The 57,671-nt window shown below is 51.9% G+C and carries 46 protein-coding genes and 2 other annotated features (1 of these 48 cut by a window edge); of the genes, 5 read left to right on the top strand and 41 right to left on the bottom strand.

Features of this window, described 5'->3' with window-relative positions:
• The 4 genes from ACESZP_RS02950 to rho all read right to left on the bottom strand — a co-directional run.
• Window positions 1-377: the beginning of a DUF1385 domain-containing protein gene (locus ACESZP_RS02950; RefSeq protein WP_499707981.1), read on the bottom strand. Its footprint begins 706 nt before the window's first position; the window shows 377 of its 1,083 coding nt (coding positions 1-377); the start codon lies at window positions 375-377; the stop codon falls past the left edge of the window.
• A 92-nt stretch (window positions 378-469) separates the two neighbouring features.
• Window positions 470-673 carry a 50S ribosomal protein L31 gene (rpmE, locus tag ACESZP_RS02945; RefSeq protein WP_178038777.1) on the bottom strand — a complete coding sequence of 68 codons (204 nt, stop codon included), beginning with the start codon at window positions 671-673 and terminating at the stop codon, window positions 470-472.
• A gap of 309 nt (window positions 674-982) precedes the next feature.
• Complete coding sequence (locus ACESZP_RS02940) at window positions 983-2,683, bottom strand: carbon starvation CstA family protein (protein WP_178038776.1); 1,701 nt, start codon at window positions 2,681-2,683, stop codon at window positions 983-985.
• A gap of 110 nt (window positions 2,684-2,793) precedes the next feature.
• Window positions 2,794-3,088, bottom strand: a binding site (T-box leader).
• A 93-nt stretch (window positions 3,089-3,181) separates the two neighbouring features.
• Window positions 3,182-4,768 (bottom strand): transcription termination factor Rho, encoded by a 1,587-nt coding sequence (rho, locus tag ACESZP_RS02935; RefSeq protein ID WP_499707980.1) that lies wholly within the window; start codon window positions 4,766-4,768, stop codon window positions 3,182-3,184.
• A gap of 216 nt (window positions 4,769-4,984) precedes the next feature.
• Between rho and ACESZP_RS02930 the strand changes: the two genes are divergently transcribed.
• Entirely contained in the window at window positions 4,985-6,142 is a 1,158-nt protein-coding gene (locus tag ACESZP_RS02930) for a CDP-glycerol glycerophosphotransferase family protein (protein ID WP_499707979.1), read from the top strand.
• Between the two features lie 209 nt (window positions 6,143-6,351).
• Here the strand turns inward: ACESZP_RS02930 and ACESZP_RS02925 are convergent, their stop codons facing one another.
• The 17 genes from ACESZP_RS02925 to ACESZP_RS02845 all read right to left on the bottom strand — a co-directional run bounded on the left by ACESZP_RS02925 (window position 6,352) and on the right by ACESZP_RS02845 (window position 26,233).
• Entirely contained in the window at window positions 6,352-6,891 is a 540-nt protein-coding gene (locus tag ACESZP_RS02925; protein WP_499707978.1) for a Uma2 family endonuclease, read from the bottom strand.
• A 262-nt stretch (window positions 6,892-7,153) separates the two neighbouring features.
• The gene (locus ACESZP_RS02920; protein ID WP_499707977.1) at window positions 7,154-8,455 is read right to left on the bottom strand and encodes a Gfo/Idh/MocA family oxidoreductase; all 1,302 of its coding nucleotides are present in this window, start codon (window positions 8,453-8,455) and stop codon (window positions 7,154-7,156) included.
• Between the two features lie 18 nt (window positions 8,456-8,473).
• Window positions 8,474-9,535 (bottom strand): pyridoxal phosphate-dependent aminotransferase, encoded by a 1,062-nt coding sequence (locus tag ACESZP_RS02915; protein WP_440321062.1) that lies wholly within the window; start codon window positions 9,533-9,535, stop codon window positions 8,474-8,476.
• Window positions 9,536-9,720: 185 nt separating this feature from the next.
• Window positions 9,721-10,638, bottom strand: a complete 918-nt coding sequence (locus ACESZP_RS02910) for an acyltransferase family protein (protein ID WP_178038770.1) — start codon at window positions 10,636-10,638, stop codon at window positions 9,721-9,723.
• Window positions 10,639-10,643: 5 nt separating this feature from the next.
• Window positions 10,644-11,804, bottom strand: a complete 1,161-nt coding sequence (locus ACESZP_RS02905; protein ID WP_499707976.1) for an acyltransferase family protein — start codon at window positions 11,802-11,804, stop codon at window positions 10,644-10,646.
• Window positions 11,805-11,885: 81 nt separating this feature from the next.
• The gene (locus tag ACESZP_RS02900; protein WP_178038768.1) at window positions 11,886-12,821 is read right to left on the bottom strand and encodes a hypothetical protein; all 936 of its coding nucleotides are present in this window, start codon (window positions 12,819-12,821) and stop codon (window positions 11,886-11,888) included.
• Window positions 12,822-13,017: 196 nt separating this feature from the next.
• Window positions 13,018-14,451 (bottom strand): MBOAT family O-acyltransferase, encoded by a 1,434-nt coding sequence (locus tag ACESZP_RS02895; RefSeq protein ID WP_499707975.1) that lies wholly within the window; start codon window positions 14,449-14,451, stop codon window positions 13,018-13,020.
• 22 nt (window positions 14,452-14,473) lie between these two features.
• Window positions 14,474-15,376, bottom strand: coding sequence for a hypothetical protein (locus tag ACESZP_RS02890; protein ID WP_499707974.1), 903 nt, complete (start codon window positions 15,374-15,376; stop codon window positions 14,474-14,476).
• Entirely contained in the window at window positions 15,376-16,578 is a 1,203-nt protein-coding gene (locus tag ACESZP_RS02885) for a putative hexosyltransferase (RefSeq protein WP_440321069.1), read from the bottom strand. The genes ACESZP_RS02890 and ACESZP_RS02885 overlap by 1 nt, the downstream gene beginning before the upstream one ends.
• Window positions 16,579-16,591: 13 nt before the next feature.
• Window positions 16,592-17,545, bottom strand: coding sequence for a glycosyltransferase family 2 protein (locus ACESZP_RS02880; RefSeq protein WP_499707973.1), 954 nt, complete (start codon window positions 17,543-17,545; stop codon window positions 16,592-16,594).
• Between the two features lie 31 nt (window positions 17,546-17,576).
• On the bottom strand, window positions 17,577-18,443 hold the full coding sequence (gene rfbD, locus ACESZP_RS02875) for a dTDP-4-dehydrorhamnose reductase (RefSeq protein ID WP_178038763.1): 867 nt from the start codon (window positions 18,441-18,443) through the stop codon (window positions 17,577-17,579).
• A gap of 10 nt (window positions 18,444-18,453) precedes the next feature.
• Complete coding sequence (locus ACESZP_RS02870; protein ID WP_499707972.1) at window positions 18,454-20,082, bottom strand: DUF6056 family protein; 1,629 nt, start codon at window positions 20,080-20,082, stop codon at window positions 18,454-18,456.
• Window positions 20,083-20,086: 4 nt separating this feature from the next.
• Entirely contained in the window at window positions 20,087-20,446 is a 360-nt protein-coding gene (locus tag ACESZP_RS02865) for a DUF2304 family protein (protein ID WP_178038761.1), read from the bottom strand.
• Window positions 20,443-21,144, bottom strand: coding sequence for a glycosyltransferase family 2 protein (locus ACESZP_RS02860; protein WP_499707971.1), 702 nt, complete (start codon window positions 21,142-21,144; stop codon window positions 20,443-20,445). The genes ACESZP_RS02865 and ACESZP_RS02860 overlap by 4 nt, the downstream gene beginning before the upstream one ends.
• A gap of 91 nt (window positions 21,145-21,235) precedes the next feature.
• Window positions 21,236-21,982, bottom strand: a complete 747-nt coding sequence (locus ACESZP_RS02855; RefSeq protein WP_178038759.1) for a glycosyltransferase — start codon at window positions 21,980-21,982, stop codon at window positions 21,236-21,238.
• A gap of 4 nt (window positions 21,983-21,986) precedes the next feature.
• Window positions 21,987-23,192 (bottom strand): glycosyltransferase, encoded by a 1,206-nt coding sequence (locus tag ACESZP_RS02850; RefSeq protein ID WP_499707970.1) that lies wholly within the window; start codon window positions 23,190-23,192, stop codon window positions 21,987-21,989.
• A gap of 11 nt (window positions 23,193-23,203) precedes the next feature.
• The gene (locus ACESZP_RS02845) at window positions 23,204-26,233 is read right to left on the bottom strand and encodes a fucose pyrophosphorylase domain-containing protein (protein ID WP_499707969.1); all 3,030 of its coding nucleotides are present in this window, start codon (window positions 26,231-26,233) and stop codon (window positions 23,204-23,206) included.
• Window positions 26,234-26,425: 192 nt separating this feature from the next.
• Between ACESZP_RS02845 and ACESZP_RS02840 the strand changes: the two genes are divergently transcribed.
• A complete protein-coding gene (locus ACESZP_RS02840; protein WP_499707968.1) occupies window positions 26,426-27,151 on the top strand; it encodes an O-fucosyltransferase family protein in 726 nt (241 codons plus the stop codon).
• A gap of 37 nt (window positions 27,152-27,188) precedes the next feature.
• Complete coding sequence (locus ACESZP_RS02835; protein WP_499707967.1) at window positions 27,189-29,741, top strand: YfhO family protein; 2,553 nt, start codon at window positions 27,189-27,191, stop codon at window positions 29,739-29,741.
• Here ACESZP_RS02835 and ACESZP_RS02830 read toward each other — a convergent pair.
• Window positions 29,701-31,032 (bottom strand): sedoheptulokinase, encoded by a 1,332-nt coding sequence (locus ACESZP_RS02830; protein WP_499707966.1) that lies wholly within the window; start codon window positions 31,030-31,032, stop codon window positions 29,701-29,703. The genes ACESZP_RS02835 and ACESZP_RS02830 overlap by 41 nt on opposite strands.
• 20 nt (window positions 31,033-31,052) lie before the next feature.
• Here ACESZP_RS02830 and ACESZP_RS02825 point away from each other — a divergent pair, with 20 nt between their 5' ends.
• Window positions 31,053-31,547: an alpha/beta fold hydrolase gene (locus tag ACESZP_RS02825; protein WP_499707965.1), complete on the top strand. Its 495-nt coding sequence runs from the start codon at window positions 31,053-31,055 to the stop codon at window positions 31,545-31,547.
• A gap of 138 nt (window positions 31,548-31,685) precedes the next feature.
• On the opposite strand, the gene ACESZP_RS02820 is transcribed toward ACESZP_RS02825, so the two are convergent.
• The 17 genes from ACESZP_RS02820 to lplA form a co-directional block, all read right to left on the bottom strand.
• Complete coding sequence (locus tag ACESZP_RS02820) at window positions 31,686-32,495, bottom strand: ABC transporter ATP-binding protein (protein WP_499707964.1); 810 nt, start codon at window positions 32,493-32,495, stop codon at window positions 31,686-31,688.
• Window positions 32,495-33,418 (bottom strand): ABC transporter permease subunit, encoded by a 924-nt coding sequence (locus ACESZP_RS02815; RefSeq protein ID WP_178038747.1) that lies wholly within the window; start codon window positions 33,416-33,418, stop codon window positions 32,495-32,497. The genes ACESZP_RS02820 and ACESZP_RS02815 overlap by 1 nt, the downstream gene beginning before the upstream one ends.
• 95 nt (window positions 33,419-33,513) lie before the next feature.
• On the bottom strand, window positions 33,514-34,572 hold the full coding sequence (locus ACESZP_RS02810) for an ABC transporter substrate-binding protein (RefSeq protein ID WP_499707963.1): 1,059 nt from the start codon (window positions 34,570-34,572) through the stop codon (window positions 33,514-33,516).
• A 261-nt stretch (window positions 34,573-34,833) separates the two neighbouring features.
• Window positions 34,834-35,092 (bottom strand) — a binding site (T-box leader).
• Between the two features lie 127 nt (window positions 35,093-35,219).
• Window positions 35,220-36,290: a glycosyltransferase gene (locus ACESZP_RS02805; protein WP_499707962.1), complete on the bottom strand. Its 1,071-nt coding sequence runs from the start codon at window positions 36,288-36,290 to the stop codon at window positions 35,220-35,222.
• Entirely contained in the window at window positions 36,277-37,251 is a 975-nt protein-coding gene (locus tag ACESZP_RS02800; protein WP_499707961.1) for a glycosyltransferase family 2 protein, read from the bottom strand. The genes ACESZP_RS02805 and ACESZP_RS02800 overlap by 14 nt, the downstream gene beginning before the upstream one ends.
• Window positions 37,244-38,257, bottom strand: coding sequence for a glycosyltransferase family 2 protein (locus tag ACESZP_RS02795; protein ID WP_499707960.1), 1,014 nt, complete (start codon window positions 38,255-38,257; stop codon window positions 37,244-37,246). Before ACESZP_RS02795 ends, ACESZP_RS02800 begins: the two co-directional genes overlap by 8 nt.
• Before the next feature lie 24 nt (window positions 38,258-38,281).
• A complete protein-coding gene (locus ACESZP_RS02790) occupies window positions 38,282-39,808 on the bottom strand; it encodes a lipopolysaccharide biosynthesis protein (RefSeq protein ID WP_499707959.1) in 1,527 nt (508 codons plus the stop codon).
• 18 nt (window positions 39,809-39,826) lie between these two features.
• Entirely contained in the window at window positions 39,827-42,538 is a 2,712-nt protein-coding gene (locus ACESZP_RS02785) for a DUF2142 domain-containing protein (protein ID WP_499707958.1), read from the bottom strand.
• Entirely contained in the window at window positions 42,528-42,791 is a 264-nt protein-coding gene (locus ACESZP_RS02780; RefSeq protein WP_178038740.1) for an HPr family phosphocarrier protein, read from the bottom strand. The genes ACESZP_RS02785 and ACESZP_RS02780 overlap by 11 nt, the downstream gene beginning before the upstream one ends.
• Window positions 42,792-42,812: 21 nt before the next feature.
• A complete protein-coding gene (locus ACESZP_RS02775) occupies window positions 42,813-44,249 on the bottom strand; it encodes a CdaR family protein (RefSeq protein ID WP_499707957.1) in 1,437 nt (478 codons plus the stop codon).
• Window positions 44,227-45,105, bottom strand: a complete 879-nt coding sequence (gene cdaA, locus ACESZP_RS02770) for a diadenylate cyclase CdaA (RefSeq protein ID WP_178038738.1) — start codon at window positions 45,103-45,105, stop codon at window positions 44,227-44,229. The genes ACESZP_RS02775 and cdaA overlap by 23 nt, the downstream gene beginning before the upstream one ends.
• Window positions 45,106-45,135: 30 nt before the next feature.
• Complete coding sequence (locus tag ACESZP_RS02765; RefSeq protein WP_499707956.1) at window positions 45,136-46,122, bottom strand: hypothetical protein; 987 nt, start codon at window positions 46,120-46,122, stop codon at window positions 45,136-45,138.
• Window positions 46,119-46,550, bottom strand: a complete 432-nt coding sequence (locus ACESZP_RS02760) for a hypothetical protein (RefSeq protein ID WP_440321109.1) — start codon at window positions 46,548-46,550, stop codon at window positions 46,119-46,121. The genes ACESZP_RS02765 and ACESZP_RS02760 overlap by 4 nt, the downstream gene beginning before the upstream one ends.
• Window positions 46,551-46,600: 50 nt before the next feature.
• Window positions 46,601-47,335, bottom strand: coding sequence for a double zinc ribbon domain-containing protein (locus ACESZP_RS02755; protein ID WP_499707955.1), 735 nt, complete (start codon window positions 47,333-47,335; stop codon window positions 46,601-46,603).
• Window positions 47,256-49,538 carry an SF1B family DNA helicase RecD2 gene (gene recD2, locus ACESZP_RS02750; protein WP_499707954.1) on the bottom strand — a complete coding sequence of 761 codons (2,283 nt, stop codon included), beginning with the start codon at window positions 49,536-49,538 and terminating at the stop codon, window positions 47,256-47,258. The genes ACESZP_RS02755 and recD2 overlap by 80 nt, the downstream gene beginning before the upstream one ends.
• 124 nt (window positions 49,539-49,662) lie before the next feature.
• The gene (locus ACESZP_RS02745; protein WP_178038733.1) at window positions 49,663-50,655 is read right to left on the bottom strand and encodes a rod shape-determining protein MreB; all 993 of its coding nucleotides are present in this window, start codon (window positions 50,653-50,655) and stop codon (window positions 49,663-49,665) included.
• A 196-nt stretch (window positions 50,656-50,851) separates the two neighbouring features.
• The gene (gene lplA / locus ACESZP_RS02740; protein ID WP_499707953.1) at window positions 50,852-51,838 is read right to left on the bottom strand and encodes a lipoate--protein ligase; all 987 of its coding nucleotides are present in this window, start codon (window positions 51,836-51,838) and stop codon (window positions 50,852-50,854) included.
• Between the two features lie 124 nt (window positions 51,839-51,962).
• Between lplA and ACESZP_RS02735 the strand changes: the two genes are divergently transcribed.
• The gene (locus tag ACESZP_RS02735) at window positions 51,963-53,300 is read left to right on the top strand and encodes an MATE family efflux transporter (protein ID WP_178038731.1); all 1,338 of its coding nucleotides are present in this window, start codon (window positions 51,963-51,965) and stop codon (window positions 53,298-53,300) included.
• Between the two features lie 88 nt (window positions 53,301-53,388).
• Here the strand turns inward: ACESZP_RS02735 and ACESZP_RS02730 are convergent, their stop codons facing one another.
• Both ACESZP_RS02730 and ACESZP_RS02725 read right to left on the bottom strand, forming a co-directional pair.
• Window positions 53,389-55,869: an alpha-ketoacid dehydrogenase subunit alpha/beta gene (locus ACESZP_RS02730; protein WP_499707952.1), complete on the bottom strand. Its 2,481-nt coding sequence runs from the start codon at window positions 55,867-55,869 to the stop codon at window positions 53,389-53,391.
• Between the two features lie 204 nt (window positions 55,870-56,073).
• On the bottom strand, window positions 56,074-57,671 hold a 1,598-nt coding region (locus ACESZP_RS02725; protein WP_499707951.1), incomplete at its 5' end, for a 2-oxo acid dehydrogenase subunit E2.

The following is a 57,671-nucleotide window of genomic DNA, read 5'->3' as shown; positions in this document are numbered from 1 at the left end:
ACCATGAAGATCGCTACAGCCATGACAATGGAAAATGCCACAGTCAGATCCATGACTACCTTCTCAGCTTTTTCGCCAAACAGCTTATCTATCAACTGATCCGCTTTGGACGGCTGGGTCTCTTCCTCGTCGTAAAAGCTGGCAGAAAAGGTCAGGCATTTCATGCCCAGCACCAGGGAATCCACGAAGCTGATAACGCCCCGCACGATGGGAAGCCGCTTCAGCCTTTTATTACCGATGCCCTCATAGGTACTCAAATGCACCTCGATCTCTCCGTCCGGCTTTCGCACACCCACGGAATAGACATCCTGATTTTTCATCATAATGCCTTCCAGAACCGCCTGTCCGCCGATTCCTGAATATCTTGTCGTACTCATGTGTACTTTTTCCTCCATATATAGGCATTTCCTATTGTATGCAAAACGGGATGAGATCTTCCAACCTCACCCCGTGCTCACACTTCTTAATATTATTTTGTAATACCGTACTTACGATTGAATTTATCAATACGTCCACGAGCTGCAGCAGCCTTCTGCTGACCTGTGTAGAATGAGTGGCACTTGGAGCAGATTTCTACGTGGATGTCCTTCTTTGTAGAACCTGTTACGAATGTGTTGCCGCAGTTGCAGGTTACGGTTGCCTGATAATACTCCGGATGGATTCCTTCCTTCATGATTTTCACCTCTTCAAATTTATTTTGTGAACTTCTGGTTGCTGTTTCCCGGCCAATGCTGTTCCGATGTTTCCGCAGCAAGCTACCCCGGGCTATCCCTGCAAGTCCCTGCAGTTGAGCTGAACGCACACGTCTTTGCACATACAACAGCTTTTAGATTATAGCACAGGCTCGGGCGGATTACAAGCCGGAAAATTATATTTTTGAAAATAAATACTTTGTAACAGGAAAATCCTGCGGACTGACACTTATTCTCTGTCCGTCCGCAGGATTCTGTCTGTTCCTTCTATATAGAAGATTCTCTAGTTTTTAAGCTGCCTCGGTGCCTTTCTTCTTATTAAAAAGCTCCTTGCCCGAAGTGTATACAATAATCACACCCAACAGCATCAGCAGAATTGCCAGCACAAGCTGCAGTCCCTCTACCATGAATACGCCGGTTCCTGCTGAAAATGCCTTTACCATGGCGATAGCTCTCTGTACCAGTGCCGTAAATGTTACACAAAGCATCACGATAAGGGGCGGGAACAGGGTCCGATTCTCACGTCCTGTCACCTTCAGGAATACGCAGAGGGTAATCAGTACCAGTGCACTTAAGAGCTGATTTGCGCTTCCGAACAGCGGCCAGATATTCGCATAGCCGATCTGAGTCAGGATGTAACCAATCAGCAGGGTAACTACGGTGGAGAAGTACTTATTGCAGAGCAGCTTTCTCCAGCCTTCCGCATGCTCCATATCGTCTACGCTGAACAGCTCCTGGAAGGACATACGTCCAATACGGGCTACAGCGTCCAGACTGGTGAGCGCCAGGGCGGATACGCACATGGTCATAAAGCACTGGGCGATATAAACCGGCAGACCGAACATCTCCAGGAATCCGGCTACGCCGTTGGAAAAAATCTGGAACGGAGTTCCCACTGCCGCGGTTCCGTCTGCGGATGCTGCAGCGCCTGCCACACAGAGGGCCAGAACAGCCAGAAGGCTTTCCAGAACCATGGCGCCGTAACCAACCTTTACCATATCCTTCTCATTTTCAATGGTCTTGGATGAAGTTCCGGAGGATACCAGGCTGTGGAAACCGGATACCGCGCCGCAGGCTACGGTAACGAACAGGATCGGGAACAGGTTACCAAGCTTCTCATTCTGGAAACCGGTGTAGACCGGCAGGTTCATATTCGGATGAGCCACCAGAAGTCCTGCTACCGCGCCGAGAATCATGCCCACGAACATGAAGGTGGTCATATAATCACGGGGCTGCTTCATCAGCCACATAGGTAATACAGATGCCAGGAAAATGTAAGCAAAGGTCACATACAGCCAGGTGCTCTTACCTGCTATCAGCGGCATATTCATGCCGAGAGCCAGGGAAGCAAAGGTGAACAGCAGTCCTAAAACAACCTCTTTCCAGCCGTCCAAGTTAAACTTCTTCTGAAGCAGTCCGAATACTACCGCAAAGCCCATGAAGAACAGGGAAATGCTTCCGGCTGCGCCATTTACATTTGCAAGCTCTGCAAGAACCGTTGTGCCCTCTTCGGTAACCGTGTAGGCATTGAAGGTTCCGGCTACCATGTCGGCGAAGGCTGCGATGACAATCAGGGTAAACAGCCAGCAGAACAGCAGGAACAGCTTCCGTCCGGTCTTGCCGATATATTTTTCAATCAGCAGTCCCATGGATTTTCCTTCGTTCTTGACACTGGCATACAGGGCTCCGAAGTCTGTGACGGCTCCGAAGAAAATGCCGCCGATGAGAATCCAGAGCAATACCGGAAGCCAGCCAAAGGCCGCTGCCTGAATAGCTCCGGTCACAGGGCCTGCGCCCGCGATGGATGAAAACTGATGGGCAAATACGACCCAGCCGTTGGTAGGCACATAATCCTGACCATCCTCTTTGGTCACTGCCGGGGTCTTGGCCTTCGGATCGATGCCCCATTTTTTCGCCAGCCAGCGGCCATATAAGGTGTAGCCGGCCAGCAGGCATACTGCTGCGATTACTACGATAACAAGCGTGTTCATAATGTTACTCCTCCTCGATGTCTTTTATGTTTACGTCTTTGGTTTCGCCTGTCTCATTATCAAATTCTTTTCCATGAATCAAAAAAGCCTCCGCCTTCTCAGATTACTCTGAAGAAGACGAAGGCCTTCAAATCCTCCGCGTTACCACTTCTCTTGCTGACTCGATCGCTGTCAGCCTCTCAGTCACGTCCTCGAGCTCGTCCGGTCTTTTTTGTATCCCGGCTGCTTCCCGATTGAACATGTGCCCCGATAACGGCGGGCTTCCGGTTCCGACTACTTCTTGTGATATTTTCATCTGAACTGCTTGCAGGGGATGAATCTTTTTCCTGCCTGTTCCCTCACACCGACCGGGAACTCTCTGAAAAGCATTCTGAAAAAAATCCTTGTCCTGTTCATTGCATTTGACTTATGAAACAGTATGTTTGCATTATAATCCTCTTTTTTCAAAAGTCAAGAGGGGAATTTGAAAAAAAGTTGTACTTTTTCCGATACACACTTTTAAATAAACTTGTTCTTTTTCACAGTCTGCACAAATTCCGCGTTGTTCTTGGTACGGGCAAACATGTTCAGGATATTCTCCACAGCCTCCTCCGGCTTCAGTCCGTTGAGCCCCTTACGGATAATATCCATGGCCTCCAGCTCCTCAGCTGTCAGAAGCAGATCCTCCCGACGGGTGCCGGACTTTGGAATATCGATGGCCGGGAATACGCGCTTCTCCTGCAGCTTCCGGTTCAGCACCAGCTCCATGTTACCGGTTCCCTTGAATTCCTCATAAATGACGTCATCCATCTTGCTTCCGGTTTCTACCAGTGCTGTGGCCAGAATCGTCAGGCTGCCGCCCTCGCGCATATTGCGGGCAGCGCCGAAAAAGCGCTTGGGCATATGCAGAGCCGCCGGATCGAGACCGCCGGACAGGGTACGGCCACTGGGCGGAACCGTCAGATTGTAGGCCCGGGCAAGACGGGTGATGCTGTCCAGCAGGATAACCACGTCCTTGCCGCTCTCCACCAGACGCTTCGCGCGCTCGATGACCATCTCCGCTACTCTCTTATGGTGCTCCGGCAGCTCGTCGAAGGTGGAATGAATCACCTCCACATTCGGCCCCTCGATAGCTTCTTTGATATCCGTAACCTCCTCAGGGCGCTCGTCAATCAGCAAAATCAACAGCTGCATGTCCGGATGGTTCCGGGTCACGGACTTGGCCACATCCTTCAGAAGAGTGGTTTTACCAGCCTTGGGCGGGGACACGATCATGCCTCTCTGTCCCTTTCCGATGGGGGAAATCAGATCGACGATCCGCATGGCGGTGCTTCCGCCCGGGCGCTCCAGATGGATCCGCTGGTTCGGGAAAATCGGAGTCAGATCCTCGAAATTCCGTCTTCTGGCCGCCTCCTCAGGGCGCAGTCCGTTGACAGTCTTTAAGTACAGAAGCGCCGCGAACTTCTCGGTCTGGGCGCGGACTTTTATGTTCCCGCAGAGGATATCGCCTGTCTTCAGGTTATATCTGCGGATCAGGGCCGGATTGATGTAAATGTCGTTTTCACCCGGCAGATAGTTGTCGCTTCGGATAAAGCCGTAGCCGTCTGCCAGCACCTCCAGAATACCGTTGGCTACCTGGCCGCTATCCAGATTGGTGGACTGCTCCTGCTGGGGCTGAACCGTGGTCTGGGTCTGTGGCGCTGCGCTGCGGTCATAGGAGGGGCGCTCGTAGGGGCGCTGTTCGTAGCGTTCGTTCCGATCCGGACGGTCATAAGTGCGCTCCGTTCTCTCATATCGTTCATTGCGGTCGTAGCGATCCGACCGCTCTGTGCGCTCATATCGTGTGGGCCGTTCTGTGCGTTCCGTTCTCTCCGCACGTTCCCGTTGCTCTCTCTGCTCCTGACGCTGCTCATAGCGCTCCTGCCGTTCTTTCTGGAACTTCTCCGTCTGGGCAATCTGCTCCTGCCGGCTCACTTCCTCGTCCTTCTCCAGCATCCGCGTAATCAGATCGCTTTTTTTCAATGTGGACGTTCCTTTCATTCCTCTGGTTTTCGCAATACCCTTCAGCTCAGCCAGCGGCAATGATTCATACTGTTCTCTGGTCATTCCCTGTCCTCCTCATTCTACGCCTGTCAACTCTGTAATTTAAAATACGCAAACTTCTGCATTCTTTCTCATTGGGAATCCCGCCCGGATACAGGACGGATCGAAATTTTGAATTTATTATATCCTATTTTCTTCCTGTTTGCAATTCTATTTTTACTTCACAATCCGCCAAACTAATGATAAAATAAGAGAAATTAAAACAGGATGGTGTCTATTGTGATAAAAAAACTGATTTTGCCCGTTTATCTGTGGGCACACCGGCTGATGATGAAAATCTGCTGGAATATTTTCATACATTTTCCCCTGGATCGTAAAAAGGTGGTCTTCAGCAATTTCAACGGCGGCGGCTACGGCGATAACCCCAAGTTTATCGCCCAGGAATTCTTAAAACGAAACCTTGGCTGGAAGCTTTACTGGGTATCTGCCTCGAACTACGATCTGCCCCAAGGCCTTACACCTGTTCGGCCCAATACAATCGCTTTTGCCCGACATATGGCCACAGCGGGCACCTGGATCGATGATACGAGAAAGCTCTATTATTTCAAAAAGCGGCCCGGCCAGTTCTATATCCAGACCTGGCACGGAGGATTGGGCCTTAAAAAAGTGGAAAAGGACTGTGAAGAAGCCCTCTCCAAGGAGTATGTAGCCTACGCGAAAATAGATTCGAAAAACATGGATCTTCTGCTGGCCTGCTGCCGCTGGGAGAGCGAATCCTACCGGGAAGCCTTCTGGTATGATGGTCCGATTCTGGAAAAGGGCATCCCGAAAAATGACATTTATTTTGAAGATCCCGCGCCCTATATCCGAAAGGTCCATCAGCATTTCGGCCTGCCTGAAGGCACAAAGCTCGCCCTCTACGCCCCCACCTACCGGGACAGCCGCAAGACCGATATGTACAACCTGGACTACAGCCAGCTCCTGTCCACGCTTGAGAAACGCTTTGGCGGCAGCTGGGCCGTTCTGGTACGGATGCATCCCAATGTCAGCTATAAAGACTACCCGCTGACCTATACAGACCGCATTCTGAACGCCAGCCCCTACGAGAATATGCAGGAGCTCTTGGTGGCCTCCGATATCATCATCAGCGACTACTCCGGCTGCGCCTTCGACTTCCCCATGATCGGCAAGCCCGGCTTCCTCTACGCCGAGGATTACGAGGAAATGAAGCGCATCAAGGACTATTATTTCCAGCTGGAGGAGCTGCCCTTTACACTGGCGCTCACAAATGAACAGCTCATGGAGCAGATCGAGCATTTTGATGAGAAGGATTATCAGAAGAGGTGTAAGGAATTCTGCGATATGCTGGGATTTTATGATGACGGACATGCGTCGAAAGCGGTGGTGGATCTGATTCTTGAGAAGATGAAATCATAAATTCATGTCAACATTCGCTGTCTGTCAATCATACAAATATGTTGACTCACTTGCACTCATTATATTTATGCCGGAAAGCGGCTACGCCATATCAAACGCAGCCGCCTTCCTATTTTCTATTGATATTTCTTTGTGCTTATCGTATAATTAAAAAATCAGAAACGGGTTTTCACCACACTGCTTGTTGTGGCCTTCCCGTTTCTTTTTTCTTATTCTACCACGATATCCAGCTCCTCATAAATTCCGACCTGTATCTTTTCTCCGAATTTATGCAGTACCGGCACTCCATCATCGTCCTGCCGGTATACGATAACCGATTCCCGGATAGGATCCACGATCCAGTACTCCCGGACTCCCGCCATCAGATACAGATTCATTTTTCTCAGATAATCCATCCGCTTACTGGACGGCGACACAATCTCAATCACCCAGTCCGGCGCTCCGTGGCAGCCCTTATTATCCAGCTTATCCGGATCGCATACTACAGAGATATCCGGCTCCACATAGGCGTCATTTTCCTTGTCATCCTTCAAAAACACCCCGAAAGGTGCCGGGAACACCTCGCATTTTCCGTGATGTGCGTCAATGTAATTTCCTATCTTTTTGTCAAAGAAATGTACCAGTCTCTGATGCCCCGTACTCGGCGGCGCCATCATATACAATTCTCCCTCTAACAGTTCCGCTCTCTCGCCCTCCGGCAGAGTAAAAATATCCTCCAACGTATAAATTTCCTGTTTCATCAAAGGCATCGCCATACCTCCTTTGTCTCTCCTTTCTTGATTATAATGGATTTTCAGGTTGAAGTAAAGGCTTCCGCATCTTTGGTAATATACAATTTTATTTCATCGTTTTTCGGAAATTCCGGAGAGATTTCTCCTGTGAAATACAGAAATTCGATACCGTGAGAATAGCATGTTTTATACTGAAATACAAGATTTTCCGTTCAACAATATTCGACAAAAACCGCTGTGTAACAGAGTACTTATTTCTGCCACACAACGGTCTTTCTATTTAGATTTCTCTCACATCTTTTTTCCGATAAAAATCTTCCATAACCCCCGCTATCGCCTTCGACACACCCCGGTCTACATAGGAATTATCCCGGCCATCCTCGATGGATTTCAGGAAGGCTACGATCTCGTAGCGGATGCCCTCGCCGTCCAGCTGGTAGAAGTAGCGCTTGTTGTTGGCGGGATTTTCGTAGCGAATCTCGAAGTAGTCGGTCTTCCACCAGGGAGCCGGGACGTAGATGTATCCTTCCGTGCCGGAAACCACCAGATCGCCCTCGGACTTGATGCCCTTGCCTACCTGGATGGAGGCCATGGCGTCCGAGTATACGAAATTCACTCTGGAAAATGCGTCATAGGCCTTCGCCTCGTCCGCATAGTGGGTGATGATCTGCTTCTCTGCATAGTCGGTGCCCAGAAGCTGGAACACCGGCAACAGCGCCGTGGGTCCCCAGTCGCAGAGACTTCCCCAGCTGCGGTTGAACTGGCCCGGGTAGACGTTCGCCTCGTCCTCCAGGCGGGTGCAGGCGGCGTCCACCGAAACCACCTTTCCGATACGACCACTCTTAGCCAGCAAAAGTAACCGGTAATAAGCGGTCGAATAAGCGGTCTTGATGGCCTCCATCAGCACGCACTTTTTCTCCTTCGCCAGGGCGAACAGCTCCTCGCACTCCTGCACAGAAAGCGCGATGGGCGACTCGCAGAGCACATGCTTCCCGGCCTCCAGGACCGCCCGGATCTGCTGATAATGCACGTCCGGGTGTGACAGGATATACATGGCGTCCGACTTCTCCAGAAGCTTCCGAAATTCATTCCGGTCATCCCCGCAGACGCCGGAAATTACTGCGCCGTTTACATAGCCGCTCTCCTTCCGGAACTTCTGAAGGTCCGAAGCATCCCCCACCAGTCCCAGACGGATGGCGTGCTTCTCCGACCGAAGCTGCGTACTGGACACGCCTTCCGTTCTGTCAAGGTAAACCACTTTACAATATTCATTCAGATAATCAAATTTTCCACGCCAATCGGAACCGATGGCAAAGATATCCACATGATAGCGGCGAATATCGTCAATTTTCTGACCCTCGTACTCCTCGATGATAATTTCGTCCGCCAGGCCGGTGGCCCGCACGCCCTCGATGCGCTCCATCAGGGACTGCTGCACATTGATCTTGCCCCGGGTCTTGTCGAAATCCTCGGCGGTCACGCCCACGATCAGGTAATCGCCCAGCGCCTTGGCCCGCTCAAGCAGGCGGATATGGCCGTAATGCAGCAAATCATAGGTTCCGTATGTGATTACTTTCGTCATAAAAATCCCCCTGCGCTGTTAGTCCGCATCCACCTGGAAAAACGCGTCCAGGAATATCTGCATGGCTTTTTTTGAGCCCACCGACACGCGCAGATAATCCTTCAGAAGCTCATTTCCATAGGGGTGAACCAGCACCTGCTTCTCCTCTTCCAGCCGCTTCGCTATCTCCTTCGCGTTATGATGAGGCTTTACGAAAATGAAGTTTCCGCGACAGTCGCGGCACTCGTAGCCCTTCTTCTGAAGTTCCTCCAGCGTATAGGCCTTGCCCTCCCTCTCGATGCGAATCAGCTCATCCACCATCTCCGGGTGATCGAGAATCCGCTCTGCGAACAGCAGGGCAATGGAATTGGCGTCAAAGGTCAGTCGGGCATTCTTTACGTAATGAATGATCTCCGGATTGCTGATGATGACGCCCAGACGGCAGGCCGCGATGGAGAACAGCTTGGAGAAGGTACGCAGCACCACCACATTTTCATCCTTCAGGGCATGTTCGATGAAGGTGTTCGGATAAAAATAATGATACGCCTCGTCGATAATAACGATAGCGCCCACCTCTTTCGCCCGCGCGATAACCTGCTGAAGCTCTTCCTCGGTATACACATTTCCCACCGGGTTGTTGGGATTCAGCAGCACCACGATGCGGGTATTGTCATGGATCGCATTCAGAATGTTTTCAATTTTGATGGTCAGATCCGGCTCGTAGGCCACCGGCACATGCTTATAGCCCAGGATACAGCAGTTGACCCAATACATCTCGAAGGACGGAGCCACGGTCACGACCTCCTTGCCCACCTCGCCGAAGGTCTCCAAAAGATAGCGGATGGCCATATCGGAGCCGTTGGTGGTCAGGACATTTTCATACTCCGCGCCGATGAATTTCGCGTATTTATGCAGGAACCGGTCCGGCTCCGGATAAATCGCAAGGAATTCCGGCGTAATCTCCTTCAGCACGGAATCCACAAATTCCTTCGGCAGTCCTTCCGGGTTCTCATTCATATCATAGCGGTGCATGCCGTAGCGGTTCTGCATGGGGAAGACCCGGACGGTGTTTTTTATATATTCATTTACGTGGTAGTTCATAAGATACCTCCTGTCTCTCTGCTGCTGTGGTTGGTAAGCAGAGCTTAGCAAAAATGTATTGTAAATATTTTCCTTTTTTCATTTCTATATCTTCATCTTACTGCATATGGACTAAATACACAAGTCAGGATTCTGCCGAAATTCTTAGTTATAATTCTCAATCTGAGTTCCGGAAATCCATTCATTTACATCGTGATGCCAAGCATACCAAACACCATTCCAATGACGGAATACACAAACAGGTGCAGACACAAAATTGGCAGTGTATGCCGTCCGATGCATTCCAGCGGTCTCTGCAGCCACTTCGTATGCTTCGTCTCATACAGGGCGCTGCACAGAGACATCACAATCAGCGAGCCAGCCGTTCCCACGAAGAGATACAGGGCCATGCTCCGTCCATAATCCCCCACGGACATATTGACGCTTCCATTCCAGCGGGCTGCAAGCACAAAGGCTGCGGCCACCAGGAACAGATAAAACGGCTTTTTCAAAAGCTTTCCGACCCAGTCCTGCACCGCCGCCAGCTTGCCGATGATCAGGAAAGTCACAGCATAAAAGGCACAGTCGATGCTCCAGGGCAGCAGTACAGGACACGCGTAATGAAGGCCAATGGCTATCAGCAGATAAATTCCGTTTCCCACAAAGGCCTTTCGGGAATCACCCTTCGCTGCCCGCATCAGAATCCAGAACAGGATATAGCTCACAAACATGCAGGTCAGAAACCAGGTGGGCGCGTTCAGAATCTGCATAAAATATACATTTGTGGCGGAATCCATGGGCATCAGACAGTTGCGGGAATAGAGGATGCCAAGCAGGGTCTGCCCGTCCGCATTTCCCCGCAAAAAGAAAAACACAAACAGAAACAGGTTGTAACCGAAATAGGGAAGCAGCAGACGTTTCGCTTTTTTCTTTACAAAAGCTCCAAAGCTCTCCTCCGGCTTATAGGAAAAGGTCATGCCAGCCGTGATGAAAAAGATGGGCATATAGAACATGCCGCCGTAGAAGCTTACCGGCCCGAAAGAGCGCCCCGTGTGTACCAGAAGCACCACCAGGATGCCGACGGCCTTGACCGCATCCAGCCATGCGATTCGTTTTTTCTCCATTTCCATCACTCCTTCTTCCTGCCTGCAAATGTCTTCGAAATTCCGGCGGTCAGCCGCCCGCTCACCGGCTCCAGATACTTCCGGCTAAGCGCCGAGAGTATCAGCACCAGCGCCAGCGTGCAGACAAAATCGAAAGCTGTCAGCAGCCCGTAGCTCATTTTCCCGTAAAGGCTTAAGAACAGCCAGCAGGAAAAGGTCGCAATCACCGGGAAATGCAGCAGATACAGGGAATATGACACCTTACCTAAGAACCGGAAGGGCTTTGCCCCGAAGAACCTCTGCAGTCCCGGCAGTCCCAGTACGCCTGCCAGCAACAGCGCAGCGCCCGCCAGGTGATAAAGGGTTGTATAGGCCGATGGCAATATGCCGTAAATCGTGCCGCTCATGTCCGAACCGATGGACGGATAGGACAGCAGGTACACGCCCAGTACAAAGCTGCCAAGCGGCAGAAGCCAGAACCGCCGCCACAGCTCCATGCCCTTCTGCCGGGTGCAGAAAAAGTCTGACGCCGCGAAGCCTAGGAAGATACCCGCAAAGTAAATGTCGGTCTTCACCGCTGCCAGCAGCATCACCAGATAAACCACATACCGAAACGGATTCTCCCCCACCAGATAAGCCGCCAGATAGACCACCAGCGCGCCGGAGAACAGGTAAGGGATGGTCCAGAGGACGCCGTTATAATTGTTGGTGCCGAACAGAAAGCAGCCGGCCAGGCTCTCGCCCAGCATCTGCAGGAAGTTCGGCTGAAACTGATTAAAGCCCGCGAACCACACCGTCGATTTGGTCAAGATGGCCGCCTCGTCGTTGCGATAGCATCCCAGGCTCATCAGGACAAAGATCACGGTATTGATCATCAAAATCATCGGCATCAGCCGGAAATAACGCTTCCAGGCCGCGGACTTCAGCCGTCCTTTATCCCTTGTGTGAAAATAGGACAGGCAGAGCACGAAGCCGCTGAACACCAGAAATAAGCAGACCGCCGAATTCCCGCTGTAGAGCAGATTCAGAGGCGTTTTGCCGATAGTAATCTCGATGCCGGAATTGGTGTTCACTGCATCTCCGGTCAGGCTGTAGGCCGCGTAATAAAAGGCAAAGACAAAATGGCAGAAAAATACCATCAGCGCGCCGATTCCTTTCAGTCCGTCGATATAGTCCAGTTTTTTCAAGCTGCTTCCTCCATTCTGTCTCCGCCAATGCCCTGCGGTAATTTTAGTTTACATAACTTTGCTTCTATCATTTGATAATTTTTATTCTGTCGCTTTTAATTTCTCACAGAGTAAGGCTGTATAGCTCTCGCGTCCCTCCGCCGACAGGTGAATCAAATCCTGATAACCTCCAGCTTCCGAAATATCAAAATCCAGCTCCTCCCCGCAGAGAATCGCAAAGCTGCCGTCTCCGGTCCACCCACTTTGTAGCTCCTGCACGATAGAAAGAGCCTCCGCGTATAACTTCTGATAATCCTCATCCGCATACATCCGCTCATACTTGGGCGTCTCCAGAAACCAGAGGTTCAGGCCATAGTCTTCTGCCAGCTCCACGATTTTTCCATAGCCCTCGGCCTGGGTGCGGTTCACGCCGTCCCGGCTTCCCAGGGTTCCCAGGGCATAGAGCTCTTCTCTTGTCCTGCCCTGCTGGCGAATCAGACTGCCGCCGTCCCGGAACTGGGACGACACAATCTTATTGTTCAGAGGATAGGTCAGAAGCTGCTCGTTGTTGGCCGTCACAAAGAACTCATAGAAGTCCCCGAAGCTCACGTCGGTGCTGTTTCTCATCAGCCGCCAGGCCTTTGCCTTGAACTTCAGATCTGTGTCCAGCAAAATCTTGGTGTCGCTGATCCAGGGATCGGCTGCCGCTGTGTAGGGATACAGATCAATGTACAGATTTTTTACCTGCAGCCCCTGCTCCAGCATATACTGCAGCTCCAGGGCCATCAGCGCCGGCTGGTTGCCATTATAAGACAGGATGTAGCTGCTGCCGGGAAGCTCCGCCTCCAGCACGTCGATATCCAGGCCCTGCCGGAACATGGACGAACCGATGAAGAGGTTATCCACACGTTCTTTCCGGATGGCTGCCTGCATGCCGTAGGTAGATGCCGGAAGACAGCGGGCGTATTCATTTTTAATTAAAATCAGGATCAGCGCTATTATGAAGGCAACTGCCACGGTCTTTAATACTCGTTTCATAAATAAATATTCTCACTTATCCTATAAAATTTATTAGAACTTTTCTTTTCCAATAAGATTTTATAAACTTAAACCTTAAATTACTTTTTCTAATAATTATAATTATCCACAATATTTTAAATAAAAGAAAAATTTATCCACTTTTCAATTATAAAAAGGTGAACAGATACTTTCATATCTATTTTTCAATTCTCTATTAGAAATTCGCGTACAAAAACCCCGACGCCCCGAACACTCCGAACAGCACCACACTCACCAGCATCACGGCCAGCCACGCACTACTCAGCACCATGCCCTCGCGCTTCTCCTTCTTCCCATACACCTGCCCTCTCTCATAGAGGAATAACAGGAACAGAAAGCCACAGGCAGTCAGGAAATAGGCGGCGCAGGTATTATCCCCGGTGAAGGGCAGAATGGAATTCTGGATGTCCACATAGGACAGGGAAAAGCAGGTAACTGCATGCGTGAGGAACCCCAGTGCCTTTCCGAAGCTCTCAGCCCGGAAGAAGACCCAGGCTAAGGTTACGCCGCAGAAGGTAATCAGTGTCTCAAGCACCCTGAGCGCCAGAGGCACGCTCTCCTCTTTCTTTGTGCTTATGATATTCCACAGGCCATGCATCCCGCCCCAGATCACAAAGCTCCAGTTCGCTCCGTGCCAGAGACCGCTGACCAGAAAGGTCGCCAGCACATTTAGCCGGTGGCGCACAGGGCTTACCCGGTTGCCACCCAACGGAATGTAGATATAATCCTTAAGCCAGCCGGACAGGGAAATATGCCACCGGCTCCAGAACTCCTTGATGCCCCGGGAAAAATAGGGACAGTCAAAGTTTTGACCGCTGTCAATTCCCAGCACATTTGTCATACCGATGGCGATATCTGAGTACCCCGAAAAATCGCAGTACAGCTGGAATGAATAAAAGAACGCCGCCATCACACAGGCCAGTCCCGGATAACTCTCCGGCGCGCCAAAGACCGCGTCCACGTACCCCGCCAGCCGGTTCGCAATTACGATTTTCTTAAACAGTCCCAGCACTATTCGCTGAAGTCCCACGGAAAACAGCTCCGCATGGTATGTGGGTCCCTCATGAAGCTGTTCGATAAAATGCTCCGACCGCTCAATCGGTCCCGACAGAATCTGCGGAAAAAACAGGATGTACGTCAGATAAGCGCCGCAGCCCTCCAGGCCGCGCTCCGCACCCCGTTTTCCCAGATAAATATCCGCCAAAAAGCTTATCATTTTAAAGGTATAATAGGAGATCCCCATTGGCACCGCCAGACTTAGAACCGGCGCGCTTCCGCCCAGTCCCGCCAGTGCCAGCAGTGCCGCCACCGAACCCACAAAAAAATTGAAATATTTATACACAAAAAGAACGCCCAGTATCGGCAGAATTCCCGCCCACAGCCAGACCTTCTTTTTTTCTTTCGTCTCCGCCTGTTCGATTTTTGCCCCGGCATAGAAGCTCCAGAGCGCGCTTCCGCCGGACAATACCAGCATCCACGGACCGGCACTCACATAGAAAAGCATGCTTGCCAGAAGCAGCAGCCACTGCCGGAACCGCCTTGGAACCAGGTAGTAGACTGCCGCCACGCCAACTAAAAATGCCAGGGTCAACATAATATTTGAAACCATTCTATTCTCCTATAGGGGAATGTTACTCGCCCTTCACAGCCGCGCGATAAAGATCCACGCCCACATTCGTAAGCATCGCCAGCAGCAGTACAGAAAATACCACCATCGGCAGCTTCGTCTCGCCGTTGATGGCGTACGCGTAAGCACTGTAGGACACAATCAGATGCAGCATCGGCAGATAAAACCGCTTCGGCCAGCGCATGAAGTAAATGAGCGCCGCCACATCCGCCGTATACCCGGCCCAGGCCGGCATATAGGGCGCAAAATAAGGCACTAGAATCGCTGCAAACAGGAAGATGCGAAGCACCATGTCCTTCGTTACCTTCACCTTTTTATCAGCAAACCAGTAAATTCCAGTTAAAATCATACCAGCGAGAATCAGCAGGGATACCTTATCGTAAAGCTCCACAAAGGCATTTTTCCCGATAATCTCGTAGAAATTCGGCCACCCCCGATTCAAGGACACCGGATAGGCCACGTCAAGCGTCATCCACCAGGAACGGACGCGGAACACCGCGATCAGAAGCCCCGCCAGGATGCTTCCGGTTCCAAGCAGCGCATTTCCCCGACTGTAGAGATAGAGACCCAGGAAAAGCAGAATCGCATAATAAATACAGTTAATATTCCACAGGGAGCCGTTCGCCACCGCCGTGGGATAAATCGCCAAAATTGCGTAGGTCAGGAAAGCCCGCAGCCGGCTTCCCGTATAACTGTGTACAATCGCGCCGCACAGAACCGCCAGCGCAAATTCCAGCACAACCGCACAGAGCTTCCATGTGTCGGTCGGCGTATATTCGATGACCGTGGAGCGGAGCGCCAGTCCTGTACCGGTAATACATACTGCCAGCAGCAGATCCAGAAAGGTAAAGGTCACGCCGCGCACATTCCATTTTCTGGAAATGAAGTTTCTCAAAAATTCATCCATCACGCGGCCTCCTTCTTCACAGTCTCTTGTTCCATAGGGATCTGGTTCTCCGGATTCCGCATATAATGCCAGATATCCAGGCCCACCAGGACGAGCAGCCCAAGCTCTGCAAAGGCCCACACGCCGTAGTAAATGGTAGGCTCGTCGGAACCCAGATGGCTTAAGTAAGCCATATAGGAATTGAAGGACACCAGAATCTGCACCAATGGGAAATAGAATTTCTTCGTATTCATCATGGCATAGATAATCGCCAGAATATCCGCCACACAGCCGTACCGCTCATGCATGTGCGGCAGGAACCAGGGCGTCAGAATCGCGAAAAACAGCGCCATCTGCACGATGAATTCATTGGTAATCCGGTAGCGTTTCTGAGCCATGGCGTACAGGATGATCATCAGGATACCAAGAATCAGCCACGTGCCCGCCGAAGCGTATTCAAGCAAAAAGAACTGATTTCCGATGATCTGATAGATATTCGGCCATTTGATGGACAGGGACCAGACATCCTGAGCTCCCTGGGCCATGTAGATATTGATCAGATCCATCAGTGGCCGTCCCGCAATCCAGGCCGGCACGATACTTAAGAAATACAGCGCCGGGATCCACAGAAAATGCTTCAGATCCACCTTTTTATTCACCCACAGAATCACCAGGAACGGGAAAATAAACAGGGACTGGAGTTTAAACACAAAGGCCATCCCGTAGAAAAACATGGCTTTGCAGGGGCGGTCCTCAAACAGGTAATAAAAGCACAGCAGCAAAAAGGTCATAAAAATAATGTCGCACTGGGCCCACAGGGCGCTGTTGGCCCAGATGGTGGGCACAATGAGAAACAGGCCGTAGGACAGGATGCCTTTGCGCTTGCTTCCGGTAACCTTCCAAATCATTTTTCCCAGAATGCCCGCCGCCACAAAGTCCAACACACAGTGCAGGCCCTTATAGGCCGTCATCGGGTTGATGGACAGCCTGCTGATGGCCCAGAGAATATAAACGAAGGTCGGTGTATAATCATAGCGATCCGTAGCCAGATAGGAAAATCCCATCTCCTTCAAATCAGAAATCCACGGATCCCAGTACATCAGCCAGTCGTCTGTAATCACCACACGCAGGATGACACGGATACCCAGGCCAATCAGCGTCAGAGCCGCCAGATAGCACAGATCCATCCGGTTCAGCCCACGCTTTTTCAAAAAGCTGTTCATAAAACTCTCCTAATTATTTATCCAGTACAGTCTCAATAATATACTTGGGGCGCGCCTTGGTTTCCAGGTAAATTTTTCCAATATATTCACCCACAATACCGATAGCCAGAAGCTGCAGGCCGCCGATGGCCCAGATAGACACAATGGTGCTGGTCCAGCCGTGTACGGTTCTGCCCATGAAATGCACCACCAGGAAATAAATCAGCATAATCAGGCTGATGGCAAAAATCAGAAAACCACAGGTGGTAATCATACGGATCGGCTTGATGCTGAAGGAAGTGATCCCATCGGTGGCAAAAGCAAGCATCTTCTTCAGCGGATACTTGGACTCGCCCGCGAAACGTTCATGACGCTCGTAAGTGACGATGTCCGACTTGTACCCAATGAGTGGCACGATACCGCGCAGGAACAGATTTACCTCGCGAAACTCTGACAATCCTTCCAGGGCGCGCTTGCTCATAAGACGGTAATCTGCATGGTTAAATACGATTTCCACGCCCATAGCCTGCATGATCTTATAAAAGCCCTCGGCAGTAAATTTCTTAAAGAAGGTGTCCGTATCCCGGGCGCTTCTGACGCCGTATACCACGTCATTTCCCTCATAATACTTCTCCACCATCTTGTCAATGACGTCCACATCGTCCTGCAGATCGGCGTCCAGGGAAATGGCCATATCCGCCTTTTCCTTCGCCGTCATCAGGCCGGCCAGAAGCGCGTTCTGATGACCCTTATTCCTGGACAGCTTCACACCGGAATATATGGGGTTAGACTCATGTAACTCCCGGATAATTTCCCAGGTCTTATCCTTGGAGCCATCATTTACGAACATGATTTTGCTCTCCCGGGAAATCATGCCCCGATCGAACATGGAATTCATTTTCTCCAGAAGCTGCTTCGCGGTCTCATGCAGTACAGCCTCCTCGTTATAGCAGGGAATTACCAGATATAAAATATCATTTCCTGTCATCGGATCTCTCTCCTTCTCTTATGTGCAAATGTTATTTCGCCAGCAGTTCCTTCATGTATACTTCGATAGCGTCCTGCCAGGAAGCGAAGGAGAAATCGGTGGTCAGCTTCAGCATATAGTTCTCCAGAATGGAGTATGCGGGCCGGTCTGCGGAGTTCGGGAAGCGGCGCTTGTACTCCTCTGAGGTAATCGGCTCGATCTCCGTCCTGCTGCCTGCCAGGCGAAGTACGGTAGCCGCAAACTCGGCCCAGTTGGTGTCGCCCTCGCAGGTACCGTGGAACAGACCGTAATTGTCGGTCGGAAGCAGATATTTGATAGCCTTGGCCAGCTCTACCGCGCTGGTGGGGGTTCCCACCTGATCCATGACTACGCCGATCTTATCGTTATTTTCCGCCAGCTTCAGCATGGTCTTTGCGAAGTTGTGACCGTCGCCGTACAGCCATGCGGTACGGATGATAAAGTACTGATTTGCGAAATCTTTTACGAAATTCTCGCCTGCCAGCTTGGTTGCGCCGTACATGCTCTTGGGGCTTACTGAGTCAAACTCCGTCAGTGGATGGGCGGATACATCCCCCGGAAATACATAGTCGGTAGAGATATGCATGAGCTTTGCTCCGGTATCTGCTGCCGCGATAGCCAGGTTGCGGGCTCCGATGGCGTTGATCTTATACGCCAGATCCTGCTCCACCTCGCACTTGTCCACATTGGTGTAAGCCGCGCAGTTGATGATAGCGTAGGGCTTTACCTCTCTGGCAAGCTCCAGTACCTTATCCACCTTGGTGATATCCAGCTCTGCCACATCGGTATTTACCAGTTCATACTCGGTACTGCCTGCATACTGCTGATTCACTGCCCGTCCCAGCTGTCCGTTGCATCCTGTCACAATAATCTTTTTCATGTTTTTTCTCCTATTCTGCTGATTCAGCGTCTTCTGTATTGTCTGCGTTTTCTGTATCCTCAGTCTGAGCGTCGCTATCCTCCCCAGACGATTCTTCCTCTTCTACATGCTTTATCATGTAATCCTTATGATAATAATCGCACATGGCCAGATTCCGGCTGTCGTCCGGATCCGGCGTCAGTGTGCCGAAATAAAGCAGCTCCGGACGGTAGGTAACCTCTTCTACTACAACCTCTTTGACATCCGGATCGTGATAAAGCTTCTCACGCATGCGGATTTCCTTGTCGTATACCTGTGCCTCTCCATATACCATGGATTTCAACGCCGTCGCAAAGGTAATTTCTTCCAGATCACTTACAATGTTAATCTTCCACATTCCCACGATCACACAGCATACGCCTGCCACGCCCAGCAGTACCGGAGTGGCTTTCCGCAGAAGATCCTGTACCTCCTGCGCGCATTTCTCATACTGCCGTCTGAGCCATCCGGCATAGTAAATGGCGTTGGACGCGTAGAACAGAATCACACCGTAGAAGCAGATATTATAGTAACGGCCGCCGGAGATAAAACGCACGGCGAAGATGGCCGGAACCCACATAACCACCACCAGGCTGTAGCTTACCAGGGTAAACATCAGCGGGCACCGGAAGGAAAACTTCGTATTCTTCAGCTGCCACAGCATCACCAGGAACAGAGCGAAAATCACCAGCACAATCACCACATTGGTGGCCTCGTTAAACATATAGTCCAGAGACTTGGTATAGGACTTGTAAATAGCCTCCATCGGGGTACGGGGCTGGAAATTGGACTGGCGGCGATAGTTGCCCGGAGCCAATACATTCAGGAAAAAGGCCGGAAGGTATACGATAAACAGGGAACCCAGCTGAATCCGAAGCTTCTTCGGATACCGCTTTTTTTCCACGATCGCGTCCAGGAACAGCAGGAACATCAATACCGCTGTCAGCAGCGCGTTGGGATACATGCCGCCGCCCAGCAGGATCAGGATCAGAATCATTCCCACCATACGTTTTGCGGAAATCTGCTTTTTATGCATACCGTCGGCAATCAGCCCCATCAGAATCAGCAGCATGGAGAAAAATCCTGTATATCCCACGCTTCCAATCCACCAGTAAAAGGCTTCCAGGCCCACCGGGACATACTGGATGCAGAGCGTCAGTACCACCACAGACACGCTGACAGCCACAGCTCTCGACATGCCTAAGATTCGGTGCAGCATAACATCGATAAAATAAGTAAAACCAACCACCATGACGCCCACCAGAATAAAGGTCTGGATGAAGGTCAGGCGTTCAGAGATAATCGAGGGCCGCAAAGCTCCAATCACCGCAAAGCTGTAGGTTCCCTGCCACTCATGCCACAGGTTTTCCGCTCTCTGCACCGCCGCCCGCAGCACTGCCGGGATCACAGCCAGTCCGGAGTTCTCCTCCAGGGCATGGCGGGTCAGAATACCATAGTTAAAGTCGTCCATAACCGGATGGTTGAAGAAGCTCAATGCCAGAATCGGAAGCAGGCTCAGTATAAAGCAGCATACCAGAAACTTCGCCATATTCTTTTCGTCTTTCATCCAGTTTACATACTTTTCCCAGAGATTTCTGGTAATCTCGTATATCGTTTCCACGTTTCTAATTCTCCTTTTCTTTCAGTTCGTCCGCCCGCTCCTTTTCCTCCAGAGCCAGCTCCTGGGTCAGGTCCTTTACCTTATTTTCCAGGGTAGACAGCTCGATGGTCATCATAAACAGCTTCAGCAGCAGAATGAAGATGAACACCATAAACACGAAGTTTACCGGCAGCTGCATGCCCAGAAGTCTCGTAAACAGGGTCACAAGCCACGGGAACAGGCTGATGATGACCAGCACGCCCGCAAAGACAATCCAGAAGATCGCGTATTCGATCTGCAGCTTGGACTGACGGATTTTCTTTAAAATATAATAGGTGCTGAGGAGTGATACCACAATCAGCACAATGCGAAATACCGGTGTCATGAAACCTTCACCTCCCTGCGCTTCCGGAAGTTCTGAATCAGCAGAATCGACAGAAGCATCCGTAACATATACATCATGGATCTGGTCAGGTTCAGATAGCTCTCACCTGCGATCCGCTCATCCATCTCCACCTGAACCTCGGCAATGGTGGCACCCTGCTTCAGAAGATAGGATACCGTATCCGGCTCCGGGCCGTAATTCATATTCAGGGCAAATTCCGCTATCATTTTCTTATTGAACATCCGCATGCCCGAAGTGGGATCCTTGACCCTGCGGCCGGTGGTCAGCTTCATGGCCGTGGAAATCAGGTTGCTGCCCAGCATCCGTAAGGAATGGGGCTTCTTCTCGGTCACAAACCGGGAACCGATGACGATATCGTAGCCCTCCTGAATCTTGTCCAGCATGGGGCCGATAAATTCCGGGCGGTGCTGTCCGTCCGCGTCAAACTGGATGGCGTAATCGTAGCCATTCCGATAGGCGTATTTGAGCCCCGTCTGGAAGGCTCCGGCCAGCCCTAAGTTCACCGGCAGATCCACCAGCTCATAGCCGTTCTTCCGGCAGATTTTTGCCGTGCTGTCGGAGGATCCGTCGTTGATGACGATATAGTCATACATCGGGTAATTATTTTTCAGGTTTTCCACCACGCGCACAATGTTTTCTTCTTCATTGTAGGCGGGGATGATGACCAGACATTTCATCTGTGTGTCTCCTTATGTTTTATAGATCGTCCAGGCATGCAGCTCGATGCGCCCCAGGGCACTTTCGCATGCCTTAGTGTTACGCCATATTTTAACGCTTCTTAGCGAATTGTGCAAGCACTCTTAGCGTTCTGCACAAATCTGTAAACCACGCGAACCGCACGCCATTCTCGCGAAGCGCCCGATGCCCCTCTTTCATTCCGGCCAGATACGCTCCCAGGCTGTTCGTACTGGTGCCGCCGTGGGACATGTAAATCAACACCTCCGGCAAGTAAGATAACTTCACTTTCTTATTCTTCAGAATCCGTATCATAAACTCATAATCCGCGGAAATCCGGTAATCGGTCTTATAAAGGCCGTATTTGTCATACACACTTTTCTTCAGATACAGGGTCGGATGACCGGGCATCCAGCCGCAGCGGATATTACCCTGGCCCTGGTGCCAGTAGCGCACCACCTTGTCGCCCTCCATATAATAGAGGTCGCCGTGTACGCCGTCCGTGCCCTCCTTTTCCATGATGGCCACCATCTTACTGATGACGTCCGGGCCTGCATATTGGTCGAAGCAGCAGCCTAAGATGTCGCCGGTGGACAGCCGGATTCCCTTGTTGATGGCGTCATAGATTCCCTTGTCCTTCTCGGAAATCCATTTCAGCCGATCGCCGAAATATGCCTCTGCCTCCGCAATGACCTCCCGGGTGCCATCGGTGGAACCGCCGTCCACGATGACATACTCGATATTGTCATAATCCTGCTTCTTCACCTGGGCAATGATTTTTTTCAGATTCTCTTTATCATTATAGGTCGTCGTAATGATCGAAACCTTTGGATTTTCCATAATTTTACTCCTCGTGTAATAGCTTCGCGTACAGCTTCAGATAATCCTGAAACCGCTCGTTCTTATCATAATGAGACGCTTTTGTAAGACAGGCCGTCCGCTTATCCGGCTCTGACCGCATGGCCTTCACCGCCGCCTCCAGGGCTTCCACATCCCCCTTGGGAACCACCTTGCCGCAGCTTTCGTCCACAGACTCCACGCTTCCTCCGGTGGCAAAGGTGATAACCGGGGTTCCGCAGGCCAGGGCCTCCAGATTCGTCGTGGGGAAGGTATCCTCCAGGGTGGTATTCACATAGGCGTCTGCCATGGAATAGTACTCCGCCAGTTCTTCCATGCTGTTGGTGCGCATAACTCCGTGAATCTTCGGGTGCAGCTTTTTCATCTTCCGCTTCGATAAACCGATTAAAATAATCTGATAGTCATCGGGCAGCCGATCCGCCAGCTGTTCAAAATAAGCATAACCCTTCCGTTCCTCCCACATACTTGCCACGCCCAGAAGAATGTATTTTCCCTCGAAGCCCAGTTTCCTGCGGAGTCCCTGATCCACCGGATGAAATTTATCCAGGGCGATCCCGTTTGGAATCACCTGCACCGGATACTCTCCCAGATAGGACTCTCTTGCGTAGCCTGCCAGCCACCGGGAGGGGGTCACCACCGTCAGGGAAGGCACGCCGGTAAAGGCTGCCTTTTTTCTCTGGTAATTGGAGGCTGTATTGTCCCTAAATAACGCATAGGGATAGACGCTACGGTACTGGGGGCAGCTTCCGCAGCCTGTCTTCCATTTCATACAGCCGATATAATCAAAATGGGCGCAATGTCCCGTAAAGCTCCAGCAGTCATGGAGCGTCCAGACTACCGGCTTCCCGGCCTGCTTCAGATACCAGAACAGCTGCTCCACGTCCAGGTAAAAGCCGTGGATATTGTGGAGATGAATGATATCCGGATCATATTCCTTGATCTTTTCTATCAGTCTGCCCGTCTGCTTTTTGGAAGCAAAGCCGTGCTCCCCCCGGAAAAAGGTATGAAGCACATGGAAGCCCATGTCCAGGTCCGTTCCGAATTTATACGTGGGGATTCCTTCCGGCCCGGTCCGGCGGCCAAAGGCCACCATTCCCTCGTCTCCCTGTTTCTCCAGGGCATGTACGATATCCACCGTGATACGGCCCACGCTTCCGCTTCCGCAGATGGTATTAATCTGTAATACTTTCAAAATGATACTCCTTATACTAACTCACAGTCCCATACGTCCACGCCGCTGTCCTGGAACACGCTGCGGATCCGCTCCCGGAGCTGCTCCTTCGTGCAGCCCTTTTTCAGAATGGCCTGCAGGAAGCCGCCTCCGCCGGCGCCGCAGATCATCCGGGCTTCTAATAGATCCTCGCAGCTTAGGAAAATCTGATCGATACAGGTATTGGTGCTGCCGCCGTCCAGACGTCTGGACAGTTCCCAGTGCCGTTCCAGAAGCTCTGCGAACCCGTCGACATTACCCTTTTCCAGCTCAAACTTCATCAAGACCGCCACCTGCTGAATCTCATAAAGCACCTGCAGGGAATTGGGATTGGAGCCGATATAGCCGCCGACCACCTCCCGGAGCAGATTCCGGGCAAGTCTGCGCTGCCCCGTATAAATCAGTACAAACCGGTCCTTCAGCTCCTGAAGCGCCTCCTCCGGAATCTGAAGATGCTGGACTTCGATATTCTGCATCAGCCCAGGTCTGGTCGTCACCAGCTTGATACCGTCGGTGAGGCCGCCCACCTGATCCTGCCAGCCGCCTCCGGTGCTCATGAGCTGCTCCATGCAGAGCACATGAGTATATAATTCATTTTCAGTCACTTTTTTCCCGATGTATTCGAAAATAGCTTTCACACAGGCGCCCGCCAGGATACTGCTGGTGCCAAGACCGGAACCTCTGGGAATTCCCATAACCGCTGTGGACAGGTACAGACCGCCGCCAAGCTTACCAAGAAGCTCCTTAAGCGTTGTCTCCCGGTTCAGGGGCACGATGCCGCAGGCCAGAAGCGCAGCCTTGTGAAGGGCATAGGTATCAAAGGGATCCCGGCAGCTCTGCAATGCCTTCATATCCGTAAATTCATCGTAAGCACCTGAATCGGTACTTGCCAGCGCAATACAGGGCTTGTCTATCTTTTTCACGGTCACAATCACCGGCAGAATACCGTTCAGCTTCGCCGCCGCATTGAGCACTGTGCCGCCATGCTCGTTGCAGTAAGGCGGCGTATCGGACCAGCCGCCGCCGAAATTCACACGGATGGGCAGCTCCACCTTCACTTCATCCTTTGTGATGTGGTATGGCTCCTCCGCCGGGGTCTTGCCGATGCTGGCCTCATATAAGCTGTCGCAGAGGTAGCGGAAACACTGATTTTCCAAATCCTCGCTGACCTGACCGGTCGTCATTTTCGATAAATAATAGTAAATACGCATGCGGATACTGAAGTCCGACTGCTCCGCAATGTCACGCAGCTTCTCCACCTGGGAAGCCGTCACACCCTGCTCGCCAAAAACCGTCCTGGTTTCTTCGATGCTTTTGCGCTCCTCCAGCATCAGTAAAAATCTGGCAATTCTCACTCTTGTACCAAGCTTCGCCTGCCATGCGGTAATTTCCTTTACGTCAGCCTGCTCAAAGCTCTCCTGCAGGCTCAGACGTTTCTGGCTGCAATACCAGATAAGCGTCGCCGCGTCCGCCGTGCCATCCGCAATAGCCAGAATTCTCATGGCTGCTGCCACAGCTTCCTCGATAGTTTCACACACCGGATAAAGCTTCGCGGTCCAGAGGTAATGAGTACCTTCCGCATTTTCCCAGAGGTCTTCCGGCTGCATGCCTGCATTTACCAGAAACTCCGGCAAGGTACCGTTCAGGAAGGCTCCGCCATCCTCCAGCGTCACCTTCGGGTTATCCTGCACGCCATAGACGCGCACCACAAAGCAGCCGTCCTTCTGCTTTAATCCATGCAGTGCCGTATTTTCCGGGATCTTCTCCCCCCGCAGGGTCACCGCAGAAATCACGCAGGCTTCTCCCACCTGGCTGCCGTCGTAGATATAACTGTCTTCTATATAGGAAGATTCCGCAATCTTCGTATTTCTCTCGATATAGCTGTTGCTGCAGGCGTTGGCGTCCTCCGACTCCTCCACACCCAGAACCTGTCGCTTCCAGTCCAGGAACTCATAGTTGTCGATGTCCTCCGTCACCAGCTTCAGCAGCTCATGGGTCGTTCCAAAATGGATAAACTGAGCCGGAGACAGGCACAAAAGCTTCAGAGAATAGGGATGCAGGACCTCCCAAATCTCTTTCCTGCAGGCTAAAAGCTCCGGGCAGAATTCACCCTCCGGCTTCTCTTTTAAAAATTGCTCAAAAGTGGATCGGGACGCCAGCGGGTACAGGAAATCCCCATAAAAGCTGATGCGCGCCCGCTCGTTGACAAAGCGGTCATATTTCTCCGGAACGATTTTTCCGTTTTCGCCAATCAGGGAGAACAGGCTTTCCAGAAGATCGCAGTCCAGCATAATGGCTCCGGTATCCAGATCCACCGCATTTTGACTGTTCACCGCGCCAAGCTCCCGCAGATGCTCCACGCTCTGCTTGTGCAGGAAGTTAGCCACGTAACCGCTCTCGTCACCCAGGAATACGCCGTGATCCTTTCCCGTATCCACGTCCTCCTTGATGGAAATGGCCGCTGCTCCGTGGAATGTAAAATCAATCTGCAGCGGGTTAAATAAAAGCAGCACATCACCGGAGAGCACCAGCATGCCCTCTCTGAACCGGGACGGCATACCCGCCATTCCAATCATAAATTCGTCAAACAGGGTGGAACGCCGTCCGTCCGGCAGTTCCCTGGGTACCGGTGAAAATAATTTTCCACAGGCCGAATACTGGGGCACCCTCTTGGAATCACCGCCGGAATGAATCACCAGGATTCGTTTTCCCCTGAAAAAGTCCGCGCCCTCGCCCTGCTCGCTTAAATATTTCATCACATGGAAGGTGGCTCCGCCGCTGCCTACCCGCTTGCCGTCCGGATCGGGCAGCACCCGGTAGATGGTCTCCTTCGGCAGTCTTCCCGCTTCCAGTCTGGCGTCAATCTGCGCCTGGTAAGCGTCAGCCTGCTCCTCATTGGAGGCGGTCAGAATCACATAGTCCCAGTGAATAAAATATTTCCTGGTCAGAGATTTTTCGTATTCCTCCCAGGCGTCCTGATAGCTCTGTCGTAAAAACAGATTCTTAATTTTCTGTGGTTTCATAAGTTCTCCCTTGTGTGCATTCGGGCAGAATGCTATAATATCCGCGTTACCTATTACAATCGATATAAAAATGAAAGGCAACCGTAGCTGCTTCCGTCGCATGACCTGTCCGCAACTACGGCAGGGTATACTATGTTAATAATACAACCTTCCGGCGGTTTATGCAATAGGATGCGCGTGATAAATTCCGCAATGAAGCTTGCGAAGCGCAGAAAGGAAAAGCTGGTCATCCTCTGGTATCTGAATCCGGAACTGAACGCCGCCTTTGAGGATCTGTTTCAGCCAATCCTTGAGCCGGATATCACACTCATCAACATCCATTCCCTGAAGGATCCCAGGAAGCTTTATTACCAGCTTTCCGCAGGCCAGCGCTTCGGCGATGACGATATCCGCAATAACAAGACGGATGACCGCCTGAACGACGACTTTTATCGGGCATTGAAAAAGCGGGTCTATATCTTCACCTGCGAGCGCTTTGATCCGACGAAGGACTATTCCCTCTTTGTGCCCACCGACACGCTTCAGAAGCGTGTGGACACATTTACCAGAGACTTTGCGCCCCGCTGTGTAGGCGTCCATATCCGCCGCACCGACAATGCGGTTTCCATGGGAAAGAGCACCACGGAACAGTTTATTGCCGAGATGGAAAAGGAGCTGACAGCGCACCCGGAGACCCGGTTCTTCCTGGCCACCGACGACCAGAACGAGGAAGAGCTGCTTCGCAGCCGGTTCCCGGGAAAAATCATCAGCAATCAATCCCGAACCATCGACCGCAATTCCGTGGCCGGCATGCACGACGCTCTTCTGGATCTCTATTGCCTGGCCGCCAGCGACAAGATTATCGGCAGCTACTGGAGCTCCTTTACGGACACAGCTGCGGATATGCATGGCATTGAAAAAATCATCGCAGGCGAGTAGCCCGCGACCTGTATCACCCGACATCTAAGGAGATTTTATGACTCGAAAATGGATTTATCCGGTGCTTCTGACCGGTCTTTTTGCACTGCTTATACGTCTGTCGCTCCCTGCAGGCTGCGTTTACGGCTCCACCACCGACTGGCTGAGCCAGCACACTGCCCTGGCGGAGACCATCCGTACCGCCATGCTGGAACAGAAGACGCTTCTGCCCACATACCTTCCTCTGGGCGGCGGCAGCAATGGCTTTCAGTTTTCTTATTACGGGTATCTCAGACCGGACATCCTGCTCGGGTGCCTGCTGCCCGCAGTTTCTATGTACAAAATCGTCATTGCCTATGCACTGGGCGGCTATCTTTTAAGCATCCTGCTCTTTTATCTGCTGCTCCGGCGGCATAACCTGTCCGGCTTTGACTCTTTTATGGGAAGCGTCCTCTTTCTGACTGCTTCCTGTTTTTTCCATACACACCGGCAGCTGATGTTCGTGAATTACATGCCGTTCCTGCTGCTGGCCCTGCTGGCGGTAAAAAAGAGCCCCCGGCGGATGCCGGCCCTGCTGCCGCTGTGGATGCTGCTCATCTGCCTCCACAGCTTCTACTATGCACCGGCCTGCTTCGTGGTCATCGGCTGGTACTGGGCCTGGCTGTCCGGTAAATATTTTTTCCGCCCCTGGTTCGTATCCTGCGCTCTGGGCGGCTTCATGGCCTTCGCCCTGCTTCTGCCCACCGGCCTGTCCATTCTGGAACACCGGCGCGCTTCGACCTCAGGCGACGCGGGACTGGCCACCTTTTTTGAAGATTTCCAATCCCTGCTTTACAGTTCCTACGGGCTGGGCGTGACCCTTATCGTCCTGTATCTGGTAATACTGGGCGTCGCCATCCGAAAATACCGGGCTATCAGCCTGACTTTTCTTCTGCTGTTCCTCTGGGGCGGTATTTCCTATTTATTAAACGCGACCCTTTATGCCCGGGCGAAGATTCTGATGCCCTTTCTGCCGCTTTTGCTGCTCCACTGTGCGCTGATTCTGTCGGATCTGAAAAATGGGCGGGAACGCTGGCAGCTCTGGCCGTTCCCATTGCTCTTTGCCGTCATTTTCCGCTACCTGCATAAGAGCTACTGGACGCTGGTGCTGACGGATTTCATCTTTCTGCTGGCTGTAGTGTTGCTGGCTATGGCGGTCAGCGAGGAGCGGGCGGAGGCTTCCGAGGGCGTCACGCCTATGCCGGGCTCCAGGCTTCGCTACCTGCTGTCACGCCTTGCGTTCCTCTGTCTTCTGATTATGCCCTGCCTCTTTTTCCTGCGCTCGGCTTCGAAAGAAGAATTTGTCACCCAGGCCGATATGGACGCCGCCCTCGACAAACCGGCGCTGGCCCTGTATACGGACTCCCTGTACCGCTACGATTCACTGGTTCACCCGTTAGTCAATGGCAACCGGGAGGCCTCATCGGTCCGCAGCAAAAGCTCCATGTACTCGTCGGTCTACAGCAACGAATATTCTCAGGTGTACTACGACTACCTGAAAACGCCGGTGCAGATCAACAACCGACTGGCCATCCTTACCGCCAACAACCCGTTTTTGCTGAACTTCATGGGCGTCCGCTATCTGGAGACCAGCCCGTCCCATGTGCCTGCGGGCTACCGGGTGCTCTGGAAAGACGGCAAAACCGCAGTTTCGGAAAATACGTCTGTATTGCCGACAGCCTATCTGACCACCGACACCATGACCGATACCCTGTTCAACCGGATTAAAGGCTGGGAACAGGCCGAAGCCCTGACCCGTACCACTGTAATTCCGGAGTCCGAAGCTGACGCTTCCACCATTTCCGGAAAGGTTTCTACCGAAAATGCTGATGGCTGGCACACAGAAATCCGCTACTATCAACCTCTGTGGTCTTCAAAAGAGATTCCGGCCACAGTACAGCTCACCACCACGGGAGACATAAAGAACCGTTCCTACGATCTGAAGGTCAGCCGGGACAGCACCGTCACCCTGACCTTCAAGCAGCCCATCCAGGAGCAGCTCCTGCTTCTGAAATTCGATGTGGTCAACCACACCGGAAAGGCTGTCACCATCACCATCAACGGCGTGAAAAATAAGCTGTCTGCCCCCAGCGCTGCCTATCCCAACGGAAATGAAGCCTTCCAGTATCAGTTCCTGGCTTCCGCCGAGAAGGAACTTACAAAATTAAGAATCAAGCTGCCCAAAGGACATTACACCCTGAGAAATATCCGGTTCGGTCTTCTGGACGCTTCGGTCTTTCAGGAAAAAAGCTGGAATTCTGTGGAATCACTGGATACAGAGAAAAACGAAATTCTCGCCTGCCGCGCTTCGACAGACGAGGATACCTGGTTCGTTACTTCCATTCCCATGCAGAAGGGAATGACGCTTTTCGTGGACGGTGAAAAGACTGATCTGGTCACCGTCAATACCGCCTTTGCGGGCGCAAGGCTGACTGCCGGAGAGCATGAGATCCGGCTGTGCTTCGATCCGCCCGGCATGAAGGCCGGGATTTGGATCAGTATGCTGGCTGGAATTGTGTGGCTCAGCCTTCTTATCTTCCAGCACTTTCATGCAAATAAAGAGCGGCACTAAGCGCTGCTCCGGAAGCTCCCTCTTCCTGCAAATCTGTCAGGATGAGCGGAGCTTTAAACATATCAGAAATAGCTTTTTGTAAAAACAGATTCTTTCTCAGCCCATTTCCGGAACCATTGATTACTCTGGCTTCCAGTCCTGTTCCCTCATGAATCGCCTGATAAAGCTCATAATATTCCCGCGCGATTCCCTGAATCACACCCAATGTAAGATTTTCCGGCAGAAAATTATTCTCACTGATCCCCTCTATATGACCGCGCAATTCCGGATAGGTCCGCGTCCCCTGGAACAGCGTTGTCACCCGGAAACCATCCGCATCCGCAGCTGCTTTCCCGGCAAGCTCTGCCATCATAGCATAGCAGGAACATTCTTCTACTCCCAGAGCCTCCGCGCAGCTGCGAAAGAATTTTTCCAGACATGCATAAGCCCTTCCCGCGCAGAGGATAGCGCCTGTCAGAATCCAGGCTCCATGCAAAAACGGTCTGGCTTCTATTCCCTCTGTTTCAAAATGCTCATGCGAAAGTACGGAAAGCTGTCCACCCGTTCCCACATTCAGCTGCCATACCTGTTCCTGCATTCCTACGGAACCGAGAAAACTGGCCTGATTATCTCCAAGGGCCACAGTCACCGGAATTCCCTGATAGCTTCCCACTGCTTCCATCTCATTCGCCGTATCCGGAAGGATAGCCGGATCCATTTCTGCCAGACGAATCTTATCCTCACAAAAGCAACGTTGCTTTGTATCATAAAAACCTATACTGGCTGCATTAGATGCATGTACCAACGGCTTCTTCCGGCCCGTCAGCTTCATAGCGAAATAATCTGAAATGGTTCCCATGGAAACCGCGCTCTCCGGTACCTGTTTCTTCCTGCTCTGGTAGAAATGAGTCACCAGTCCAAATCCGGTAGCCGCAGGAATCCCACAATTTTTTCGAATCCAGGAAGCCGCCGTCTCTCCGTCAAACTCCCGCTGATCGCCTCTTCCATCCTCCCATGTATACAAAGGGCTTACCGCCCGTCCTTCCCGGTCTGTATACACGATACCATGCATCTGCCCGGTCAGGCCAATGGCCTCCGTCTCCGGATATGCCGCCAGAAGCTCATCCAGCACTGCCTTAGCCTTATCTGTCAGCTTTTCCGCATCCTGAATCCGTTCCCAGTCTGCGCCCTTTAAAAAGCTGCCGTTGGCAATGGTTCTGGATGTCAAAAGCTTCTGTCCGCCATGTCCGTCTGGCTCCAACACCACTGCACTGACGGTCGTCGTTCCGATATCAATTCCTATTACCTTCATCTATCACCCAGTATCTGGCGGTGCATTACCCCGAACGTGTGCGCTCCATTATCCTGACCAATACCTTCCCCAGCTGCTGTGTCAGCTTCCGGCGCGCCATCGAAATTCTGCGCGAAGCCTGCGGCCAGCTGGATGGCATCACCTTTGGCCGTCTGGGACAATGGATGATCTTTGCGCAGCCATTCCAGGAAACGGACGAGACTTATATGTTGGACTCTGAGCTGGCCGATATGGCCGCCCCCTACCCGATGCCGGGCTACGCCTATAAAGCGCAGTGCAACGCCATTCTGAGCTTTGACATTTTAAAGGAGCTTCCCAAAGTCAAAGCTCCGACCCTGATTGTCGGCGGTGACCGGGATCTCTTTGTTCCGGTTGAAGTCACCAAGACTATGTGCGACGCCATCCCGGGTGCAAAGCTTTATATGGCCCCAAACGGCGGACATGTGCAGCACTGGGAACAGCTGGAGAAATACAATCAGATAACTCTGGATTTTCTGCTTGCACAGCTTCACTAATATCTTTTTACTATGCCTCGGTTTTCCTCCCTGCGAACACCGATTGCATATAAAAATGGGAATGTCCGATCCTAATCACAAAAATCCCCGAACCGTTATGACAGAGACGGTTCGGGGATTTTGTGTTGTTCTTTTCTGCTACTGCGCTGCGTCCGAAAGCAGGATCCGGTCATTATCCAGTTCATGTCCCGCGCCTGCCTTGAAGCGGGTCAGCAGGTCTTCCACAGTCATATGTTTTCGCTCTTCGCCGCCCACATCCAGCACGATATTGCCATCGGCCATCATCAGGGTCCGGTTGCCCAGTTCCAGGGCCTGGCGCATGTTGTGGGTGATCATCATGCAGGTGATCTGTTCCTGCTCTACGATGTCTTTGGTCAGCTGTAGCACCTTCTCTGCCGTTGCCGGGTCCAGGGCTGCGGTATGCTCGTCAAGGAGCAGCAGCTTCGGCGTTACTAAGGTTGACATAAGTAGTGTCAGGGCCTGGCGCTGTCCGCCGGAGAGAAGACCCACAGGCTGCTTCATCCGGTCTTCCAGACCCATATTTAACAGGGCCAGACGCTCCCGGAACAGTTCCTTATCTTTCTTCGAAATACGGGAAAAGGCCGAGGTTCCCTTGGCACTACGCAGATACGCCAGCGCCAGATTTTCCTCAATGGTCATGCCCGGAGCCGTGCCCTTTAAGGGGTCCTGAAACAGCCGCCCGATGAAGCGGCTGCGCTTGTGCTCGGCCAGGAAGGTGATGTCCTCACCGTCCAGAATGACTGCACCGTCATCCACGTAAAACCCGCCTGCGATGGCGTTGAACAGAGTGGATTTTCCGGCTCCGTTAGAACCGATGATAGTCACGAAATCGCCATGATTCAGATGTAGAGAGAGTCCGGACAGAGCCGTCTTCGCATTGACCGTTCCCGGGTTAAAGGTTTTCGATATGTTCTGAATATCCAGCATTATGAACGGCCTCCTTTCGCTGCGTACGTCTTTTTCCGGGCACTCTTTTTCTGCTGAAATACCACCCAGTTCTTAATCGTCGGGAACGCGATAGCCAGCGCCACAATCACAGCCGTCACAAGCTTCAGTCCCTGTACCGGCATAATCTTTGTATACAGTACAATCGCGTAGATGAATCGATAGATAATGGAACCAATCACAGCCGCCAGTGCGCCTTTGACTACGCTTTTGCGACCCAGTATGGTCTCACCGATGATGAGACAGGCAAGACCGATGACCACGATTCCGGTTCCGCCGTTGATATCGGCGGTGTTCTGATACTGACCTACCATGGCTCCGGAAAGAGCCGTCAGTGCATTGGCCACGCAGAGGCCTACGGTGATCGTGAAGGTCGGATTGACGGAAGAAGCACGCACCATGTCGATGTTATCGCCGGTGGCACGGATGGAAAGGCCAAGCCGGGTGCCCAGGAACAGCACCAGCAATACGCCCGCCAGAATAACCACTGCTCCGGCCAGCAGTGCCTCATACCACTGTCCGCCGATACCGGTCTGCTGGAACAGGGTGAAAATGGTGGCTGTCTTCAGAAGGCTCACATTGGCACTCCATTTCATAACCATCAGGTTGATGGTGTAAAGTCCCATATTGGTGACAATACCGGCCAGGATGGACGGCACGCCAAGTCTCGTCTGCAAAAATGCGGTCACAAAGCCGGCACAGACGCCTGCTGCCATGGCCGTCGGAATAGCCAGAAACGGATGTCCGGCTGCCGCCATGGTGACGGACACCGCCGTGCCCAGCACGAAGCAGCCATCGGTGGTCATATCGGCGATGTCCAGTACACGGAAGCTTAAGAACAGGGCCATGGGCACCAGCGCGTACAGAAAGCCCAACTCCAGGGCTGTTTGTAAAATATGTAACACAGGAATCCCTCCAAAATAAAGATGGGCAGGACAGCCGCGTTTCTAAAAATCGCCGCTGTCCTGCTTTTTGTCTCTTCTTATTTTAAAATCTGTGATTAGTCTTCGGTAGTCTGAACCTCTACGACAGTTCCCAGGTCATTGAATACGGAGTGGTCGATGCCAAGAGTATCAGCTGTCTCTGTATTAACAGTGATGATGCCGCCCTCTGTTACATAGTAGTCTTCCAGACCGTCCATACCCTCTGTCATAGCGGTGTATGCCAGGTCAGCTGTCTGGGAACCAAGATCCGTGTAGTTCACGCCACAGGTAGCGAAAGCGCCGTTTCTTACGAAGGAGTCAGCTCCGGTGTAATGCGGGATGCCTGCCTTTGCCAGGTCCTCATAGATTGCCAGCTCTGCTGCCATGATAACATTGTCGGTCGGTGTGAAGATGGCGTCTACTTTATCAGCTACCAGCGCGGATGCTGCTGCGATAACCTCGTCGTTGGTATTGGCTGTCTGCTCGGTGTAGGAAATGCCGTTCTTATCCAGGTATGCCTTCGCGTCTGCAATCGGCTTGGTGGAGTTTGCTTCAGACAGGGAGTACAGAAGGCCTACATTCTTAATATCCGGGTTCTGGGCCAGTATCATTTCCATGATTTTGTTGGTATCCAGAGCGTCGCTGGTTCCAGTCACATAGTCAATGCCGGTCAGCTCTGCTGCCTCCGGATCGGAAATTGCTGCGAAGACAACCGGTGTCTGGGTGTCCTGGGCGCATACGGTCATAACCTGTGCTGCCAGAGTCGCAATCGGGATAATAGCGTCTACGCCGTCCGCAATGGCCTGGTCGCCAATCTGCTTCAGGGTCGTCTGGTCGTTCTGTCCGGAATAAATCTCGTAATTGATGGTCACATTATTATCTTTTGCAATCTGATCCAGCTCTGCTGCCACTGCATTTGCAATCTCATCCAGAGAAGCATGGTCAAGCTGCTTTACGATGGCTACGTTGTACTCTGCAGTATCGCCGGATGCTGCATCCGCCTCCGTCTCTGCTGCGGTGCTGTCTGCCGCGGCATCTGCGGAAGTATCGGCCTTGGATCCGCATCCTGCCATGGAAACTGTCAGTGCTGCCGCACAACCAAAAGCTACCAGTTTTTTCAGATTCATCTTCTTCATAATTTTTTCTCCATTCTTTTTTAATTTAGATGGCAGATGTGACAGTCGGCTTTGCCGGAGGCGGCTGTCTGGAGGAAAGTATCATTCGTTCTACCCCGCCAGGTAAATCCTGAGAACACTCCGTGTTCCCAGGCTCGCGGCTGTTCGCCGCATGTTTAGATGAAAATCCAAACCGGATGATGTGCAAGCACCTCCTCCGGCCCGGCTTTTCATCTGAACGCCTGGCTCATTAGGTATACGAAAAACGCCTCTGCCCCATATACATGGGACAAAAGCGTTATATACTTCTGCGATACCACCCAAATTGACATTTCCTGCGAAATGTCCACTCGCTACACGTACCATCATACGTGCCCCGATGGATAACGGGTGGGGTCCCGTCAGCTTCTACTTGACCGTTTACTCGTTCAAAGCCGCCCTCCGAAGTCCATTCACCGACTGCCTCACGCTCCGTTTCCACCCTCCGGAACTCTCTGTAGATCCACATCTGTCCGCTACTACTCTTCTTCACAGGTTTCTCTGTTTGATGTTGTTTGTATTATATGCACGTTTTTCTGGTTTGTCAATAGTTTTCTAAAAATTTGTTTTATTAGTTTAACTTATTAAAGTCTCTCCACTTGACATTCCCTCTTCCTCCGTCCTATATTCTACTGCCTCTTATACTCTCTCCCGAGATAATAATTCACCTTAAAAAACCCCAGCACCAGCCAGTAACACAGGTTATAATGCCCCGTCCGCATCAGCCACAGGTAAAGCTTGATCGACGCCGACAGCTTATCCATCGTATGCTTTTCCATGGCATCACGTACCATCACGTCCTCACAGATCCGCTTCACATTAGCGACCACATTCCGGCGCCCGGCCTTATAATTCCGATAAATCTCATTTTTCACCGCCAGCACAGCCAGTCCGAGAAAATCATTCCGAATCTGCGCCGTGAAATCATAGACGCCCTTAGCGTCGCTGATAGCCTGAAGCCGGCTGCTTAAAAGCTTCACCTTCTCAATATAAGAGCTGTCATACTGCCCCGTAATTGATTTGTTATTAATCCAGTAATGATAGGGATAAAAATTCTGCACCACGCATAGCTTCTTCGTATCCAGAAGCACCGGGAACGTAATCTGCAGATCCTCCCCCACCGCCACCTTGTCATCGCAGAACTGCACATTTGCCTGCAGAAGCGATCTCCGGAACAGCTTCGTCACCCGGGCAGGCTGCAATGTCCGTCCGAAAAAGTAGCCATCATTGATAAGCGTTGGAAATAAAGCCTCCAAGTCCGCCCGTCCATAGACTTCTTTTTTGAAATTCGAAATTTCATTTCTTTTCGGAATCTTCGGATCCTCAAAATCAAAGACCAGCCCGCAGACCGTCACATCCGCATCCTCCTGCTCGGCAAGTGTCAGCATCCGCTCATACATATCCGCGTCAATCCAGTCGTCGCTGTCCACGAAGCCCACGTACCGACCGGTCGCAAGCTCCAGTCCCGCTTTCCAGGCGGTCGTCAGGCCGCCGTTTGACTTATGATGCACCCGGATATTGGCGTGCTCCGCTGCATAAGCGTCACACATGGACCCGGAGTTGTCCGTGGAACCATCGTCCACTAAAATAATCTCCAGCTCCTTCACTGTCTGATTTAAAATACTGTCCACACAGCGCTCCAGATACTGCTCCACATTGTAGACCGGTACAATCACGCTTAATCTCTTACTGCTTTCCATTTTCATCCTTCACCTGATTCAGTAGTTTCCGATACAATCCCGGCCAGGTCAGAAACAGCCGATAGCCAATCTCCGTCCGAAGCGGGAACTTCCCATACTTCTTCACACGCCGCAGACCTTCGCGAATCAATGTCCGTATTTCCTCCTGCTGCTTTTCACTGCCCGGAAGCTGATCCCGTAAGCCAAACCAGATATCAATACTTCCATCCGCCAGCGCCTGAAGTCCCGGCACCATCAGCTCTGTATAGCCTTTTTGTTCAAAGAAATCCAGCCGCTCCGCTACCGCCGTCACCCAGTCCATCCGTTTTGGATTGAACCCCCGGGTGATACTCACCGGCGTCACGAAATAGCCGTACAGGGAGCGATCCACATAAGCTGCTTTCTTCACCTTATCGTAGATACGGTAGGTGGTCGCCTCATCCTCATGGATTCTGCCCAGCGGATACCGGATATCCTCGAATAATTCTTTTCTGTAAAGTTTATTCCACGCTACCACAAAATAAGCTCCGTCCGGCACATAGAAATTCGCCAGCATCTCCCGGCCTGTATACACGCGCGTCTCCCCGGTTCCATGCTCCGGAATTGCCTCACCGTGCACATATTCCCAGCGGCAGACACTTAAGCTGCTGCCCGTATTCACACAGGCCTGATACAGTCGCTCCAGAAAATCTGCCGCCAGATAATCGTCCGAATCCACAAAAGCCAGCCACTGACCCTGCGCCATGTCAATGCCCGCATTACGTGCCCCGGACAGACCTGCATTTTCCTGGTGAATGACCTTCACCCGGCTGTCCTGTCTGGCATACTCGTCACACATGACCGGGCAATTATCCGGCGATCCGTCGTCCACCAGAATGATTTCCATATTCGTATAGGTCTGCTCCAGCACTGAATCCACGCACCGGCACAGATATTTTTCCACTTTATAAACAGGAATAATGACTGATATTAAATCACGCATGTTCCGCTTCCTTCTCTTCTTCCTCTGCCGCCGCCCGTCTGGCCCGGACCAGCATGGCCCGCAGCTCGCACAGCTCATAGGTTAGCCGCTTCCAGCCCCGGCGCATGCAGAAATGAATCACCTGATAATCGAGAGCCCTAAGTGCCGCCACCTGCCCCGCTTCCCGCAGTTCCGCGTCCCGGCAATAGGCGTCTATGACTTCCAGCTTCTCCTTCTTCGTTTTCTCCGCATCGAAAGGAAGCCCCTCTACGTCGTCCAGCATATCCTGAATCAAACGGGCATTGATGACACCGCTCTCATCCGGATGCCCTGCCAGTTCCTGATAAAACTCGTTCGTCTCCCGCCAGATATGCTTTGCCAGCATCAGGCGATCCTCCCGCTTCTGCGACGAGAGACTTGCCCCGGTCTCATCCTGAATATAGTGGCAAAGCGGCGCTTTCACAATGGCGATTCCATCCGCCCGCCGCAGATAATCCAGATTAAACAGCAGGTCTTCCCCGAGACTTAAGGACTCGTCAAAACGTCCCGTCAGCTCCCGTTTATACAGCTTGTTCCAGGGCATATTCAGAAATCCTTCGCCGTAGAGCGCCAGAAAATTTTCCTCGCCGCTTTGTCCCGGCACCTCCGGAATCCGGACGATGTCCCGGCCCTGATAGTGATGATGAAAGCCGCAGATGGCGATATCGTCATTTCCGATGCCACCCAGAAGCTTCTCCACCATATCCTGTTCCACATAATCGTCGCTGTCCGCGAACAGCAGATAATCACCCTTCGCAGCCTCAATACCCACATTCCGGGCCGAGGACACGCCGCCATTTTCCTTATGAATCACCCGAATCCGGCTGTCCTCTTCCGCCAGCTTGTCACAGAGCTCCCCGGAACCGTCCGGCGAACCGTCGTCCACCAGGATCATCTCTGTGTCCTCTACCGTCTGCGCCAGCAGGCTTTCCACACAGCGTTTCAGCGTATCCTTACTTTTATACACAGGTACAATGATACTTACCATTTCAGTCCCTCCTCATACTGGAGCCTAATGCTTTACCAGTTTACTGCGCACCTTTTCCAGCACCATCTGCCGCTCACCTTTCCGCAGCACCACAAAAAAGTTCACAAGCAGCGCCAGGATTCCGGCCACGATGCCTACGCCAAACAGCTTGAGCCATCCGTCGATGTTGATAAATAACTCAAAGGGCAGCACCACCAGGCAAATCAGGCCGATGGACACCAGGCCCATCAGAATATCGCCGTAGAAGGTATACCATTTCACCTTCAGGCAGTGAGCCGCGTAAAGCGGCGTGAAAATCAGATTACGCAGGATTCCATAGATCATGCTGACGCCCACGATGGCATACATACCGAGATCCGTGGTCTCCAGCAACACAAAAACCGTTGCCACGGTCAGTACGCCGCTTCCCACAATGACCATGGAATTCACTTTTACCTTCTTGGTAATCAGAAATACATGGTACAGTACCTGAATGCTGGCGCTGACAAAGAGCGTACCCACATTCAGAAGAGCCAGAATATAGAGTTCTTTTGGGTCCTGGGTCTTGCCCACCCAGAGTCCGAAAAAGGTCTTACCGAATACCGTCAGGAACGCAATGGGGATACTGATAATAAATATCATAATGCGATCCGCGCTGGCGATAATCTCCAGCAGCTGTTCCTTATCTTCTTTTGCATAGGCAATCGTCATCTGTGGGTTAAAGACGCCCGCAATGGTTCCCATCAGATTCGAGATCACCTCCGGAATCTGGGTAGAGATAGAGATGGTCGTCATGGCCGCTGAGCTGACCATAATATTCGCGATAGAGGTATTCAATCCATCCAGCAGAAGCTGTCCCAGACGGGTCACCGAATTCCAGGCCCCCAGAGACACCAGTTCCCAGATCTTGCTCCAGCGAAAATCCCGAATCCGAATCTTCATATCCGGCAGCAGCCTTCTGGTAAAGGTCAGGTTCGCCACCGCCTGAATCACCGTGGAGCAGACTGACGCACAGCCCACGTAAAACAGATAGGGCTTAAAGCAAAGATAGCAGACCGACAGTACAGTCAGACGGGTCAGCTCTCCGAGAATCGTGGAAATGGAGCTGAGCTCCAGACGATCCTTACTGTAGGAAGCCACGCTGAACACGGAAGTAATGATGCTGATCAGGAAGTTCAAAAAGATAAAGAAGAACAGCATCTGGATATCCATCAGGCTGGCCGCTTCCGGGATCTGGAAAATTCTTCCTATATACATGACCACGAACAACGCTGGGAACATAAATACCACCGCCATCAGCACATTGGCGAAGAACACGGAAGAAAAATATTCCTCCGCTTCCTGCTGCTCGTTCCGGTGAATCCGGATAGTAATAAACCGGCTGGCCATGGTATTCAGGGCCGACACGATGATCTGGGCCGCCGACACGAATTTATTGGCGATATCCGTGAAACCATAGGCATTTGGAATCATCGACTCAATAATCGGCACCAGGATAAAGCCCAGAAGCATATTGACGCCAAAAGCCAGAAGCTGGGCCGTCATGTTGATCGCTACTCGTTTTTTATTCATAAAGTTCCGTTTCCTTTTTTACAATATCAATACTGCCTTGATGAGATACATCACCGTCAGCAGCTGTCCTACAAGACCCGCATACATCAGGCCCCGCTCCGCAGACCGGTTCCAGGTAAGCCGTCCATTCCGGAGCACCAGCAGAAACGCCGGCATAAACGGAATGAAATACCGTCCCTGCACACCCTCAATGGAGATATGATCCCGTGGCGTCCAGGTAAGCAGCATGCCCGCCAGAATCAGCCCTGCACAGACCGCACAGACGCAGACAATCCACCATTTCTGCCCGGTCTTCACATACTGAGGTTCGTCCTTCGTCCGCATGCAGGACAGTACCAGAAGCAGCAGAAACAGCATGGGAATCACTTCCGAAATCTCGATTTCTACCCACCCCATCTTCTGTCCCACCAGAGACATCAGATAGAAAGCACTCTTGTCCGCAATGGTATTCGCCATGATACGCACCAGCTCCAGAGGCTGTGACAGGAAATACCCGAGGGTATAACCGGCTGTGGTGGAAGAACCGACTGTAGCCGTGGCCTCTGTAGTCGTTGCTATATAATTGACTGCCACGGTGTTCTTATTTACAAAAGCCAGCATCGGCAGCAGACACAGAGCCAGAATGCAGAAATTCCGCACCCGTTTTCCGCCGAAGCGCTCCGCCGGAATCAGCAGCGCCAGCAATGCGATAGGCAGATAGATACCGCTTTTTCCGTAGATCATCACAATACTCAAGATTCCCATGACCAGAATATCCACCGGCTTCACCGGTTCTTCCCGCCAGGTCAGAGAAATGCAGCAGCAGATATACAGGAAAATCACACCGTTAATCACCGCGTCATAGGAAAAGGAGGTACACTGCTGCAGATTCATGGGCAAAATCGCCAGCAAAAACAGCGTTATCTTTCCAAAGGGCAGCTTTTTCATGCCGATATATGTCATCAGCGCGAAGAACAGAAGACTGCACCAGCGCGCCAGCAGATACATGGGCACTGTTCCCAGATGCAGAAGTCGCGCCAGCGTCATGCCAAGCACCGCCGGAAGATACAGAATCATCGGCGCTTCCGTGGTGGATGTAGCGTCCGCCTCCACCAACCGGTTGTCCCTTACGCCCCTGAAGAATCCGTCGTAAATGTTCTTATAATTCTCCAGGCTGGGCTCCGATGTAAATTCGATCTTCGTATCGTCCATCCGCTTATAGCACTTATTCTCGCCCGCCGACTCGATACCAAGCAGCGTATTGGAATGCCGGTAGGTCATGTCGATATGATAGGATTCATCCGGCGTCATATAAGGCGTAATCAGGAAATTATACAGAATGCCAAGGCAGAGAATCGTAAACAGAAATACTTTCTCTATCTTGCACTTCCGCATAAAAGCCAGGTAATAAAAGCCTGCGCACACGGCCTCCGCAAACAGAAACATGGCAAAGAAATACTTTTTCAGGAACAGATTGAAATACGTATGGGCGTTCATGCTGAGCCGGACCGCGCTCTCCGCGCCGTTTACCAGCAGGGTATTCTCTTTGTAATAACCCTTTGGCGTCACAATCACTGACAGACCGGAATCCAGAAGCGAATCCGCAAAATGCAGCTTCACCTCGTAGGTATGTCCCTTGGTATCCGTCTGGGAGTTGTCAAAAATCAGGCCCATATACTGACCGTCCAGCAATGTAGCCGCGTCGATATCCGCTGCGCAGAGCAGGCTTCCCTGATCCGCCAGATCGGTCGTCTCGCCGGAAGCTGCCGCCCCGGTCACATCATAGACCTCTGCGTGAATCAGCCCCTCTCCCGCAAAATTCTCGCCCAGATCCATCCGCACACCCAGCCCCACCAACTGTTTTTCTTCGGTGGTATAATACTGAATCAGCTCTTGTGTATCCGCTGTCACGGGCAGCAGCTCCTGATTGTCCTTCATGACTACTTCCCGATGGGTGCTGTTCATGGCCTTTCGAATCTGTACGTCATACACATACAGGAACATAAGCGCCGTAATAAAAAGCAGCAGTCCCAGCCCCAGGAGCTTTTTATGTTTCTCATAGAAGGTCTTCAGCTTTCTCCCGAAAGCAGCCGCTTTTTTCCCAAGTCCGGAATCCCGCTTTTTTGTCGCTTTTTCCTGCTTCTTCCCGGACACCAGGAAAAACATGGCTCCCAGAATCGTCAACATCAGCGTCGTGATCAGCGGTTTCTTCACATAGTGCACCTGTGTCCGGTACACCGCATTAAAAATCAGATTATTCTCCAGGATCTGTCCATCCTCGTAGGATGTTCCGGCTGTCTCCGTCTCCGTATTCAGCCAGATATAGGGTCCGTTCTTTATACCCTTTCCGGTGATGACCACCTCGACAGCCTGTCCCACCGGCTCCTGTGTAAAGTCCACACCCCAGAAACCCTCGGCACCCAGATCCTGCAAATCATAGGAAGCGCTGGCCAGAAGCTCCCGGGTCTGCGCGTCATAGGCCCCGATATCAATCCGGCCATCCGTATAGACGCCCTCGTCATCCGCCGTAAAATAAAAAGAAAGCTGGCTTAACGCCTGTGCATCTGGCAGGTATTCAAATCTCAGCTCTGTATCATCCGTTATCGCTTCTGTCTTCAGTTTTAACGAGGGCTTTCCGATACCCTCCAGCCCCCGGGATTCCAGTCTGTCATGGGGCATAGCAACAGACACGGCGAAATAGAGTATGCAGAATACTGCATACCCTATCGCCCATTTCTTCTTATTCTCCAAGACCACTCTCCACTGCTTCTACCATTGCAGCCAGCGCTTCTGTTTCATCTGCGCCCTCACAATGAAATTCAATCTCATCTCCTGATTTTACACATGCACCCAGTACGCTTAAAACACTCTTCGCATTGGCTGTTGTATTGCCAAAGGTGAAGGTTACCGCGGAGCGGAACTGCATGGCCGTCTTGCAGAGGATTCCTGCCGGACGAAGATGAAGACCTGTCGGATTTGTGATAGTTACTTTTTGACTTACCATAGATGTCAACCTCCCGTTCTTTTACTCTGTTGCCGAGTCATTTTTACTCTCCCCCGCACTGTCTCCGCTGCTATTGTCACCAGCGGTGTTATCCGGGGTACTGTTTCCCGTTGTATTGTCATTTCCGGCGTCCGAGACATTCTCCTTTTTGCTGTCTGTGCTGCCGTTTGTACTGCTGCTGTCTCCTGTAGTCTTACTGTCGTCAGCTGCTGTTCTCTTTACCAGTTTATACTGGATTTCCACATCCTGCATCAGGCTGCAGCCACTGTCCGGAAGGGTTACGTTCAGGGTTTCTGTATAATTCCCCGCTCTGGTGTGTCCCACATCCAGCGTCACTGCAATCGCCTCTGTATCCAGAGCTGCCAGTTCGCTGCTGGTTCCCATTACCATCAGTTCAATACTGCTGGTGTCGCCGAAGTCCACTTCCATTCCTGCCGGCACATTCTGTACACCGATGCGGGATACCGGGATGGTCACAGTCTTGCCCTGCTTCTTCTCAATTTCCACGCTGACCGCGATCAAAGCGTCTGTCTCGTCCGCCAGTCGAATGCCATCGGGCAGATACTGGGTAATGTCGATGGTCTGCTGCTGATTCTCGGAAACAGCGTCGATATTGATCGCCTCATCCGGAATCAAAATCGCTGTAATCTTACTGATTGCGTCAGAAGCTCCGGCAATCATCACTGTCTCCGGTTTATAGGAGATGGAGCTGAAGCTGTAGCCCTCTTCCGGTGTGCCTGTATGGCCTACAGACAGCGGAACTGTCTTGGTCCGCAGCATGGTGATGGCCACATCCATACCGTCGTTCTTTCCGGTATATTCCAGATAAGTGGTATCTACGGCTTCGCCGTCGCTGTTCAGCACATTCAGCTTGCCGTGAATGGTCCGGTCTGAGTTGACGCCGGTGGTCTTGATCTCTACCTCCACGCGCTTGATCTTGGCGATCACGGAAGCCGGGCCGCTGATCTGAATCAGGCTCTGCTCCGGAAGCGCGGTTCCGATCATGTAACCGTCGGCCACCTTACCGTTCTGCTTCACCACTACGTTAAACTGCTCCGAGGATGCGTCCTCTACGCTGATAACTACGTTTTCCCGGCTCAGGTTGATGTCGGCGCTGCGGATGTTTTTATTGCTGCAGGTCACCTCGATACCTACCAGATCGTTGTATTTGATATTTTTCTGCATATCCGCCGTCGCGGTAAAGTCCGTGATATCCAACTCACGCAGAACGGATTTCTTGCCCCACACACGGATACTGATGACGTCGCTGCCGTCCTCTATCTTGTAAACCTTACCCTGATCCGTTACCACGTTCTCATTGAGCATCGTGACCTGAATCGGAGAGAAATCCCTGTATGTATAGGGATCGTCAATATTCATGACAATCAGCCAGAGCATAATGGCTCCGATCACGGAAAGGAGCTTCAGTCCCAGGTTATTTGTCAGCATTTTTTTCATGCTTCTTCACCCGTCCTTTCCATAATCTGAATCTGCCATTGTCCTGCGCCTTATCCTGGGCTGCCACAAGCTGCGCCCGGAGGTCATCCTGATTCAAATTGCGCTTAATGTCACCCTCCATGGCCACAGACACAGCTCCGGTCTCTTCCGATACCACGATGGTCAGGGAATCCGTCACCTCACTGATTCCCACAGCTGCTCTGTGACGGGTTCCCAGCTCCTTACTCAGAAACAGGTTATCCGACAGCGGCAGATAACAAGTGGCTGACACAATCCGGTCACCCCTGATGATGACCGCGCCGTCATGCAGCGGCGTATTTTTCTCGAAAATATTGATCAGAAGCTGACTGGTAATCACGGAATCCAGCGTAATGCCGGTACGCTCATACTCGTTCAGCGGCGTCTTCTTCTCAATGACTATCAGCGCTCCGGTCTTGACCTTGGCCATCTCAAAGACCGCCTTTATAAGCTCATTAACGGTCTTGTCGCTGAACCTGGCTTCCGACTCCTTCGCGCTGTCAAAGCTGAATACCGAACTTATGATGTTCTGCCGTCCCAGCTGCTCCAGCGCTTTACGAAGCTCCGGCTGAAATACAATAACCAGCGCGGTAATTCCCAGGCTGAAGATATTCTTGCCCAGCCATAGAATCGTGTTCAGGCGGAAGGCCCAAGCCACAAAAATGAATACCAGCAGAACCGCAAAGCCCTTCAGAAGCACCCATGCGCGGGTCTTCTTGATCCACACCATGATTTCATAGAGCAGGAAAGACAGGATAATAATATCCAGTAGATCATTCCAGTGGATGGTGTTGAACGCCACATATTGATTGATATAGTTCCACACAGAACCCTGCACTTTTTCACATCCTCTCTGCCGCCGGCCAGTTTACTGGTGTCTCGACGCGCTGCTCTTCTTTCTTCCCGATGAAACCTTTCTCTGCGGCGCTTTCTGCGCGTTGATCTTCTTTACTTTTTTCTGCGGAACCGCGATACTGATCTTGGGAACCGCTTTTACATAGTAGTAATACTCGTCATCCTCAAACTGTACATATTCGGTTCTGGAATAATCCAGACTGAATATACTGATCTGCAAAAGCAGCGCCAGCACCGCCGACAGGATCCCACCCACAATCACGCTGAGCAGCTTCGGAGACACCCCCAGGATCAGACTTCCGGTCAAAAGCACGATGGCGTCCGCCACAGCGCCCGCCACTACGGCAATGGTCCATGCATGATCCACGGACATTCTTCGAATCATGTATACAATCACTATCGTCAGGGTAAAGGCCACAACTGTCAGAATCATTTCTTTATTGTTCAGTACATTATCCAGAAGATAAGTAATCTTCTCGGTCACCGTACCGTTCTGGGCGCTGCTCAGCATGGCCGTATTCATGCCCAGATAGTGAAGCAGGAAATACACCACCGTACCACAGGCAACCGGAATCGCTGTCACCGGCGTGGAAACCAGTCCCATGGCAAGCGGAACAAAATACGGAATCTTGAACACGAAGGCCAATGGTGTCAGGAGCAGCACATATCCGAACTTGGGCGCAGTGCTGAAAAAAAGCAGAAACATCACCGCGAATACCACAAGGGTAATTGCGAATACCTCCAGAGAAAGCGCGTAGGCATGCAGCAAAATCAGAATCGCCGCGAACACCGCCGTCACATTGACCGGCAGGAAGGAGCAAAGAAGCGCCAGCACCAGGGCTATCCCCGGGTTATCCAGCTTCTTCATAAAGCCCACATGACCGTTGATCAGCAGAAACGTCACCAGTGCCATGATAAACTTCAGCACCGGATATATATAAATATCATATTTGCTTAAAAAAATCTTCAGTTTTTCTCTCATTTCCAGTAAGGTCTTCATTCTTCCTTCGCTCCTTCTGCCATACTTGTGCTGCCCGACGTCTCCGACTCATAAATGCCGGAAATACGCTTCAGAATGTGATTATATGCAGCCAGCTTCTTCCGGTTTTCCTGATACCGGTTATAATAAACCACATACTGGATCACCAGATAGATGCCCAGAAGCGCAAGATAGAGAAGCGCAAGCCCTTTTCCAAACGCGGCCAGATCCATCTTATGAAGGTTTGTCATCAGATATTCCATTTTATAAAAAGCCCAGAGACCCACGCACAGGCAGAATGCCACCGTGTAGGAAATCCACGCGCCGATGAGATGAATACTTAAGTAATCACCCTTGTAAAAACGGTTCATTTCCAGCGCTTTCTTTCCCTCGCCCGCCTCAAAGGAGGCCGCCTTTGTCATGAGTCTGATTTTTTCTTCATTTAACATAAATACCCCTTAACTTTTGCATACTCCTAATCGAATTCAGTATAGCATATTTAAAAGCCTCTTCCAATACAAATGCTTAAAAAATACACTTTTTCCACCCCCGCTGCCAGAAGGGCGGCTGCCGCCGCATCCAGGGTGCTGCCGGTGGTGTAGATATCGTCTATCAGTACCACTCTCTTTAATTTTATATCATTTCCACAGAGTTGAAAAGCATTTTTCAGATTCTCCCGTCTTGCGGAATCGTTTAATTCCTTCTGGGGACTGGTCTTCTTTACCCGTATGAGAAGCTTTTCTTCCACCGGAATTCCAAGCCTCTCTCCCATACGTTCTGCCACCAGCGCTGCCTGATTAAACCCGCGTTTCCGCATGCGGCTCTTATGGAGCGGCACCGGAATCAGGGCGTCCGGCTGCCAGGAACGAAGCATACGCCCATGGGCCCGCAGCAGCTCTTCTGCGTAAAAATCCGCATATTCCCTGCGGTTGTGATATTTAAACCGGCTGATGGACGCCCGCATGACTCTGTCATATAGGAAAACTGCCCTGCCCTTTTCATATCGATGCTTCCGCCGCAGACAGTCGGGGCAATATTCTGCCTCCTCTTTTGAAAGCGGCTTCCCACATTTCATACAGACCGGTTCGCGCACCGGCTGCAATACCGTCCGGCAGCTGTCACAGATAAGCTTTTCTGCCCCGCCGGTAATCTCATCACATATCGGACATCTGCGAGGATATATAAGATTTGATAGTTTCGCAAAGACCTGTGTAACGCTTCTGTTCCGTACCATTTTCAATCATTGCCTGGAAGGTGGCGGCGCTGCCCACCAGGGTCACACAGGATCTGGCACGGGTCACTGCCGTATATAAAAGGTTCCGGTTCATCAGGGGGCGGGGGCCGGAAAGCAATGGAATCACCACTGCCGGATACTCGCTTCCCTGAGACTTATGTACGGTAATGGCGTAAGCCAGCTCCAGTTCATCCAGCTGTTTAAACGGATAAGAAGCCATACGCCCTTCATCGAATTCTACGGTTACTTCCTCCGCAAAGGTATTGATGGCACGGACGATTCCCATATCGCCGTTGAATACGCCCACGCCCTTATCAATGGCAATGCCGTAGCGATTGCGGACCTCCCACTCCAGCTGGTAGTTGTTGCGGATCTGCATGACCTTGTCGCCCACCCGCAGGATGCCCTTTCCGGTTCCGCCGTCCTCCGCGGCGACGCCGTGTCCAAAGGGAATCTCCGCTTTGTCCTTATCCTCGGGATTCAGGTAACGCTGCAATACCCGGTTCAGATTGTCCACACCAAGCGCGCCCTTGCGCATGGGGGTCAGCACCTGGATATCCGAAATCTCCGCATTTACATAACGGGGCATCTTCTCCTGCACCAGAGCCAGCACCACCCGCAGAATGATGTTCGGATCCTGCCTTTGCAAAAAGAAGAAATCCCGGCTCTTATTATCCAGAGTTACCGGCTCGCCACGGTTGATCTTATGGGCATTTACAATGATATCGCTCTCCGCCGCCTGTCGGAAGATCTTAGTCAGGCGCACCACCGGAAAGGTCTCGGAACGGATCATATCCTGCAGAATACTGCCGGGTCCCACGCTGGGCAGCTGGTTCACGTCGCCCACCAGAATCAGTCTGGTTCCCGGTACCACCGCTTTTAGAAGCGCCTGCATCAGATGCAGATCCACCATAGACATCTCGTCAATGATGATCACATCCGCCTCCAGCGGATTCTCCTCATTGCGGGCGAACATGGCCCGGCCTCCAACGGCGCTCTCCGGCCCGCCGGACAGCTCCAGCATTCGGTGAATGGTCTGGGCCTGACAGCCGGTAGCCTCGGTCATCCGCTTGGCCGCGCGCCCGGTGGGCGCTGCCAGAAAGATGCTTAAGTTCTCCGCCTCGAAATAATGTATCATAGCGTTGATGGTCGTGGTTTTTCCGGTGCCGGGACCTCCGGTCAGAATCAGCAGACCGTTTCGCACTGCTTCCGCCACCGCCTCCCGCTGGTGCTCGTCCAGCGTAGTCTTCGTGGCCTTTTCTATCTTTGAAATCCGCGTGTCAATCACCGCGTCTGTCTCATCCATGGACAGATTCAGATGATACAGCATGGCTGCGATACTGAGCTCTGCGTAATAATAGGACGCCGCGTAGACAAAGACCGTCTCCTGCCCCCGGCTGTCCGGCAGAGCTTTTCGTATAAGCTTCCGGTCGATGCTGAGATCCGACACATGGCGCTCCACGGATTCTGGCGGCACGCCCAGAAGCTCCACGGTCCGGTTCAGCAGCATCTGCTCCGGAATGCAGGTATGCCCCTCCGCCGACGCGTTCAGCAGTGTATACAGAATACCGCTGCGGATCCGGAAGTCTGAATCCTCCCGGATCCCGACGCGCTTTGCGATCTCATCCGCTGTCCGGAAGCCTACGCCCGCGATATCGTCCGCCAATCGGTACGGATTCTCCTTTATTATACGATAAATCTCCTGTCCGTACTGTTGGTAAATCTTCACAGCCAAATTCATGGAAATGCCATACTCCTGTAAAAAAACCATAGCGTCCCGAAGATCCCGTTTTTCTTCCATCTGCTCCGCGATCTCCCGGGCCTTCCGATCGCTGATACCTTTCACCTCAGCCAGGCGCTCCGGCTCCCGTTCCATGATTTCGAAGGTCTTTGCGCCGAAGCGCCGCACAATCCGGGCCGCCAGCGCCGCACCCACGCCCTTTACGGCTCCGCTGGCCAGATAGCGTTCCATGGCCAGGGCGTCCTTTGGCGTTTTCACCTCAAAGCGTTCCGCCTTGAACTGCTGACCGTACATGGGATGCTCCGTATAGTCGCCCTCCAGCTCCACCAATTCTCCTTCGCCGATATAGGAAAAGACGCCGACAACCGTGATTTCATTCTCATCGGCCATCAGATTCAGCACCGAATATCCATTTTCCGCGTTTCGGTAGATAATATGTTCCACATACCCCTCAAGTTTCATACGTTTATACCTTTATGTATTTTTCGGAATCCTGCATTGCAGGATTCCCCGCCACTTCTCTGTTATATACAAATGGGCATGACAGATAAACCTCCGTCATGCCCCTCATTTGTAAAAGTATAATTTACTCGTCCCGGTTACCGGCCATGAACTCTACAAACTTACCGGTTCCGATGGCTACACACTTCATGGCATCCTCTGCCGTCATGGTGTTAATGCCGGTTTTCTCCTCCAACAGTTCCTCCAAACCACGAAGCAGAGCGCCGCCGCCGGTCAGGACAATTCCTCTGTCCGCAATATCTGCTGCCAGCTCGGGCGGAGTCTTCTCCAACACGCTGTGAACAGCCTCCACGATCTGCATGGTAGACTCACGAAGCGCTTCCTCACAATCCTCAGAGGTTACCTCTACGGACTTCGGAAGACCTGTCACCAGGTTACGTCCGCGGACGCTCATACGATCCACCTCCGCGCGGGGATAGCAGGTACCTACTTTGATCTTGATATCCTCTGCGGTACGCTCACCGATCAGAAGATTGTGCTTCTTACGCATATAACGGACGATAGCCTCGTCAAAGTCATCTCCCGCAATCTTCACGGAAGTGCTGACTACCGCGCCGCCCAGGGAGATAACAGCGATATCGCTGGTACCGCCTCCGATATCTACGATCATATTACCGCAGGGACGGGAAATATCGATACCGGCTCCAATGGCTGCCGCGATGGGCTCCTCGATGATCATAACCTCACGGGCGCCTGCCTGATAGGTAGCGTCCTCTACAGCCTTCTTCTCTACCTCAGTTACACCGCTGGGTACACAGACTGCGATACGCGGTCTTCGAAAGGATCTCTTTCCTGTAGCCTTCTGGATGAAGTACTTCAGCATCTTCTCCGTTACGGTATAGTCAGAGATAACGCCCTGACGCAGCGGACGTACCGCTACAATATTGCCGGGGGTTCTTCCCAGCATCAGACGGGCTTCCTCGCCGATGGCGCGGATCTTATTGGTATCACGGTCAAATGCCACTACGGACGGCTCTTTTAATACGACGCCCTTTCCATTTATATATACAAGGATACTGGCTGTACCCAGGTCAATTCCAATATCTGTTCCTGCCATTTTACAGATTCCCCTTTCTCACATTTCCTTAATCTTCTATAATATCAGTCTTACACATTTTCAAGCTGTTATTCAGGCTTTGTGCAAACACCTATTTGCGTAACTTATATTATATACAAGGAATTCCAAAAAGAAAAGTGTTTTTTTTCGTCGCAGGAAAATTTAATGGTTTCTTAAGATCCTTGTAAGATCCCGTTTAGAAACAGTGAGCCAGCCATTCGCACACCTGCTTTGCTTTTTCCCGCTGCTCCGGTGTAAATTCCGCTGTCTCATCATCCAGGTTCAGGTCCGCCATATCATACCGTTTCCCCTGTAACAGCTTCTCCAGCTTCGCCGGGAATTCCACGTCCAGCATATCGGAATAAATCTTGATCTCCTCCATGTGCATATTTTTCAGGCGCAGCCAGATCTCCACCTCACCCCAGTCGAAGCGCCTGCTGTAAGAGGTCTCGCACTCAGGAGACTTGCCGAACTTCCAGTCCCAGGATGAATAAAGATTATAGATTTCCTGTACCTCAGCGTTTTCAAAGATAGCCGGGTTAAGCTCGGAAAAATCACCGTAGGCTTCCACGAAGCTCTCCTTCAGGGCTGACCGCAGAGCGTCTGTGGTGATGTCCGGATTCAACGTCTTCAGGTTACATACCCGGGACTGTACAGACTTCACGCCCTTGGCCTTCATCTTCTCCTTGGACGGAGTCAGGTATCTGCCAAGCTGCGTCACATCCACATCCACCATCAGGGTTCCATGCTGAATATTGCAATGGGAATTCTTGGAAAACGCATTTCCGGAAAACTTGAACCCATCCTCGGTAATGATATCGTTCCGTCCGGAAAACTGCGTTTCAATGCCGAATTTCCGGCAGGCTGCCTGAATCACCTTCAGCTGCTTTTCCAGATCATAGCGCTCCGGGGATGCCAGAAACGTAAAATTCAGATTGCCCAGATCATGGTACACGGCTCCGCCTCCGGTAGTACGTCTGGCCAGAAAGCCTCCCTCCTCCTCCAGAAGCTGGGCTTTACACTCACGGATGGCGTTCTGGTTGCGGCCAATAACTACCGTATGATCATTCTGCCAGAGATAAAGCACCACGTCGCCGGGCTCGATTTTGTCTGCCAGATATTTCTCCACGGCCAGATTTCTCCAGGGGTTCCAGGTGTAGGTCTGTACAAAATAATTATTCATGTCGCGTCTCCTCCTTGCAGGTCATTTCTCTGTTTCTTAATTTTTCTCTAATTTTCCATAGATTTCTTGACGTATTCCTTCTTATCCTATATGCTATCCCTTACAGATGATAAAGGAGTTTGTTATGAGTACGTCGTTAAATCAGCATTTCACGCCCTGGGCGCTTTTAAAATTCGCGTTTCCGTCCATCATCATGATGATCTTCATGTCCCTCTACACCATTGTAGACGGCATTTATATTTCACGTTTTCTGGGAAGCAATGCCCTTTCTTCCCTCAATATCGTTTTTCCCGTAATCAATGTGGTCATTGCCATCGCCACCATGCTGGGCACCGGCGGCAACGCCATTATCAGCAAATATCTGGGAGAAGGTAAGAATCAGGAAGCCAGGGAATGTCTGACCGGTTTCACGGTCATCGGCCTTGCGGTCAGCATTCTGCTGCTGATTCTGACTCAGGTATTTCTGATACCCATCTGCCGGATTTTAGGTTCCACAGATATTCTGCTGGCAGACTGTCAGGCATATCTGTCCACCTCTCTGATGTTCGCTCCGGCCTGTATGCTGCAGACTCTGTTCCAGTCCTATCTGGTAACTGCAGGTATGCCGGCTCTGGGACTTTTTCTGACCATCGGCGCCGGTATTCTGAACGCGGTTCTGGACTACGTTCTCATTCTGGTCTTCCCTATGGGAATCACAGGCGCTGCCCTGGCCACCGGTATCGGCCAGTCCGTTCCGGCCATCGCCGGGTTATTCTTTTTCCTGCTTTCCCGGAAAGGCCTTTATTTCACCCGTTTCCGTCTGCATGGGAAAGAACTTCTTATGGCCTGCTATAACGGTTCTTCCGAGATGGTCACCCAGCTTTCCAATGCAGTGATTACCTTTCTCTTCAACATTATCTTGCTGGATCTGGCCGGGGAAAACGGCGTAGCCGCCATCACGATTCTGCTCTATGGGCAGTTCTTATTTAACGGCTTTTATCTGGGCTTTTCCATCGGCATCAGTCCCATCGTGGGGTTCCAGTACGGCGCGCAGAACCGGAAGCAGCTTAGGAGCATCTATAAAACCTCGTTTTTCTTCGTGGCTGCGTCATCTGTCCTCATGACCCTGGCTGCCGTCGCCACCTCCACACTGCTGGTATCCATCTTCACCCATGACCCGAAAACCTTTGCCCTGGCTGACGCAGGCTTTCGGATTTTCGCCATTAATTTTCTGTTCAGCGGAATCAATATCACGTCCTCCGGCTTCTTTACCGCGCTGTCCAATGGAAGGGTATCCGCAATTATCTCATTCTTACGGACACTGGTGTTTATCGTACTGTCCCTGCTGATTCTGCCCCGGTTTCTTGGGGTAACCGGAGCATGGCTCGCTATCCCGGTAGCAGAATTTCTGACTCTGGTGATTACCCTCGGCATGCACCAAACCTATTTCAAAAAACCCGGGGAAAGAAATTATCTTCTGTAAATCGTCGTTTTTAAAAATAGGGCGTCCCTTTCTATGGGACGCCCTATTTTATTCTCTCTCTTAATCTTTTACTCGCCTTACCTCTGAATTAGACACCCAGTTTCAGCTTCCGCATTTCCTCTTCTGCTGTCATATTGGTTACCGGCTTATAATCCTTAAGCGGCATAATCTTCTCGTTGATGGCATCTAGGATCCACTCCTTCTGCGGGAAGAAGTACTTGTCATACTCGAACGGAGGTGTAATCCAGTTCTGAGCACCAACGATTGCAGGCGGTGCATCCAGATAATCAAATGCCAGTGTGGTAATGTTCTTAGCCACGTCGTCCAGGAAGCTTCCTCTTGCGCAGGCATCAGAAGCCAGAACCACCTTGCCTGTCTTCTTCACAGACTCAAGAATCTTGGTGTAATCCAGCGGTACCAGGCTGTGCAGGTTGATAAGCTCTGCGGAGATACCGTATTTCTCTTTCAGTTCCTTCACTGCGTCGTACGCGCGGTACAGGGTTGCGCCTACGGTCAGGATGGTGATATCGGAGCCCTGGGTAATCACATCTACATCGCCCATGGTGATTTCGTACTCTTCCTTCGGAACGCCGCCCTCATGGAACTTCTCTCCTACATCGTAGATTCTCTGGCTCTCAAAGAATACAACCGGGTCAGTTCCGTTCAGAGCTGCCTGCATCAGACCCTTTGCCTCATACGGGGTAGCCGGGAAGCAAACCTTCAGGCCCGGTACATGAGCGCACATTGCGGTCCAGTCCTGAGAATGCTGAGCGCCGTACTTGGAACCTACGGATACACGTAAGATAAGCGGCATCTTCAGAATTCCGGCACTCATAGCCTGCCATTTTGCCATCTGGTTGAAGATCTCGTCACCACAGCATCCGATAAAGTCGCCGTACATCAGCTCGATAACCGCACGGCCACCGCACATGGTATAGCCTACGCCGGTACCTACGATAGCGGACTCGGAAATCGGGGAGTTAAACAGTCTGGAGTAAGGAATGACATCGGTAAATCCTCTGTATACAGCAAATGCGCCGCCCCAGTCACGAACATCCTCGCCGTAAGCGATGAGTGTCGGGTCTTCATAGTATTTATTGAACATGGGCTCGAAGACAGCGTCACGGATATTATAACGCTTCATGGAGCTTACTTCCGTTCCATCGATGTAATGTGTACGAACCTTCTTCTGGATGTCATTGTAACGCTTGCAGTTCTCCTTCGGTCCCATTACAGACGGCTCTCTGGTGGTATCCATGCTGCGCTGGTGTCCGTTGTTCAGCATCAGACGCTCTACGATAGCCGGATCCTTATCGAAGTCCAGATACGGAGAAGCCTCTTTGTCTGCTGCCAGGCGGCAGATACGGGCCATTCTTTCCTTGGTCTTCGCCCAGATAGCATCGAACTCACTATCCTCAGCAATGCCTGCGTCTACGATGGCCTTGCGGAAGGTGATGATCGGATCCTGTGCCTTCCATGCCTCGATCTCCTCCTTGGTACGGTACGCATTCTGGTCGGAAGTAGAATGTCCAAGCAGACGATATGTAACCACATCCAGGAATACCGGGCCTTCACCGCTCTTAACCAGCGGAAGCTTTCTTCTGTATGCGTCGATAACTGCCAGCGGATTGTAGCCGTCCACGCGCTCTGCGTGCAGCTGGCTTTCGGTTACGCCTGCGCCCATACGCGCCAGCTCGCCATAGCCCATGGTCTCTCCGCAGGTCTGGCCGCCCATGCCGTAGGAGTTATTGTTGATGTTGAAGATCAGCGGCAGGCCGCCCTTTCTTCCCTCTTCCCACAGAGTACGGTACTGATCCATGGTAGCGAAGGAAAGTGCCTCCCATACGGGACCGCGTCCCATGGAGCCGTCGCCCAGGTTTGCTACTACGACGCCGTCCTTGTCGTTACATTTCTTGAACAGGGACGCTCCTGTCGCGATGGTTGCGGAGCCGCCTACCAGCGCGTTGTTCGGGTAGATACCGAAGGGCAGGAAGAACGCATGCATGGAGCCGCCCAGTCCCTTGTGGAAACCATTTTCACGGGCGAACAGCTCTGCCAGGGCGCCGTATACCAGGAACTCGATAGCCAGCTCTTTTACATCGCCGTCTGCCTTGCTGACAGTCTGGATAGCCTTCAGGGTCTTGCCGTCGAAGAAATTCTCCATGGTATCCATCAGCTCTTTGTCATTCAGCTTCTGGATACAGGACAGACCTTTTGCCAGAATCTCGCTGTGGCTTCTGTGGCTTCCGAAGGTGAAGTCCTCTTTTCCCAGCAGATAAGCCTCGCCGACTGCGGCTGCCTCCTGTCCCAGGGACAGATGGGCCGGACCCGGATAAGTCGTCTCCACGTCCGCATATTTCGCCTGAGTCTTGATCTGGTTCAGCATATCCTCGAACTCACGGCAGATGCTCATATCGCGGTAGATACGGAGCAGGTCCTCCTTGGTATAGTTGCCTTCCTCTACCTCTTCCTTTACGCTCTTTTTGTATACATTGATCGGGATGTCTTTAAATGTGATTTTTCCTTCCGCACGCATTTTGTCCGGATCTACATATAATGACTTTGGCATGTTTTTTCTCCTTTTTTAATTTGGTTAAGTTCTATATTATTCAGCACGGACGCAGTGCAAGCTCGATTCCGTGCTTCGCACTCCGTCTCGCTTGGGCTAAGCGCCCTATGCGTCTATGTGAATTGCTGAATAGTATCAAAATGGCAGTAGCCGAGGGCGGGGTTGGTGTCGCCCCCGGCTTGAAAGTTGGTTGGCTAAATAAAATTATTTCATCATCAGAAGTGAGAAGTTCTCAAGCGCACCGCACAGCTCTTTTACAAAGCGGGATGCCGGGGAGCCGTCGATGGCTCTGTGGTCGTAGGTCAGGCAAAGTCCCATAGCCTGATACGGCTTGATTTCTCCATTTACTTCCTTGATGCGGGTGGTGGTTCCGCACACGCCCAGGATACCTACCTGCGGCGGATTTACAATCGGGGTGAACATCTCCACGCCCAGGGAACCTACATTGGATACGGTGAAGGTGGCGCCGGAAAGCATATCCGGTGTAGCCTTGCCTTCCTGACAAAGCTTTGCGAGACGCTTTGCCTCTGTGCTTATCTCTGCCAGGCTCATCTGATCCGCATTGAAGATGGTCGGTACGAACAGTCCCTTCGGGGTATCTACCGCCATACCCAGATGTACGTGATGGTATTGACGGAGCATGTTCTCCTGCGGCATAGTCGCATTCAAATCCGGGTGATGCAGAAGGATTCTGGATACTGCAAAAAGTACCATATCATTCAAGGTAATGTTCGGCATGCCCATCGCTTCGCCGTTGGCCTTGATCTGCTTTCTCAGAGCCAGCAGTGCGGACGCGTCGAAGGAATGGTAATGGGTCAGCTGAGCCATGGTGCTTAAGGACTTCATCATGCCCTTCGCGGTGGCCTTTCTGACGCCGGAGAGCTTCACATCTGTGTACTCTGCGTCGTCTGCTGCAGGTGCTGCCTTCGGAGCTTCTGCTACTGTAACCGGAGCTGCAGGTGCTGCTGCAGCCGGAGCCGCTGCAGGTGCCGGCGCGTTTGCCGCATAGGTCTTCACATCTACTTCCATGACTCTTCCGTGAGCGCCGGTACCGGCTGCCGCTGTAGCGTCTACACCAAGCTCTGCAGCTGCCTTTCTTGCTCTCGGAGATACCTTAGCGTCCGGGTTAGCCGGGCCGCTTGCTGCCGGCGCTGCTGCAGGTGCGGGTGCTGCTGCCGGGACCGGAGCCGCTGCCGGGGCCGGAGCCGCTGCCGGCGCTGCCGCCGGTGCGGTGCCTTCTTTCAGACCTTCGATGCTGTCGCCCGGCTGTCCGATAGCGCAGACATTTACCAGTACAGGTACTTCGTCTCCGTCGCCGTAGAAAATCTTAAGCAGAGTTCCTGCCGCAGTGGACTCGCACTCAAAGGATGCTTTATCTGTCTCATATGTAAAGAGAACATCGCCTACATTGACCTGGTCTCCTTCTTTCTTCAGCCACTCGGTAATCACGCACTCTTCTACAGTGATTCCTGCCTTCGGCATCAGGACGCCCGTTGCCATATGCGCGCCGCCTGCGGGTGCTGCCGCCGGTGCAGGTGCTGCTGTCGGTACCGGAGCCGCTGCGGGCGCTGCCGCCGGTGCGGTGCCTTCCTTCAGACCCTCGATGCTGTCACCCGGCTGTCCGATTGCGCAGACATTCACCAGTACGGGAACTTCGTCTCCATCCTCATAGAAGATCTTCAGAAGTGTTCCTGCTGCCGTGGATTCGCACTCAAAGGATGCCTTATCTGTCTCATATGTAAAGAGAACATCGCCTACATTGACCTGGTCTCCTTCTTTCTTCAGCCACTCGGTAATCACGC

The sequence above is a fragment of the Candidatus Dorea massiliensis AP6 genome (genome assembly GCF_964245105.1).
In the GTDB taxonomy this organism is placed as follows: Bacteria; Bacillota; Clostridia; order Lachnospirales; family Lachnospiraceae; genus Laedolimicola; species Laedolimicola intestinihominis.
Note: the sequence above shows the minus strand (reverse complement) of the source record. Positions and strands in the feature narration are given on the sequence as shown.

Coding starts and splice junctions, on each gene's coding strand:
- ACESZP_RS02835 (WP_499707967.1), top strand. CDS start 27,189: ATGACTCGAAAATGGATTTATCCGGTGCTTCTGACCGGTCTTTTTGCA.
- ACESZP_RS02885 (WP_440321069.1), bottom strand. CDS start 16,578: ATGAACAGCTTTTTGAAAAAGCGTGGGCTGAACCGGATGGATCTGTGC.
- rho (WP_499707980.1), bottom strand. CDS start 4,768: ATGACCAGAGAACAGTATGAATCATTGCCGCTGGCTGAGCTGAAGGGT.
- ACESZP_RS02895 (WP_499707975.1), bottom strand. CDS start 14,451: ATGGTTTCAAATATTATGTTGACCCTGGCATTTTTAGTTGGCGTGGCG.
- ACESZP_RS02735 (WP_178038731.1), top strand. CDS start 51,963: ATGAGTACGTCGTTAAATCAGCATTTCACGCCCTGGGCGCTTTTAAAA.
- lplA (WP_499707953.1), bottom strand. CDS start 51,838: ATGAATAATTATTTTGTACAGACCTACACCTGGAACCCCTGGAGAAAT.
- ACESZP_RS02830 (WP_499707966.1), bottom strand. CDS start 31,032: ATGAAGGTAATAGGAATTGATATCGGAACGACGACCGTCAGTGCAGTG.
- ACESZP_RS02730 (WP_499707952.1), bottom strand. CDS start 55,869: ATGCCAAAGTCATTATATGTAGATCCGGACAAAATGCGTGCGGAAGGA.
- ACESZP_RS02745 (WP_178038733.1), bottom strand. CDS start 50,655: ATGGCAGGAACAGATATTGGAATTGACCTGGGTACAGCCAGTATCCTT.
- ACESZP_RS02845 (WP_499707969.1), bottom strand. CDS start 26,233: ATGAAACCACAGAAAATTAAGAATCTGTTTTTACGACAGAGCTATCAG.
- ACESZP_RS02780 (WP_178038740.1), bottom strand. CDS start 42,791: ATGGTAAGTCAAAAAGTAACTATCACAAATCCGACAGGTCTTCATCTT.
- ACESZP_RS02755 (WP_499707955.1), bottom strand. CDS start 47,335: ATGGTACGGAACAGAAGCGTTACACAGGTCTTTGCGAAACTATCAAAT.
- ACESZP_RS02790 (WP_499707959.1), bottom strand. CDS start 39,808: ATGAATAAAAAACGAGTAGCGATCAACATGACGGCCCAGCTTCTGGCT.
- ACESZP_RS02805 (WP_499707962.1), bottom strand. CDS start 36,290: ATGGAAAGCAGTAAGAGATTAAGCGTGATTGTACCGGTCTACAATGTG.
- ACESZP_RS02840 (WP_499707968.1), top strand. CDS start 26,426: ATGAAGCTTGCGAAGCGCAGAAAGGAAAAGCTGGTCATCCTCTGGTAT.
- ACESZP_RS02760 (WP_440321109.1), bottom strand. CDS start 46,550: ATGTTAAATGAAGAAAAAATCAGACTCATGACAAAGGCGGCCTCCTTT.
- ACESZP_RS02880 (WP_499707973.1), bottom strand. CDS start 17,545: ATGACAGGAAATGATATTTTATATCTGGTAATTCCCTGCTATAACGAG.
- ACESZP_RS02775 (WP_499707957.1), bottom strand. CDS start 44,249: ATGAAAAAAATGCTGACAAATAACCTGGGACTGAAGCTCCTTTCCGTG.
- ACESZP_RS02915 (WP_440321062.1), bottom strand. CDS start 9,535: ATGAACTACCACGTAAATGAATATATAAAAAACACCGTCCGGGTCTTC.
- ACESZP_RS02765 (WP_499707956.1), bottom strand. CDS start 46,122: ATGAAGACCTTACTGGAAATGAGAGAAAAACTGAAGATTTTTTTAAGC.
- ACESZP_RS02820 (WP_499707964.1), bottom strand. CDS start 32,495: ATGCTGGATATTCAGAACATATCGAAAACCTTTAACCCGGGAACGGTC.
- ACESZP_RS02900 (WP_178038768.1), bottom strand. CDS start 12,821: ATGAAACGAGTATTAAAGACCGTGGCAGTTGCCTTCATAATAGCGCTG.
- ACESZP_RS02920 (WP_499707977.1), bottom strand. CDS start 8,455: ATGACGAAAGTAATCACATACGGAACCTATGATTTGCTGCATTACGGC.
- ACESZP_RS02925 (WP_499707978.1), bottom strand. CDS start 6,891: ATGCCTTTGATGAAACAGGAAATTTATACGTTGGAGGATATTTTTACT.
- ACESZP_RS02890 (WP_499707974.1), bottom strand. CDS start 15,376: ATGGATGAATTTTTGAGAAACTTCATTTCCAGAAAATGGAATGTGCGC.
- rfbD (WP_178038763.1), bottom strand. CDS start 18,443: ATGAAAAAGATTATTGTGACAGGATGCAACGGACAGCTGGGACGGGCA.
- ACESZP_RS02795 (WP_499707960.1), bottom strand. CDS start 38,257: ATGGTAAGTATCATTGTACCTGTGTATAAAAGTAAGGATACGCTGAAA.
- ACESZP_RS02855 (WP_178038759.1), bottom strand. CDS start 21,982: ATGGAAAATCCAAAGGTTTCGATCATTACGACGACCTATAATGATAAA.
- ACESZP_RS02910 (WP_178038770.1), bottom strand. CDS start 10,638: ATGGAGAAAAAACGAATCGCATGGCTGGATGCGGTCAAGGCCGTCGGC.
- ACESZP_RS02860 (WP_499707971.1), bottom strand. CDS start 21,144: ATGAAATGTCTGGTCATCATCCCCGCCTACAATGAAGAAGAAAACATT.
- ACESZP_RS02800 (WP_499707961.1), bottom strand. CDS start 37,251: ATGCGTGATTTAATATCAGTCATTATTCCTGTTTATAAAGTGGAAAAA.
- ACESZP_RS02940 (WP_178038776.1), bottom strand. CDS start 2,683: ATGAACACGCTTGTTATCGTAGTAATCGCAGCAGTATGCCTGCTGGCC.
- rpmE (WP_178038777.1), bottom strand. CDS start 673: ATGAAGGAAGGAATCCATCCGGAGTATTATCAGGCAACCGTAACCTGC.
- ACESZP_RS02865 (WP_178038761.1), bottom strand. CDS start 20,446: ATGACACCGGTATTTCGCATTGTGCTGATTGTGGTATCACTCCTCAGC.
- ACESZP_RS02810 (WP_499707963.1), bottom strand. CDS start 34,572: ATGAAGAAGATGAATCTGAAAAAACTGGTAGCTTTTGGTTGTGCGGCA.
- recD2 (WP_499707954.1), bottom strand. CDS start 49,538: ATGAAACTTGAGGGGTATGTGGAACATATTATCTACCGAAACGCGGAA.